Source organism: Blastococcus sp. SYSU DS1021 (assembly GCF_054050995.1).
In genome coordinates this window covers 1-57671 of sequence record NZ_JBJHAL010000010.1, presented here as the reverse complement: position 1 = coordinate 57671, position 57671 = coordinate 1, and the positions used below count along the sequence as shown (strand labels likewise).

Below are 57671 nucleotides of genomic sequence, written 5' to 3'. Positions count from 1 at the left end.
GGCACGACACTCCGTATCCCGACCATGACCAGGCCGTGACCGACATCACCCTAGGGTGCAGCTGATGCTCTCGACCTACGCCCCGCTCGTCGGCCTGTTCGTGCTGGCCGCGGCGTTCGCGCTGTTCTCGGTCGTCGTCGCGCCGTTCGTCGGGCCGCGCCGCCACAACCGGGCCAAGCTGGCCGCCTACGAGTGCGGCATCGAGCCGGTCGACCAGCCGCTCACCGGCGGCCGCTTCCCGGTGAAGTACTACCTGACCGCGATGCTCTTCATCGTCTTCGACATCGAGATCGTCTTCCTCTACCCGTGGGCCGTCGCCAACGACGCGCTGGGGGTGTGGGGGCTGGCCGCGATGGCCGTGTTCCTCGGCACCGTCTTCCTCGCCTTCGCCTACGAGTGGCGGCGCGGCGGACTCGAGTGGGACTGACAGGGGACTGACATGGGACTCGAGGAGAAGCTGCCGAGCGGCGTCCTGCTGACCAGCGTGGAGAAGCTGGTCAACTGGACCCGCAAGTCGTCGCTGTGGCCGGCGACCTTCGGCCTGGCCTGCTGCGCCATCGAGATGATGGCCTCCGGTGCGGGCCGGTACGACCTCGCCCGTTTCGGCATGGAGGTCTTCCGGGCCTCGCCGCGGCAGGCGGACCTGATGATCGTGGCCGGCCGGGTGAGCCAGAAGATGGCGCCGGTCCTGCGGCAGATCTACGACCAGATGCCCGAGCCCCGCTGGGTGCTGGCGATGGGCGTCTGCGCCAGCTCCGGCGGCATGTTCAACAACTACGCGATCGTCCAGGGCGTCGACCACGTCGTCCCCGTGGACATGTACCTGCCCGGCTGCCCGCCGCGGCCGGAGATGCTGATGGACGCCATCCTCAAGCTGCACCACAAGATCCAGCACGAGCCGCTGGGGGAGAAGCGGGCCCGCCAGCAGCAGCAGGCCCGCGAGGACGGCACGGCCAAGGACCTGCTGGTCGAGATGCCGTCGACCGTCCGCGTCGACAAGGAGGCCCGCCGCGCCTACGAGCAGGCGGCCGCCGAGGGGCGCACCGGGCAGTTCGGGATCGAGCGGCGCGGCGGCAACGCCGTCCTGCTCCCGGACGAGCGGGGTGGCCGGCGATGAGCAACGACGGCGGCTCGAACGTCGTCCCCGGTCGCGAGGAGGCCGGCTACGACGACAGCACCGCGCCGTCCGGCGGTTTCCGGAAGGGCGCCTTCGGGGTCAGCGGCAGCGGTGACACCTCGGGGTTCGGTGGCCTGGTGCGGGTGGAGCCCGGCGGCGCGGTCGCGCTGCACTCCACCGACCGGCCCTACGGCGGGTACTTCGACGAGGTCACCGACGCGCTGATCGAGGCCGTGGGGGAGGCCACCTACGCCGCCGCGGTGCAGCGCGTGCTGGTCGACCGGGGCGAGATCACCTACTTCGTCGCCCGGGAGCACCTGCTGACCCTGGTGCAGGCGCTGCGGGACGACGAGGCCCTGCGCTTCGAGCTGTGCAGCAGCCTCTCCGGCGTCGACTACCTCGACAGCGGCGGCCCCGAGGTGACGCCCGGCCGGCCCCGGCTGCACGTCGTCTACCACCTGACCTCGATGACCTACCGGCGCCGCATCCGGCTGGAGGTGGCGGTCACCGCGGAGGACCCGCACGTCCCGTCGGTGACCGGCGTCTACCCGACGGCGGACTGGCACGAGCGGGAGACGTTCGACATGTTCGGCGTCGTCTTCGACGGCCACCCGGCGCTGACCCGGATCCTCATGCCCGACGACTGGGACGGCCACCCCCAGCGCAAGGACTACCCGCTCGGCGGGATCCCGGTGGAGTACCACGACGCGACGATCCCGCCGCCGGACACGCGGCGGGCCTACCGGTGACGGGGGTCTACCGATGAGCACCACCTACAACCCGGCCGACCCCTACGCCGGCTCGCGGGAGACCACCGAGGGGCGGGTCTACACCGTCACCGGCGGGGACTGGGACGTCACCCTCGGGGCCGACCCGCACGGCGAGGAGCGCCTCGTCGTCAACATGGGCCCGCAGCACCCGTCCACCCACGGCGTGCTCCGCCTGGTCCTCGACCTGGAGGGCGAGACGGTCACCAAGGCGCGCGTGGTGATCGGCTACCTGCACACCGGTATCGAGAAGAACACCGAGTACCGCAACTGGGTGCAGGGCACGACGTTCGTGACCCGCATGGACTACCTGGCCCCGCTGTTCAACGAGGCCGGCTACTGCATGGCCGTCGAGAAGCTGCTCGGCGTCGAGATCCCGCAGCGCGCGGCCACGATCCGGGTGCTGGTGATGGAGCTGAACCGGATCGCCTCCCACCTGGTGGCGCTGGCCACCTTCGGCATGGAGATGGGTGCCCTCACGGGCATGACCAACGGCTTCCGCGAGCGCGAGATGGTCCTCGACCTGCTCGAGGAGATCACCGGGCTGCGGATGAACCACGCCTACATCCGCCCCGGCGGTCTGGCCCAGGACCTGCCCGAGGGGGCGGTCGAGCACATCCGGGAGTTCCTGGAGGTCTTCCCGAAGCGGGTCGCGGACTTCCACCGGTTGCTCACCGGCCAGCCGATCTGGCAGGCGCGGCTCAAGGACGCCGGGTACCTCGACCTCACCGGCTGCGTCGCCCTCGGCGTCACCGGACCGGTCCTGCGCGCCACCGGGCTGGCCTGGGACCTGCGCAAGGTGGAGCCCTACCTGGGCTACGAGACCTACGACTTCGAGGTCCCCACCGCCGACACCTGCGACGCCTGGGGCCGCTACCTGGTGCGCATGGCCGAGGTGAACGAGTCGCTGAAGCTCATCGCCCAGGCGCTGGACCGGCTGGAGCCCGGCCCGGTGATGGTCGAGGACAAGAAGATCGCCTGGCCCGCCCAGCTCTCCCTGGGGCCCGACGGCATGGGCAACTCGCTGGACCACGTGCGGCACATCATGGGTCAGTCGATGGAGGCCCTGATCCACCACTTCAAGCTGGTCACCGAGGGCTTCCGGGTGCCGGCGGGGCAGGTATACGTGCCCCTCGAGTCCCCCCGCGGCGAGCTCGGCTACCACGTGGTCAGCGACGGCAGCACCCGCCCGTGGCGCGTCCACGTGCGCGACCCCAGTTTCGTGAACCTGCAGGCCACGGCGGCGATGAGCGAGGGCGGCATGATCGCCGACGTCATCGCCGCGATCGCCTCGATCGACCCGGTGATGGGGGGCGTCGACCGATGAGTGCACTGCCAGGCAGTCCCGAGGGCACGGCGGTCACCGGGCTGGACTCCAGCCCGGTCGACGTCGCGTCCCTCGCCGAGACCCCGCCGCTGCCCGAGCAGGCCCGGCTCGAGGCGCGCGAGATCATCGCCCGCTACCCGGTGGCCCGCTCGGCGCTGCTGCCGATGCTGCACCTGGTGCAGAGCTACCAGGGCTACGTCACCCCCGAGGGCGTCGCGCTGTGCGCCGAGGAGCTGGGGCTGACCAAGGCCGAGGTCGGGGCGGTCGCGACCTTCTACACGATGTACAAGCGCCGCCCCACCGGCCGGCATCTGGTCAGCGTCTGCACCAACACGCTCTGCGCCGTGCTGGGCGGGCAGCGGATCATGGACGCGCTGTCGGCCGACCTCGGCGTGCACCACGACGAGACCGCCGCCGACGGCTCGATCACCCTCGAGCACGCCGAGTGCCTCGCCGCCTGCGACTACGCGCCCGTGGTCACCGTGGACTACGAGTTCTACGACCAGCAGGACGTCGACAGCGCCCGCGAGCTGGTCGCGGCGCTGCGCCGGGGGGAGAAGCCGCTGCCGACCCGCGGCGCGCCGCTCACCGACTTCCGCGGCGTCTCCCGCCAGCTGGCGGGCTTCTCCCAGCACCCGGACGCGGCGGCCGCTGCCGCCGCCGTCGACGCGCCGGGGAACTACGAGCCCACCCTGCGCGGGCTGCGGCTGGCCGCCGAACGCGGGGAGGCCGCGCCGCCGATGCGCGGCCCGGAGCCCGAGCCGGCCGACGTCGGCGAGCCGCGGGAGACCGTGCGCCCGTCGGGGAGCACGGGGGAGACCCCGGGCAAGGAGGCGGCGGACGCGCGGGTGGCCGCCGCCGACACCCCGGCCGAGAAGGCCGGCGCCGCGGGCTCGCACCCCGACGCCCCCGAACCGGCCGGCCGGCGGCTGCCCGACGGCCGCGAGGGCACCGACACCCCGGCCGGGCAGGAGCCCGGCACGAGTGGTCAGAGCCCCGCCACCCCACCCCCGGACACCCAGGGGCCCGGCGGCCCGACCCGGACCATCGAGGGCCGCGGCCCGAAGCGGAGGCGATGAACCGTGCCCCTCACCCCTGTCCTCACCAGCCGCTGGGGCGCCGAGCAGTCCTGGCGGCTCGCCACCTACGAGCGGCTCGACGGCTACTCCGCACTCCGCACCGCGCTGTCCATGCTGCCCGACGAGCTGGTCACCCTGGTCAAGGACTCCGGTCTGCGCGGCCGCGGCGGCGCCGGCTTCCCCACCGGCATGAAGTGGAGCTTCATCCCCCAGCCCAAGCCGGGGGAGGAGCCCACCGGGCCCGCGGCGATGCCCAAGTACCTCGTGGTCAACGCCGACGAGGGCGAGCCGGGCACCTGCAAGGACCTGCCGCTGATGATGGCCGACCCGCACTCGCTGATCGAGGGCGTGATCATCTCCTCCTACGCCATCCGGTCGAAGCTGGCCGTCATCTACGTCCGCGGCGAGGCGGTGCACGCGCACCGGCGGCTGCTCAACGCCGTGGGTGAGGCCTACGCCGCCGGCTACCTCGGCACCGACATCCTCGGCTCCGGCTACGACCTGGAGCTGATCGTGCACGCCGGCGCCGGTGCGTACATCTGCGGCGAGGAGACGGCGTTGCTCGACTCGCTCGAGGGCTACCGCGGCCAGCCCCGGCTCAAGCCGCCGTTCCCCGCGGTCGCCGGCCTGTACGGGGCCCCGACGGTCATCAACAACGTCGAGACGCTCGCCAGCGTGCCGTTCGTCGTCCGCGGCGGCGCCGACTGGTTCAAGGCGTTCGGCCCGGAGAAGTCGCCCGGCCCGAAGATCTACTCGCTGTCGGGCCGCGTCGTCCGGCCGGGCCAGTACGAGGCCCCCATGGGCACGACGATGCGCGAGCTGCTCGAGATGGCCGGCGGCATCCGCCCCGGTCACGAGCTGAAGTTCTGGACGCCGGGCGGCTCGTCGACGCCGTACTTCACGCCCGAGCACCTCGACGTCCCGCTGGACTTCGACTCCGTGGCCGCGGCGGGCTCGATGCTCGGCACCACCGCGCTCATGGTGTTCGACGAGACCGACTCGATCGTCGAGGCCACGCTCCGGTTCACCGAGTTCTACGCGCACGAGAGCTGCGGCAAGTGCACCCCCTGCCGGGAGGGCACCTACTGGCTGGTGCAGATCCTCGAGCGGATCGCGCACGGGCGGGGGACCGCCCAGGACCTCGACATCCTGGTCGACACCTGCGACAACATCCTGGGCCGGTCGTTCTGCGCGCTCGGAGACGGCGCGACCAGCTGCATCACCAGTTCGCTCAAGTACTTCAAGGACGACTACGTCGCCCTGCTGCCGCCCGAGGAGCAGGCCCGGCTCGGCCGCTCCCTCCGCCTCGAGCCGGTCGGAGCCGCGTCATGACGCTCACGCCCACCAACCCGCCACCCGCACCCGCGGTGCCGCCGGGCGCCCCCGGCCCGCACACCCCGCCGGACGCCGTCCGCTGCACGATCGACGGGTTCGAGGTCGCCGTGCCGAAGGGGACGCTGATCATCCGCGCCGCGGAGCAGGTCGGTGTCTTCATCCCGCGGTTCTGCGACCACCCGCTGCTCGAGCCGGTCGGCGCCTGCCGGCAGTGCCTGGTCGAGGTCGAGGGGCAGCGCAAGCCGGTCGCCTCGTGCACCATGCCGGTCACCGAGGGCATGGAGGTCCACACCCAGCTCACCAGCCCGGTCGCGGACAAGGCGCAGCAGGGCACCATGGAGCTGCTCCTGATCAACCACCCGCTCGACTGCCCGACCTGCGACAAGGGCGGCGAGTGCCCGCTGCAGAACCAGGCGATGAGCAACGGCCGCGCCGAGAGCCGGTTCGTCGACGAGAAGCGGACCTACCCCAAGCCGCTGCCGATCAGCAGCCAGGTGCTGCTGGACCGGGAGCGCTGCGTCCTCTGCGCCCGCTGCACCCGCTTCTCCCAGCAGGTCGCCGGCGACCCGTTCATCGAGCTGTTCGAGCGCGGCGCGCTGGAGCAGGTGGCGATCTACGAGGACGAGCCGTTCGAGTCCTACTTCTCCGGCAACACCACCCAGATCTGCCCGGTGGGGGCGCTGACCAGCGCCCAGTACCGGTTCCGTGCCCGGCCCTTCGACCTGCGCAGCGAGGACAGCGTCTGCGAGCACTGCGCCTCGGGCTGCGCCATGCGCACCGACTACCGGCGCGGCAAGATCACCCGCCGCCAGGCCGGCGACGACCCGGCGGTCAACGAGGAGTGGACCTGCGACAAGGGCCGCTACGCGTTCCGCTACGCCAGCGCCAACGCCCGGCTGACCAGCCCGCTGGTGCGCGGCGCCGACGGGGAGCTGCAGCCGGCGTCCTGGCCCGAGGCGTGGGCCGCGGCCGCCGCCGGCCTGCTCCGGGCCCGCGCCGAGGGCGGTGTCGGCGTGCTGCCCGGCGGCCGGCTCACCCTCGAGGACGCCTACGCGTGGGCCACGTTCGCCCGCGTGGCGCTGGGCACCAACGACGTCGACGCCCGTGCCCGCGCGCACTCCGCCGAGGAGCTGGAGTTCCTGGCGAGCACGATCGCCGGCACCGGCCCGGTGACCGGTGCGGTCACCTACGCCGACGTCGGCGAGGCGCCCGCCGTCCTCCTGGCCGGCCTCGAGCCGGAGGAGGAGTCCCCGATCCTCTTCCTGCGGCTGCGCCGCGCGGTGCGCACCCGCAAGCTGCCGGTCTTCGACCTCGCGCCGTTCGCCACCCGGGCCGCCGCGAAGCTGGAGGCCACGGTGCTCACCACGGTCCCCGGGGCGGAGGCGCGGTCGCTGCTCGCGCTCGCCGAGGGCACCTGGGGCGGGCCCGCGGTGGAGGCGCTGCGGAAGCCGGGCGCCGTCGTCCTCGCCGGGGAGCGGCTGGCCGAGGTTCCCGGCGCGTTCTCCGCCCTGCTCGCCCTCTCCCGGGCCACCGGGGCCCGGCTCGCCTGGGTGCCCCGCCGCGCCGGCGAACGCGGCGCCGTCGAGGCCGGGGCGCTGCCGAACCTGCTCCCCGGTGGCCGGACCGTCGACGACGACGTCGCCCGCGCCGAGGTGGCCGCGGTCTGGGGCGTCGACCCCGGCGCCGTGCCCGCCGCCCCGGGGCGGGACACCACCGGCATCCTCACCGCGGCGCGCAGCGGCCGGCTGCCCGGCCTGCTGGTCGGCGGCGTCGACCCGGCCGACCTGCCCGACCCCGCCCTGGCGCTGGCGGCCCTCGACGCGGCGGCCTTCGTGGTCAGCCTGGAGATGTTCCCCAGCGCGGTCACCGAGCGCGCCGACGTCGTCCTGCCGGTCGCGGCCGCACCGGAGAAGGCGGGCAGCTACCTGGACTGGGAGGGCCGGCTGCGGTCCTTCGACGCGACGCTGCACGGCTCCGGGCAGCTGCCCGACGGCCGTGTCCTGCACGGCCTGGCCGACGCGATGGACGCCGACCTGCGGCTGCCCGCTCCCGAGGTGGCGCGGTCCGCGCTCTCCGCGCTGGGGGCCCGCCGGTCCGCCGTGACCGCCTCCGGGCCCGACGTCGCCCCGCCGGCCGCCCCGCTGCTCCGGGACGACGAGGCGGTCCTGGCGTCCTGGCGGCAGCTGCTCGACGTCGGCACCCTGCAGCGCGACGAGCCCGAGCTCGCCGGCACCGCCCGCCGCCCGGTCGCCCGCATCGGCACCGGCACGGCCGCCCGCCTCGGCCTGGCCGACGGCGACCGGCTCACCGTCAGCGGGCCCACCGGTTCGATCAGCCTGCCGGTGGTGGTCACCGCCATGCCCGACCAGGTGGTGTGGCTGCCGATGCGCTCGCCCGGCAGCGAGATCCGTTCCGCGCTGGGCGCCGGGCCCGGCGCGGTCGTGCGGCTGGCCCGCACGTCGGCCGTCGCCGGGGAGGTCGTGCGATGAACCTGTGGGCCGCGCCCGACCAGCCGACGCTGGCGGACTTCGGGCACGACGTCTGGTGGATCGTGCTCATCAAGATCGTCGGCGTCTTCGCCGTGCTGGTCGCGATGACGCTGTTCGCGATCGTGTTCGAGCGCAAGGTCGTCGCGCGGATGCAGCAGCGGATCGGGCCGAACACGGTCGGCCCGCGCGGCTACCTGCAGAGCCTCGCCGACGGGCTCAAGCTGGCGTTCAAGGAAGACATCATGCCGGCGATGGCCGACAAGCCGGTGTACTTCCTGGCTCCGGTGATCGCCACCGTCCCGGCGTTCGTCGCCTTCTCGGTGATCCCGATGGGCCCGGTCGTGAGCATCTTCGGCGAGCAGACGCCGCTCCAGCTCACCGACGCCCCGATCGGGGTGCTGATCATCCTGGCGATGTCCGCCATGGGCATCTACGGGATCGTGCTGGGGGGCTGGGCCTCCGGCTCCACCTACCCGCTGCTGGGCAGCATGCGCAGCGCGGCGCAGATGATCAGCTACGAGATCGCGATGGGGCTGTCCATCGTGGCGGTGTTCCTCTACGCCGGCACGATGTCCACCTCGGAGATCGTCGCCGCCCAGGCCGACGGCACCCAGCTCTCCTTCTTCGGCTGGGAGTTCACCGGTCCCAGCTGGTACGCCGTCCTGCTGCCGGTGTCCTTCGTGCTCTACGCGATCGCCGTCGTGGGGGAGACCAACCGGGCACCCTTCGACCTCCCCGAGGCCGAGAGCGAGCTCGTCGGCGGCTTCCACACCGAGTACTCGTCGCTGAAGTTCGCCCTGTTCTTCCTCGCCGAGTACATCAACATGGTCACCGTCTCGGCGCTCGCCGCGACGCTGTTCCTGGGCGGCTGGCGCGCGCCGTGGCCGATCTCCATCTGGGACGGCGCGAACACCGGCTGGTGGCCGCTGCTGTGGTTCTTCCTCAAGGTCGTCGCCGCCCTGTTCGTCTTCATCTGGCTGCGCGGCACGCTTCCCCGGCTGCGCTACGACCAGTTCATGCGCTTCGGGTGGAAGGTGCTCGTCCCGGTCGCGCTGGTCTGGATCCTGATCGTGGCGACGATGCGCACCGTCTCCCGGGAGACCGACCTCTCCACCGGCGAGGTGGCGGTCTACGTCGGGGTCCCGGCGGCGCTGCTGGTGCTCGCCGCGCTCTGGCTCGGCGGCCGCTCCGCGCAGCAGGACACCCGGCTCGCCGCCGCCGAGGCCGCGGCCGGCTCCAACCACCCGACCCGGGCCGAACCGGAGGTGCTGCCGCCGGCCGGGGCGCGCCGCCGGCCCGCCGGTGGCCCCGGCCGCGCCGAGGGCGGGTTCCCCGTCCCGCCGATGGACCTGCAGGTGCCGCCGTCGCCCCGGCTGCGGCGCCAGTCCACCACCACCGCCGACGCGGCCCCGGTCGTCAGCACCGGGCGGCGCGGCACCGCCACCGTCGAGGAGGAGCGCGATGCCTGACCGCGACGAGCGGGAGACCCCCGCGCACGGCAAGCCCGGCGAGCAGGACATGGTCCGGCGGTCCCGCGGGGAGGTGGAGCACTCCGCGGCGGGCGGGCGCAACCGGCCCGCCGTCCGGGACAGCCTCCTGCCCGCCGCGGTCCAGGGTTTCGGGGTCACCTTCGCCCAGATCTTCCGGACCGTGACCACCGAGCAGTACCCGTACGAGCCGAAGGTGACCAAGCCGCGCTACCACGGCCGCCATGTGCTCAACCGGCATCCCGACGGGCTGGAGAAGTGCGTCGGCTGCGAGCTGTGCGCCTGGGCCTGCCCGGCCGACGCCATCTACGTCGAGGGTGGCGACAACACCGAGGACGAGCGCTACTCGCCCGGTGAGCGGTACGGCGCGGTCTACCAGATCAACTACCTGCGCTGCATCTTCTGCGGGCTGTGCATCGAGGCCTGCCCCACGCGGTCGCTGACGATGAGCAACGACTTCGAGCTCGCCGACGACAACCGGCGCGACCTGATCTACACCAAGGAACAGCTGATGGCCCCCCTGCTGCCCGGCATGGAGGCCACCCCGCACCCGATGCGGCTCGGCGACGACGAGAAGGACTACTACGTGCGCGAACCGGAGCCCCGGCCGTGACCCCGGACACCGCCGGCGTCGTCATCGGCACCGGCGAGGCCGTCGTCTTCTGGATCCTCGGCCCCGTCGCGCTGGCCGGGGCGCTGGGCATGGTGTTCAGCCGGAACGCGGTGCACTCCGCGCTCTGGCTGGTCCTGACGATGCTGTCGCTGGGGGTCTTCTACGTCGTCCAGGAGGCGCCGTTCCTCGGGGCGGCGCAGATCATCGTCTACACCGGCGCAATCATGATCCTGTTCCTCTTCGTGCTCATGCTCGTGGGCCGCGACTCCTCCGACTCGGTCGTGGAGACGCTCCGCGGCCAGCGGGTGGCGGCCACGCTGTTCGGCGTCGGATTCGCCGCGATCGCGGGGGCCGGCATCGCGCGGGCGACCCGGGACCTGCCGGTCGCCGGGCTCGAGGCGGTGCAGGGCGGGGCGGGCGGCGCTGCGTCGGGCAACGTCGAGGCGATCGCCGGCCTGCTGTACTCGCGGTACCTGGTGGCGTTCGAGGTCACCGGCGGGCTGCTGATCGTCGCGGCCGTCGGCGCCCTGGTCTTCACCCAGATGGAGCGGACCCCGGGCAGCCGCACGGGCCAGCGGGAGCTCTCCCGGGCGCGCTTCCTCACCGACCGGCCGCAGACGCTGCCGGGACCCGGGGTCTACGCCCGCGCCCACTCGGTGGCCGCGCCCGGGCTGCTGCCCGACGGCCGCTACGCCGAGGACACGCTCGCCACCGGCATCGAGGCGCAGGAGATCGATCAGATGCCCCGTCCCACCGGCCGGGAGCAGCTCGGGTCACCCGACGCCGCCCTCGGGTCGATGGATCCCACCGTCAGCGACGTGCCCGGAGGGCGGGACCGGTGAGCCTGAGCCACTACCTCGTGCTCGCCGCGATCCTGTTCACCATCGGCGCGGTCGGCGTGCTCGTGCGGCGCAACGCGATCGTCGTGTTCATGTGCGTGGAGCTGATGCTCAACGCCGTCAACCTGACGCTGATCACCTTCGCCCGGTCCACCGGCACCGTCGACGGCCAGATCATCGCGCTGTTCGTCATGGTCGTCGCGGCCGCCGAGGTGGTCGTCGGGCTCGCGATCATCATGTCGATCTACCGGACCCGGCGGTCCGCCTCGATCGACGACGCCAACCTCCTCAAGTACTGACGCGCGGGACGGGGACTTCTGTGTCTGAGACGCTGCCCGCGGACGGGCTGCTGGGCTGGTCCTGGCTGCTGATAGCGCTGCCCCTGCTGGGGGCCGCGGTGCTGCTGCTGGGTGGCCGCCGCACCGACCGCTGGGGCCACCTGCTGGGGACGGCGACCGTCGGCGCGGCGTTCGTGCTGGCGGTGCTGTGCACGGTGCAGCTGGCCGGGCTGGACGAGCGCGCCGTCGACGTGGAGCTGTTCACCTTCATCGCCACCGGCGGGCTGGACGTCACCGCGGGGCTGCTCTACGACCCCCTGTCGGCGGTCTTCGTCCTGCTGATCACCGGCGTCGGCTCGCTGATCCACGTCTACTCGATCGGCTACATGGCGCACGACGCCGGACGCCGCCGGTTCTTCGCCTACCTCAACCTCTTCGTCGCGGCCATGCTGCTGCTGGTCCTGGGCAACAGCTTCGTGGCGCTCTACGTGGGCTGGGAGGGCGTCGGGCTGGCGTCGTACCTGCTCATCGCCTTCTGGTACACCCGCCCGGCCGCGGCCACCGCGGCGAAGAAGGCCTTCATCATGAACCGGGTCGGCGACGTCGGCCTGGCCCTGGCGATCTTCGTGATGTTCGCCCAGCTCGGGACGACCTCCTACGCCGGCGTCTTCGGGACGGTGGGCACCCTGGCGGGCGGGACGATCACCGCGATCGGCCTGCTCCTCCTGCTGGGTGCCTGCGGCAAGTCCGGCCAGTTCCCGCTGCAGGCGTGGCTGCCCGACGCCATGGAGGGCCCCACCCCGGTCTCGGCGCTGATCCACGCGGCCACGATGGTCACCGCGGGCGTCTACCTCATCGCCCGGTCGGCCCCCATCTACGACCTGACGCCCACCGCGCGGGCGGTGGTGCTGGCGATCGGCGCGCTCACCCTGCTGATCGGGGCGGTCGCCGGCTGCGCCTACGACGACATCAAGAAGGTGCTGGCCTGGTCGACGGTCAGCCAGATCGGCTACATGTTCCTGGCCGTCGGGCTCGGGCCCGCCGGCTACGTCGCCGGCCTGGCGCACCTGCTCGCGCACGGGTTCTTCAAGGCCGGGCTGTTCCTCGGCGCCGGCTCGGTCATGCACGCGATGCGCGACTCGGTGGACATGCGGCGCTTCGGCGGCCTGTGGAACAAGCTGCCGGTCACCTTCGTCACCTTCGGGCTGGGCTACCTCGCGCTCATCGGGTTCCCGTTCCTCTCCGGCTACTTCACCAAGGACGCGATCATCGAGGCCGCGCTGGACCGGGACGACGTCTGGGGCTGGGTGCTCGGCGGGGTCGCCGTGCTGGGCGCGGGGCTCACCGCCTTCTACATGACCCGGCTGATGCTCATGACCTTCTTCGGCCGGCCCCGCTGGGAGGAGGGCGTCCACCCGCACGAGGCGCCCCCGGTGATGACCGCGCCGATGGTGGTGCTCGCCGTCGGCTCGGTCGCCGCCGGTGGCCTGCTGGTGTCGGTGTTCCCCCTGTCGGGCTGGCTGGAGCCGGTCTTCGGCGAGCCGGCGGAGGCCGCCCACGTGGTGGCCCCGGCGGTCATCGGCCTGGTGGTGACGGTCGTGATGCTGCTCGGCGTGCTGGTGGCCTGGCTGTTCGTCGGCCGCCGCGAGGTGCCGGTGACCGCGCCGGTCCGGGTCTCCCCGGTCACCCGCGCGGCCCGCAACGGCCTCTACGCCGACGCGGTGAACGAGTCGCTGTTCATGCGGCCGGGGCAGTGGCTCACCCGCGCCCTGGTCTGGCTCGACAACCGCGGCGTCGACGGCGCCGTCAACGGCCTGGCCGCGGGCCTGGGCGGCTCGTCGTCCCGGCTGGGCCGGCTGCAGACCGGCTTCGTGCGCAGCTACGCCCTCGGCATGCTCGGCGGCGCCGTCGTGGTCGCGGGCGCGCTGCTGGCGGTGACGTCCGGATGAGCGGGCCGTCCCGCGGAAGCGAACACATGGTCTCGAGCGCCGACCGGTGCCCCGGAAAGGACGTGCTGCGGTGAGCGACTTCCCCTGGCTGCTGGCGATGATCGCCGTGCCGGCCGTCGGAGCCGCGGCGGTGGCCGCCCTGCCGCGCGGGCGCGACCTGCTCGCCAAGCAGGTGACCCTCGCCGTCAGCCTGGTCGTGCTGGTGCTGGCCGTGCTCACGACGCTCGCGTTCGACGCCGGCGGCCCGCGGTTCCAGCTGACGACGGCGGTCTCCTGGATCCCCGACTTCGGGTCGGAGTTCGCGCTGGGGGTCGACGGCATCGCCCTGGTGATGGTGCTGCTCGTCGGCGTCCTGGTGCCCCTGGTGGTCGCCGCCTCCTGGCACGAGGCCGACGGCGGCCGCCGCCCGGTGCGGGTCTTCTTCGCCTGGCTGCTGCTGCTCGAGGCGATGATGGTCGGCGTCTTCGTCGCCACCGACGTGCTGCTGTTCTACGTCTTCTTCGAGGCGATGCTCGTCCCGATGTACTTCCTGATCGGCAGCTTCGGCGGGCCGCGCCGGCAGTACGCGGCGGTCAAGTTCTTCGTCTACAGCCTGGTCGGCGGGCTGGTGATGCTCGCCTCGGTCATCGGCCTGTACGTGGTCAGCAGCGGCGCGCTCGGCGAGGGGACCTTCGCGTTCGACGCGCTCCGGCAGCTCGACATCGACCCCGACGTCCAGCGGTTGCTGTTCCTCGGCTTCTTCGTCGCCTTCGCCATCAAGGCGCCGCTGGTGCCCTTCCACACCTGGCTGCCCGACTCCGGTGCCGAGGCCCCGATCGGCGGGGCGGTGCTGCTGGTCGGCGTCCTGGACAAGGTCGGCACCTTCGGCTTCCTGCGCTACTGCCTGCCGCTGTTCCCCGACGCGTCGCGGGAGTTCGCCCCGTTCGTGCTGGTACTGGCGGTGGTCGGCATCCTCTACGCGGCGCTGCTGGCGATGGGCCAGAGCGACATGAAGCGGCTGGTCTCCTACACCTCGATCTCGCACTTCGGCTTCATCGCGCTGGGCATCTTCGCCTTCACCACCGAGGCCGGCACCGGCGCGGTGCTCTACATGGTCAACCACGGCCTGGCGACCGGGCTGCTGTTCCTCGTCGTCGGCATGCTCATCGCCCGTGGGGGCTCCCGCCGGATCGCCGACTACGGCGGCGTCGCCGCGAAGGCCCCGCTGCTGGCCGGCGCCTTCCTGGTGGCCGGGCTCGCGTCGCTGGCCCTGCCGGGCACCAACAGCTTCGTCAGCGAGTTCCTCGTGCTGATCGGCTCGTTCCCCGAGCGGCCGGTGTTCACGGTGCTGGCGACGGTCGGCATCGTCCTGGCGGCGCTCTACGTGCTGCTCATGTACCAGCGCACCATGCACGGCCCGCCCCGTGGCGTGCTGCTGCAGGAGGACCCCGCCGAACCGGTGGCGGTCGGTGGGGGAGCCACCGCCACGCTGACCGCCCCGCGGACCGCCCCGCGCCGCTCCCTGCGGGTGCTCGACCTCGACCGGCGCGAGCTGGCCGTCGTCGTGCCGCTGGTGGCGCTGATCATCGGCCTGGGTGTGTACCCGCAGCCGCTGATCGACCTGATCGAACCGGCCGTCGTCGCCACCCTGGGTGACCTGGGCGCCTCCGGAGGGACCGACCGATGATCGAGGCACCCGACCTCTCCTGGGCCGCGCTGGCCCCGCTGCTGGTCGTGTTCGGCGCGGCGTGCGCCGGGATCCTGGTGGAGGCCTTCGTGCCGCGGGACCGGCGCCACGCGGCCCAGGTGGCGCTCGCGCTGGTCGGCACCGTCGGCGCCCTCCTCGCCGTCCTGATCGTCGCCTGGGCCCGCGAGCCCGAGGTCACCGCCGGTGGCGCGCTGGCGGTCGACGACCCGGCGCTCTTCCTGCAGGCGACCATCGCCGGCCTGGGTGCGCTGTCGGTCCTGCTGTTCGCCGAGCGCGCGCTCGACCCGGCGCGGTCGGCGTTCGTCGTCAGCGCCGCCGTCCCCGCGGGCAGCCCGCGCGACCGGGAGCTGGCCACGGTGCCCCGGGTGCAGACCGAGGTCTACCCGCTGGCCACCTTCGCGCTCGGCGGCATGATGCTGTTCGTCGCGGCGAACGACCTGCTGGTCATGTTCGTGGCGCTGGAGGTGCTCAGCCTGCCGCTGTACCTGATCAGCGGGATGGCCCGGCGGCGCCGGCTGCTCTCCCAGGAGGCGGCGGTCAAGTACTTCCTGCTGGGCGCCTTCGCCTCGGCCTTCTTCCTGTACGGCCTGGCGCTGGTCTACGGCGCGGTCGGCAGCGTCCGGCTCAGCGACATCCGGGACGTCGCGACCGTGGACGGCGGCGGTGTCCTGCTGGTCCTGGGCCTGGCGCTGCTGGTCGTCGGCCTGCTCTTCAAGGCCAGCGTGGCGCCGTTCCACGCCTGGACGCCCGACGTCTACCAGGGCGCCCCGACGCCGGTCACCGCCTTCATGGCGGCCTGCACCAAGGTTGCGGCCTTCGGCGCGATCCTGCGCCTGCTCTACGTCGCGTTCGGCCCCGTGGAGTGGACCTGGCGGCCGCTGATCTACGCCGCGGCCATCGTCTCCATGGTCGTGGGCGCGATCCTCGGGCTGACCCAGACCGACCTCAAGCGCATGCTCGCCTACTCCTCGGTGGCGCACGCAGGCTTCCTGCTCACCGGCGTCATCGGCCTCGGCGCCGACGGCGGCGGCTCCGGCCTGTCCGCCACGATGTTCTACCTGCTGGCCTACGGCATCACCACGCTCGGCGCCTTCGCCGTCCTGACCCTCGTGCGGGACGGCGACGGCGAGGCGAGCCACCTGTCGCAGTGGGCGGGGCTGGGCGCGCGCTCCCCGGTCACGGCCGCGATCATGACCCTTTTCCTGCTGGCGCTGGCCGGGATCCCGCTCACCGCCGGGTTCACCGGCAAGTTCGCGGTGTTCCGCGCCGCGATCGAGCAGGGCGCCTGGCCGCTGGCGCTGGTGGCGCTGCTGGCCAGCGCGGTGGCGGCCTTCTTCTACCTCCGGGTCATCGTGCTCATGTACTTCTCCGAGCCGGTCGTCGACGGCCCGACGGTGGGGGTGCCCGGGCTCCCGACGACGATCGTGCTCGCGGTGACCGCGGCCGTGACCCTCGCGCTCGGCGTCCTGCCCGGGGCGGTGCTCGACCTCGCCGAGCAGGCGGCTAGATTCGTCGGTTGATATGACCGGAGCCCGTGCTGCAGCCGACGGCACCCCCACCGAGGTCTGGCACCGGATCTCCACCCCGGCGTCGACCATCGGCCCCTGGCTCCCCGAGGGCGACCTCGGGGAGGCGCTGGCCGACGGGCTGGCCCGGGTGGAGGCCGAGCTGGCCGTCGCCGTGGGCAGCGAGCACCCGTTCGTGCGGGAGGCCGCCGGTCACCTCATGGCCGCCGGCGGCAAGCGGTTCCGGCCGATGCTGGCGCTCCTGGCCGCCCAGCTGGGCGATCCGTCCGCCGCGGAGGTCACGCAGGGCGCCGTGGTCTGCGAGCTCACCCACCTCGCCACGCTGTACCACGACGACGTCATGGACGAGGCCGCCGTGCGCCGGGGCGCCCCCAGCGCGAACAGCCGGTGGAGCAACAGCATCGCCATCCTGACCGGCGACCTGCTCTTCGCCCGGGCGTCGGACATCCTCGCCGACCTGGGTCCCGAGGCCGTGCGGGTCCAGGCGCGGACCTTCGAGCGCCTGGTCACCGGGCAGATCAAGGAGACCGTCGGCGCCCAGCCCGGCGACGACGCGATCGCCCACTACCTGCAGGTGCTCGCCGACAAGACCGGCTCGCTGGTGGCGACGTCGGCCCGTTTCGGGGCCTCCTTCTCCGGCGTGGACGACGACCTCGTGGCGGCGCTGACCGAGTTCGGCGAGGAGGTCGGCGTCGCCTTCCAGATCTCCGACGACCTGATCGACATCGTCAGCACCGACGACGTCTCCGGGAAGTCGCCGGGCACCGACCTCCGCGAGGGGATCGCCACCCTGCCGGTGCTGTTCGCGCTGGCCGGCGACGACCCCGCGGAGGCCCGGCTCCGCGAGCTGGTCGCCGGCCCGGTCACCGACGACGCCGAGCACGCCGAGGCGCTCGCGCTGCTCCGGTCCTCCCGGTCGCTGGCCCGCGCCACCGACGTGCTGCGGGAGTACGCCGATCGGGCGCGCGGCCGGCTGGACGACGTCCCGGCCGGTGAGGTGCGCGACGCGCTCTCGGCGCTGTGCGACTACGTGGTCACGCGCACCAGCTAGCGGAAGGACCCCCATGCCCTCCGAAGTCGGCGAGCGCGGGCTCGTCCGAAGGCTCGCCCGGAGCGTGCGAGGGGTGAGAGGGGCGAGGTCCTTCTGCTGCATCGGGGCCGCCCTCCTGCTTGCGGCGTGCTCGGGCGGGTCGGAGGAAGACGCCGGCTCGGTCTCGACGCCCCCGACCACCTCGGCTCCCACCGGTGCTCCGTCGCTGCGGGTCGAGGTGGTGGCCGACGGGCTCGACCACCCCTGGGACGTCGCCCAGAGCGAGGACGGCACCCTGCTGCTCGACGAACGCGCGGGCGGCTTCACGGCGGTGCTCCCGGACGGCACCGTGCGGGAGGTGCAGGCCGACCTCGGTGACCTGTTCGTGGCGGGAGAGACCGGCCTGATGGGCCTGGCGCTGGACCCGGCGTTCGCCGAGAACCGGCGGTTCTACACGTGCCAGGGGGATCGGGAGGGGTTCATCGGCGTCGTCGCCTGGACGGTGGCGGGCGACTGGTCGTCCGCCACCCGGGTCGACGACCCGCTGATCGGTGGCATCCCGCTCAACGAGCGCAGCGGCCGACACGGCGGCTGCCGGCTCGAGTTCGGGCCGGACGGCGCGCTGCTGGTCGGCACCGGGGACAACGCGGTCGGCACCCACCCCCAGGACCTCGGCTCGCTGGCCGGCAAGGTGCTCCGCGCCGACCCCGCCACCGGCCAGGCTCCGCCGGACAACCCCTTCGTCGCTCCGGACGACGGTGCGGCCGACCTGATCTGGACCTACGGGCACCGCAACGTCCAGGGCCTGGCCCGGCGGCCGGGCACGGATCAGGTCTACTCGGTCGAGCACGGGCCCGACCGGAACGACGAGGTCAACCTGCTGCGCCCCGGCGCCAACTACGGCTGGGACCCCGTGGGCGGCGGGGGCTACGACGAGAGCGTGCCGATGACCGACCCGGAGATCGAGGGGGCGGCCCCGGCGGTCTGGGACTCGGGCGCCCCGCCCATCGCCCCGAGCGACGGCACGTTCCTCGACGGGGACCAGTGGGGCGACTACGACGGGCTGCTCCTGCTCGGCGCGCTGCGCGGGCAGCACGTGCTGGCGCTGCGCCTGGACGAGGCCGGCGCCCTCGTCGAGCAGTTCCGGCTGCCCGAGCTGGACGGCACCTACGGGCGCATCCGCACCGTCGAGCAGGGCACCGACGGTGCGCTGTACGTGACGACCGACAACGGCGGCGGCCGGGACCAGTTGCTCCGCGTCACCCCGCAGGGCTGAGGACCCGGCCGGTCACCCGCAGGGGGACGGTGGTCCCGGCGGGCAGCAGGGGGCAGGGCTCCGGCTCGCCCAGCACCGTCCGGACGGGCAGGACGCCGGCCCACACCGGGTCCGGGGCCGCCGCGCCCTCGATGTCGCGCTCGTCGTCCCCCGGCGGGCCGGTGCGGATCTTCACGCTCGCCTCGGCGAGGTCGAGGGCCAGCACCGCGGTGGCGGCCAGCTCCCTGCGGTCGGGCCGGCGGGTCGCCGTCCAGGATCCGGGCGCCAGGTGCTCGGTGAGCACCTCCAGGCCGAGCAGCCGCTCGTCCGGGTCCTGCACCAGGCGGGCCCGTCCGTGCACGACCGCGCAGCGGTAGTTGACCGAGTGGTGGAAGGCCGAGCGCGCGTAGACGATCCCGTCCAGGTGGGTCACGGTGAAGCAGACCGGCGCGCCCGCGGCCGCGCCCCGCAGCGTCGCGGCCCCCGTCGAGCCGTGCAGGTAGAGGGTGTCCCCGCGCCGGCCGTAGCCCGTCGGCAGCACGACCGGGGCGTCGCCCAGCTGCACGCCGAGATGGCCGATCAGGCCGGCGTCGAGCACGGCGTAGAGGTCGGCCCGGTCGGTGCGGGCGCGCTTCGCGCCCCGGCGGACGGTGCTGCGGTCGGTGGGGGAGAGCGGCGGGGCGGTGTCCACGACGTCGATCCTGGACGGCGCAGGTGGTCCTCCGGAACGACCAATCCGCTAGATTCCCGGCAGTCCACTTCGTCGGCGGCAGGAGCACCGTGGTCGACCTCCCCCCGGTGCTGCTCGACCGCAGCTCGGGCACGCCGCTGTCGGTCCAGCTGGCCGAGGCGCTGCGCACCGCCGCCGCCGACGGGACGCTGCGCCCCGGGGACCGGCTGCCGTCGACGCGGGCGTTCGCCGCGGCGCTGCGGGTGAGCCGCACGGTGACCGTCGCCGCCTACGACCAGCTGCTGGCCGAGGGATGGCTCGGCGGACGCCGGGGCGCGGGCACGTACGTCCTCGGCGCGGTGACGGCGGCGCCCGCGGCGGCTCCCGCTCCGGCCGTCCGCTCGCCGGCCGCACCGGCGCTGGTCGACCTGCGGGCGGGGTCGCCGTGCCTGCAGGTCCTCGACCGGGCGGCTTGGCGGCGGGCCTGGCGGGCCGCGGGCGACGAGGCGCCCGACGCCCGCCCGGACGCCGCCGGTGACCCCGCGTTCCGATCGGCGGTGGGTGAGCACCTCCTGCGGCACCGGGGCCTGGCCGCCGGCCCGGAGGAGGTGCTGGCCACCGCCGGCACCTCGGCGGCGGTGGGGGAGGTGGCGCGCGCGCTGCCGCCGGGCAGCCGGGTGGCGGTCGAGGACCCTGGCTACCAGCGCGTCGTCGGTGCGCTGCGCGATGCCGGCGTCGAGGTCGTCCCGGCCGCGGTCGACGACGACGGCCTGATCGTCGACGCGCTCCCGTCCGGGGTGGCCGCCGTCTACTGCACGCCGGCCCACCAGTACCCGCTCGGCCGCCGGATGTCGGCCGCGCGCCGGCTCGCGCTGGTCGCCCGGGCCCGCGCCGAGGGGTGGTGGGTGCTGGAGGACGACTACGACGGGGAGCTGCGCTACGACGTCGCCCCGCTGCCGCTGCTGGGCGCGCTGGGGCCTGACGTCGTGGTGCACCTGGGCACGACGAGCAAGATCCTCAGCCCCACCCTCGGCGTCGGCTGGATGGTGGCGCCCGAACCGCTGCGGGCGGAACTGCTGCTCCGCCGCACCGCCACCGGCACCCGGCCCGCGCGCGCCGGTCAGCGGGTCTTCGCGGGGTTCACGGCCTCCGGGGACCTCGCCCGGCATCTGCGCCGCCTGCGCCGTGAACTGGTCGCGCGGGCGGGCGAGGTGCGGGCCGCGGTCGCGGCGGCCGGGTGCCGGGTGGAGGGGGACGCCGCCGGGGCGCACGTCCTCGTGCCGCTGCCCGGCACCGCCGCGGAGGAGGCGGTGCGCGCGGCGGCCGCGGCGCGGGGGATCGCCGTCGACGGGCTGGCCCGGCACGCGCTGGTGGACGATGGCCGGGCCGGGCTGGTGCTCGGCTTCGCCGCGCCGACGCGGGAGCAGCTCCACCGGGCCCTGCCGGTGCTCACCGACGTGCTGCGGGAGAACGGCCGGCGCTGATCCGCCCCGGACGCAGCACGGCCCGCCTCCCGGGCGGGAGGCGGGCCGTGCGCGCGGAACGGGGTCCTCCTAGGCCTTGACCTCCCAGGTGTCCCCACCGGCCAGCAGGGCGTCGAGGTCGCCGGGGCCCTGCAGCCGGGCCTCGTGCAGCTGCTCGGACATCATCGCCTCGTAGCTCGGCTTCGCCACCTTCCGGAACACGCCCATCGGGGTGTACCGGAGGTCCTGCGTGGACAGCCGGGACAGCGCGAACGCGTAGGACGGGTCCTCGCGGGTCGCGTCGTGCACCACGATCTCGCTCGCGTCGACCTGGTTGGTCTCGGCGATGCGCAGCCCCCCGAAGTCGTCGCGGACCACGCAGGAGGCGCCGTCCGGGCCGAACACCAGCGGCTCGCCGTGGACGAGCGGGATCGTCCACATCGGGCCCGTCGCCGGGTCCTTCAGCAGCTCGAACGCGCCGTCGTTGAAGATGTTGCAGTTCTGGTAGATCTCCACCAGCGAGGTGCCCTGGTGCTCCGCGGCCTGCCGCAGCACCTCGGTGAGGCCCTTGCGGTCGGAGTCCATCGCCCGGCCGACGAAGGTGGCGTCCGCGCCGATGGCGAGCGACACCGGGTTGAACGGGTGGTCCAGCGAGCCCATCGGCGTGGACTTGGTGACCTTCCCGACCTCGGAGGTGGGCGAGTACTGGCCCTTGGTGAGCCCGTAGATCCGGTTGTTGAACAGCAGGATCGTCATGTTGACGTTCCGCCGCAGCGCGTGGATCAGGTGGTTGCCGCCGATGGAGAGCGCGTCGCCGTCGCCGGTGACGACCCACACCGAGAGGTCGGGGCGTGAGGCGGCGAGGCCGGTCGCGATCGCCGGGGCGCGGCCGTGGATCGAGTGCATCCCGTAGGTGTTCATGTAGTACGGGAAGCGCGACGAGCAGCCGATGCCCGACACGATGACCATGTCCTCGCGGGCGATGCCCAGGCTCGGCAGGAAGCTCTGGACCGCGTTCAGGATGACGTAGTCACCGCAGCCGGGGCACCAGCGGACCTCCTGGTCGGTCTTGAAGTCCTTGCCCTTGAGCTCGGTCTGCTTGGGGCCGTGCTGCTCGAGCGAGCGGGCGATGGCGGCGTCGATGGGGGTCGGTGCGTCCGGCATGCCGAGTTCGACGGTGGTCACTGCGGTGCTCCGTTCAGGGGTGCGGTGGTGCTGTCGATGGCGTCCTGGATCACCGCGGCCAGCTCGGCCGCGCGGAAGGGCAGCCCGCGCACCTGGGTGTGGCTCTGCACGTCCACCAGGTACTTCGCGCGCAGCAGCAGGGCCAGCTGCCCGAGGTTCATCTCCGGGCAGATGACCCGGTCGTACCGGGCCAGCACCTCGCCGAGGTCGGCGGGGAACGGGTTGATGTGCCGCAGGTGGAGCTGGGCGACCTTCCGGCCGGAGCTCCGGATCCGCCGGCAGGCGGCGCCGATCGGGCCGTAGGTGGAGCCCCACCCGATGACGGCGACGCGCGCGTCGCCGTCGGGGTCGTCGACGTCGGTGGCCGGGATCGACGCGGCGATGCCGTCGATCTTCGCCTGCCGGGTGCGGGTCATGAAGTCGTGGTTGGCCGGGTCGTAGGAGATGTTGCCGGTCCTGTCGGCCTTCTCCAGCCCGCCGATCCGGTGCTGCATGCCCGCGGTGCCCGGGATCGCCCAGGCGCGCGCCAGGGTCTCGGGGTCGCGGAGGTAGGGGAGGAACTCGCCGTCCTCGCCGTTGGGCTCGGTGGCGAAGGCCACCGACCCGGTGAGGTCGGGCAGCGAGTCGGCGTCCGGGATCGCCCACGGCTCGGCGCCGTTGGCGAGGTAGCCGTCCGACAGCAGCATGACCGGCGTCCGGTAGGCGAGCGCGATCCGCGCGGCCTCCACGGCGGCGTCGAAGCAGTCACCGGGGGAGCGCGGGGCGATGACCGGGATCGGGGCCTCGCCGTTGCGGCCGAACATCGCCTGCAGCAGGTCCGACTGCTCGGTCTTCGTCGGCAGGCCGGTGGAGGGGCCACCGCGCTGGACGTCGACGATGACCAGCGGCAGCTCGGTCATGACCGCCAAACCGATGGTCTCGGCCTTGAGCGCCACACCGGGGCCCGACGTCGTCGTGATGCCCAGCGCGCCGCCGAAGGAGGCGCCGAGGGCCGCACCGATGCCGGCGATCTCGTCCTCGGCCTGGAAGGTGCGCACGCCGAAGGCCTTGTGCCGGGACAGCTCGTGGAGGATGTCCGACGCCGGGGTGATCGGGTACGCGCCGAGGAACACCGGGAGCCCCGAGCGCTGGCCGGCGGCGACGAGGCCGAGGGCGAGCGCCTGGTTGCCGGAGATGTTCCGGTAGCGGCCCGGCTTCATCGGGGCGGGCTTGATCTCGTAGGAGACGGCGAAGGCCTCGGTGGTGTCGCCGTAGTTGTAGCCGGCGCGGAACGCGGCGATGTTCGCCGCGGCGATCTCCGGCTTGCGGCGGAACTGGCGCTCGAGGAAGCGGACCGTGCCCTCGGTGGGCCGGTGGTACATCCAGCTCAGCAGGCCGAGGGTGAACATGTTCTTGCTGCGCTCGGCCTCCTTCTTGCCGAGGCCCGAGTCGGCGAGCGCGTCGAGGGTCATCGAGGTCAGCGGGACGCTGACGGTCTGCCACCCCTCGAGCGAGCCGTCCTCCAGCGGGTTGGTCGCGTAGCCGACCTTCGCCAGGTTGCGCGGGGTGAACTCGTCGGAGTCGACGATCAGCAGGCCGCCGCCGGGCAGTTCGCCGAGGTTGGCCTTGAGCGCAGCCGGGTTCATCGCCACGAGCACGTCCGGGGCGTCACCCGGCGTCATGACGTCGTGGTCGGCGAACTGCAGCTGGAAGGAGCTGACGCCCGGCAGGGTCCCCGTCGGCGCGCGGATCTCGGCGGGGAAGTTCGGCAGCGTCTTGAGGTCGTTGCCGAACGACGCCGTCTCGCTGGTGAACCGGTTGCCGGTCAGCTGCATGCCGTCGCCGGAGTCACCGGCCAGCCGGATGACGACGCGGTCGAGCTCCACGACGCTCTTGACGAGCCCACCGGGAGCGGAGCCGGACACCGGGGTGGCCGGGGCGCCGTTCGAGCTCGACGGCGCGACGGTCGGATTGGTGCCAGTCATCAGCGGTCTACCTCCACCGGGCGAGGTTACGTGCGCGTGTACACGGCCGGGATGTGCAACCGGACACGCCGCAGCGGCGAGATGTCACCGCGTCCGGAAGGAGGAACCGCTGCGGTGGCGCGGTCATTCCGCCGGGGGAGGGCGCGTCCGTCGTCCGGGAACGGGCGCTCCCGGGACGGCGTTGGACCGGACGTGCAGCGCTGGAACAACGGACTGAAGACCGCCGTCCTCCTGGGCGCCATGGGCGGGCTGATCCTCGTCGCCGGCTACGCGATCGGCGGCAACGGCGGGCTGTTCATCGCGCTGGTGGTCGCCCTCGGGGTGAACGGCTTCGCTTACTTCAACTCGGACAAGCTGGCACTGCGGGCGATGCGGGCCTTCCCGGTGACCGAGACGCAGGCGCCGCAGCTGTACGCGATCGTGCGCGAGCTCGCGACGGAGGCGCGGCAGCCCATGCCCCGTCTCTACGTGAGCCCGACGAACCAGCCCAACGCGTTCGCCACCGGCCGCAACCCGCGCCACGCGGCCGTCTGCGTCACCCAGGGCATCCTCGAGCTGCTCGACCGGCGCCAGCTGCGGGGGGTGCTCGCGCACGAGCTCTCGCACGTCTACAACCGCGACATCCTGATCAGCTCGGTGGCCGGCGCCATGGCCACGGTGATCACCTACCTGGCCCACATGGCGATGTTCGCCTCGTTGTTCGGCGGCCGGTCCGACGACCGCGGCGGCGGCAACGCCCTCGGCGGCCTGCTGCTGATGCTCCTCGGGCCGATCGCCGCCGGCGTGGTGCAGATGGCGATCAGCCGCAGCCGGGAGTACCAGGCCGACGCCTCGGGCGCCCAGCTGTCGCAGGATCCGCTCGCGTTGGCCGACGCGCTGCGGGTGATCGAGCGGGGGACGGCGGCCCGGCCGCTGCCGCAGGAGGACCGGCTGGTCACCCAGAGCCACCTGATGATCGCGAACCCGTTCCGCGGGGCGGGCATGGCGTCGCTGTTCGCCAGCCACCCGCCCATGCCGCAGCGGATCGCCCGGCTGGAGCAGATGGCCCGCGAGCTCGGCCGGTAGAAGGGCCCCCTCGCTCCCCACGCCACGCTCTGCGCGCCGCCGGTCCCTGCGAGGGGGCCGTTCCATCAGGTCACCGGTAGTTGTCGAACTGCAGGGCGACGTCGAGGTCGGCCCCGCGGAGGAGCTGCTGCACCGCCTGCAGGTCGTCGCGCTTCTTGCCGCTGACCCGCAGCTGGTCGCCCTGGATCTGCGCCTGCACGCCCTTGGGGCCCTCGTCGCGGATCAGCTTGGCGATCTTCTTCGCGACGTCGGACTCGATGCCCTGCTTGATCGTCGCACCGATCTTGTAGCTCTTCCCCGAGGACTGCGGCTCGCCGGCGTCCAGCACCTTGAGCGAGATGCCCCGCTTGACCAGCTTCTCCTTGAACACCTCGAGCGCGGCCGAGACCCGCTCCTCGGTGTCCGCCTGGAGGGTCACGCCTTCCTCCCCGGCCCACGCGATGGTGGCGTTGGTGCCGCGGAAGTCGAAGCGCTGCGAGAGCTCCTTGCCCGTCTGGTTGAGGGCGTTGTCGACCTCCTGCCGGTCGACCTTGCTCACGACGTCGAACGATGCGTCGGCCATGTCTCTCCTCTCATGCCGGACGGGCCCCGGCGCGCCGGGGACCCGTCACCCGTGGGTCCGTCCTCTTGTTACTCTCTCCCGGTACCAAACACGGCGGGTTGCCCGAGTGGCCAATGGGAGCGGACTGTAAATCCGTCGGCTTAGCCTTCGAAGGTTCGAATCCTTCACCCGCCACGCCCGGTACGACGGCCCCCGACCACCAGGTCGGGGGCCGTTCGCGTACCGGGGTCAGGGCGCCGTGGGAGCCCGGGCGCTGGAGACGGCGGTGCGCTCCAGCTGCTGACCACCCAGGAAGAGCCAGCCGAACGCGATGTCGACGTGGCGGGTGCACCGCACCGTCACCTCGGCCCCGTCGGTCTCGGCGGTCCAGCTGTCCAGTGCGAGCCCCCCGTCGGCGAGCTGGTCGGCGACCGCCGTCTGCGCGGCGGCGCGGCCGAGCGGGAGCTCGGTCCCCACCCCGTGCGCGTAGACCACCGCCTCGTCGGCCTGGTTGGCCGCGGCCAGGGCGGCGCCGTCGCAGACCGACTGCACGGACTGCTGTTCGAGGAAGGCATCGGAGGCGGCGATCGCCCCGAAGGCCATCAGCGCCGCGACGAGCCAGCACACCAGCACGAACGGCAGCGTCGAGCCGCGCTCGCGGTCGTCCGGGCCGGGGTGCACGCGCGGCAGCGTAAGCGCGTGCACCCCGGCGTCCGCGGGGCGTCGACACGATCTGTGGACCACCGCGGAGGACGGTTCACCCGTCCTCGTGCACGCCCGTGCGTCTGCGCGGGTGCGCAGTGTGCGCGGACCGGCAGGATCCGCGGCTGGAACTGCCGGTCCGCGCACGCGGTCGGCGGAGGAGGGGCCAGATCACGCGTCGTGTGATCAGCGTGGCGGCTGGTGACGACACGACGGGTCACGCGGCGTGTCGTGATCGAGATGCTTGTGGCGGCCGGTGACGGGAAGGAGTGTCACCCGCGCGGTCCGTATTCGACGACGCCCTGCCCCGCGCGCGGATGGCTGCCGCAACAGCCAACAGTCGTGCCACGAGGGAGGCGCCATGAACAGCAGCACGCAGCGTGAGATCGGTACCCGGGGTGTGAAGTGGGGCCGCGGTGTGAAGTGGGGCCGCGGTGTCAAGTGGGGCCGCAACGAGGCCTGAGCCTCCGCGGCGCCCGGTCGCCGGACTTCGTGCGGGGCAGTCGGTCCGATGGGCCGGCTGCCCCGCACTCATGTCCGGGGTGCCGCGTGCCGATGACCGTGGTGGACGGGTCGCTCTCCCGGGTGCGGGGAGGGTGGCGGTGATCGACACCGCTGCTAGCCTTCGCCCGCCCGACGACCCGGGGAGTGCCGTGCACGTGGCTGAGCAGGACGTTCGTGAGCGTACACGCCCGCGTACCGTCCGCAGTCCCTGGGCGGTCGCGACCCTCGCCCTGGTGGTCGCCGTCCCGGCGGGCGCCGCCGTGGTGGCGCGGGAACCGCTCGCGGTCGATGGTCGGGTCCTCGTCGCGGTCCTGCTGGCCGCGATGCTCGCCGAGTGGGTCAACGTCCACGTCGAGTTCCGGCGGCACAGCTTCGTCAACTCGGCGAGCGAGGTGGCCTTCGTCATCGCGCTCCTCGTGGTGGGCGGGGTCTGGACCGCCGTCACCCGCGCCCTGGCCGTCGGCACCGTCCTGGCGATCCAGCGCTATCCGCGGCCCAAGATCGTGTTCAACGTCGCCGTGGCGGTCATCGACAGCGCGGTCGCCATCGGGGTGCTGGAACTGCTCCCGGCGGGTGACATCAGGGATCCGCTGACGTGGGCGTCCTGCTTGCTGGCCGTCTTCGCGGCCAACGTCGTGGGGGCCGGCATGGTGGCCGGGGCCATCACCCTGACCCAGGGGTATCCCGGACGTTCGGTCTGGACGAGCCTCTTCGTGCCCGTCGTCGTCGTCCAGCCGCTGGCCGTCGTCATCGGCCTGGCCATCCTGCTGCTGCTGGACACCACCCTGTGGGCCGCGGTCATCCTCACCCCACTCGTGGTCGCGCTCGTGCTGCTCTACCGCCGGTTCGCCGAGGTCACCCGGGAGAGCCAGTCCCTGGAGCGGGTCTACGCCTTCGCCCGCCGGGTGGAGCAGGTGCAGCCCGACGAGTCGGGAACCCGGCGGATCGTGCAGGCGGTGCAGGAGCTCCTCAACGCCGAGCGGGTCGCCCTGTGGCTGCCGCCTTACCTCGACGAGGGGCCGCGGCTGGTCGTCGCCACCGAGGGCGGTGCCGACTGGTACGACGGGCCGGGCGACCCCGACGACGTGCTGCGCCGTCGCGCGGTCGCCTCGGCCGGGGCGATCCACGTCGCGGCCGGCCGCGCCGACGAGGTCGAGGCGGCGGCTCTCGCCCGGCGGGGGGTCGCCGAGCTGCTCGCGGCGCCGGTGACCACGGCCGCCGGCGAGCCGGGCTACCTGGAGGTGTGCGACCGGCGCAGCGACGCCGTCTCCTTCGGCAGCAGCGAGCGCGGCGCCCTGGAGTCGATGCTCACCCACATCAACGCCGCGATCCGGCAGCAGCAGCTGCTCACCCGCATCCGCTTCGACGCCGACCACGACCGGCTCACCGGCCTGCCGAACCGCCAGCGGCTCGCCGCGGAGATCGAGGCCCTGGTGGCCGAGGACCCCGAGGGCGGCCAAGCCGGCCTCATCCTCGCCTCGCTCGGCACCTACGCCGACGTCACCGACACCCTCGGGCACGCCGCCAGCGACGAGCTGCTGCTGGTCACCGCCGGGCTGCTCCGCGAGCACGCCCCGCCGCGCGCGCTCCTGGCCCGCATGGAGCGGGAGCAGTTCGCCGTCCTGCTGCCCGGTCTCTCCCTGGCCGCCACCGAGCAGGCGGCCCGGCGGCTGCGCGAGGCCGCGGCCACGCGGGTCCGGGTGGCCGGCCTCGACCTGGAGGTTTCGCTGACCATCGGCGTCGCCGCCGCACCGGTGCACGGCACCGACGCCGGCGCGCTCATGCAGCGCGCCGACGTCGCCCTGCTGGCGGCCGGGGAGGCCGGTGGCGTGGCCAGCTACCACCCGGTGCTGGACCAGCAGAGCCTGCGCCGCCTGCAGCTGGGCACCGAGCTCGAGCAGGCGATGGCCGACGGGCACATCGACGTCGTCTTCCAGCCGGTCATCGACGCGCAGACCTCCGACATCGTGTCGGTGGAGACGCTCGTGCGCTGGACCCACCCGCGCTACGGCAGCATCCCGCCCGAGGACGTGATCGGGCTGGCCGAGCAGATCGGCCGGATCGGGGCGGTCACCGACCACGTCCTGGAGCTCGCGCTCGCGCGGTGCCGGCGCTGGCTGGACCAGGGCATCTCGCTGTCGGTCGCGGTCAACGTCTCCGCGTGCTCGCTGAGCGAGCCCGACCTCGTCGAGCGGATCCGCGGTGCGCTGGAGCGGCACGACGTCCCCGGCGAGCTGCTGATCCTGGAACTGACCGAGAGCAGCGTCGTGAACGACTCGGTGCGGGAGAGCTCGGTCCTGGACAACCTGCACGACCTGGGGCTCCGGCTGTCCATGGACGACTTCGGCACCGGCTACTCGTCGCTCTCCCAGCTCCGGCAGCTGCCCATCGACGAGCTGAAGATCGACAAGTCCTTCGTGCTCACCATGGCCACCAGTCAGGGGGAGTCGTTCATCGCGCGCTCGATCATCGAGCTGGCCCACAACCTGGGGCTGTGCGTGGTGGCGGAAGGCGTCGAGGACGAGATGACGCGCAACCAGCTGATCGCCATGGGCTGCGACAAGCTGCAGGGCTTCCTGATCAGCCGGCCGCTGCCCGAGGACCGGCTGGAGAAGTGGTTGCTCGCCCGGACCGGCGTGCGCTCCGCCGCACCGGGGACCACCCACCGCCGCCTGTACGTCCGGACCTGACGAAGGACCCCGCGTCCCCCCACCGCTCGCGAGCTCGCGCCGGGCCCCTGGCGCGGGGCCGTTCCAGCACGTCCGGGTGCTCGCGGCAGGCCCCTGCAGGGGGGCCGGAGGCATCGGGTACAGTCTTCGATGGCTCCTCGGAGCACGCCCCTTTAGCTCAGTCGGCAGAGCGTCTCCATGGTAAGGAGAAGGTCTACGGTTCGATTCCGTAAAGGGGCTCTGGCAGTAACCTGACCTACCGGTCCTGTCGCGAGACCGGCCCGGGCGGTCACCCCGGCGGTGTAGCTCAGCCTGGTAGAGCAAGCGGCTCATAATCGCTGTGTCACCGGTTCAAGTCCGGTCACCGCTACTCCCGACGGACCCCGCACCCCGGGGTCCGTCGCCGTGTCGGCCACCTGGCCGGTGCGGCAGCAGGGCCCGGTCCCGGGTCCTGTCCCACAAGGCTAGGAGCGCTCCCGTGGCAGCCACCGACGTCCGTCCGAAGATCACCCTGGCCTGCCAGGAGTGCAAGAACCGCAACTACATCACGCGCAAGAACCGGCGGAACGACCCCGACCGGCTCGAGCTGATGAAGTACTGCCCGCGCGAGCGCAAGCACACGCTGCACCGCGAGACCCGCTGACGGTCCGCGGCAGCTGAGCGAGAGGGCGGGAGCATGGCGCTGGACCGGGAACTGGTCGGGCGCAGCTACCCGCCCTCTGCCGTCTACGAGGTCGGGCGGGCCAAGATCGCCGAGTTCGCCACCGCCGTCGGTGCCGAGGACGCGGTGCACCGCGACGTCGACGCGGCCCGGGCGGCCGGCCACCCCGACGTCATCGCGCCGCCCACCTTCGCCATCGTGGTGAGCCTGGAGGCGGCGTTCGTGGTGCTCGGCGACCCCGAGGTGGGGCTGGACTACAGCCGGGTCGTCCACGGCGAGCAGAAGTTCGTCCACCACCGCCCCATCCGGGCCGGCGACCGGCTGGTCGCGACCACCACCATCGACGCCGCCCGCACCGTCGCCGGCAACGACCTGCTGACGGCGAGGGTGGAGCTGGCCACGGAGGACGGCGAGGCGGTCTGCACGGCCACCTCGATGCTCGTCGCGCGAGGTGCGGCATGACCGTGGCGGTCGGGACCGAGCTCCCGGAGCTGGTCGTCCGGATCACCCGGGCGGACCTGGTCCGCTACGCCGGCGCCTCCGGCGACTTCAACCCCATCCACTGGAACGAGCGGGTGGCCCGCGAGGTCGGCCTGCCCGGCGTCATCGCCCACGGCATGTTCACCATGGCGCTCGCCGCGCGGGCGGTCACCGGCTGGACGGGGGACCCGGCGGCGCTCGTCGAGTACCAGGTCCGGTTCGGGCGGCCGGTGGTCGTCCCCGACGACGACGCCGGCGCGGAGCTGACCGTGCGGGGCACGGTCGCCGCCCTCCTGGACGACGGCCGGGCGCGGGTCGACCTGGCGGTCACCAGCGACGGCGAGAAGGTGCTGTCCCTGGCCCGCGCGGTCGTCCGGCTCCCCTGACACCGGCGCCGGCCCTCCCCGCCCGGGCCGCGGCCCTGGACGAGGCGGACCCGCCCCGCTGACGGCGCCGGTCCGGGCCCCTCCTCAGTCCGCCTGACCGAGCAGCCGCTGCATGCGGCTGACGCCCTCGACCAGGTCGTCGTCACCCAGGGCGTAGGACATCCGGACGTAGCCGGGCGTCCCGAACGCCTCTCCGGGCACGACCGCCACCTCGGCCTGCTCCAGGATCAGCTCGGCCAGTTCCGCACTGGTGCCGGCGGTGCGGCCACCGATCGGACGGCCGAGCAGCCCCTTCACGGACGGGTAGACGTAGAAGGCGCCCTGCGGCTCGGGGCAGGCGACGCCGGGGATCTCGCGCAGCATCGAGACGATGGTCTGCCGGCGGCGGTCGAACGCCTCCCGCATGGTGGCCACCGCGGAGAGGTCCCCGTTCAGGGCTGCGACGGCCGCGGCCTGGGAGACGTTGGCGACGTTGGAGGTCGCGTGGGACTGGAGGTTGGTCGCGGCCTTGACCACGTCGGCCGGGCCGACGATCCAGCCCACCCGCCAGCCGGTCATCGCGTACGTCTTGGCGACCCCGTTCACCACGACGCACCGGTCGGCGAGCTCGGGGACCAGGACCGGCATCGAGGGTGCCGTCGCCCCGGCGTAGGTGAGGTGCTCGTAGATCTCGTCGGTGAGCACCCACAGGCCGGCCTCGAGCGCCCAGCGGCCGATCTCCTCCACCTGCTCCGCCGGGTACACCGCGCCGGTGGGGTTGGAGGGCGAGCAGAAGAGCAGGGCCTTCGTGCGCGGGGTGCGGACGGCCTCGAGCTGGGCGGCCGACACCAGGTAGCCGCTCTGCTCGTCGGCCACGACCGGCACCGGGACGCCGCCGGCCAGGCGGATGGCCTCGGGATAGGTGGTCCAGTAGGGCGCGGGCACGATGACCTCGTCGCCGGGGTCGAGCATCGTCGCGAACGCCTCGTAGACCGCCTGCTTGCCGCCGTTGGTGACCAGCACCTGGGCGGGGGTGATCCGCAGCCCGGAGTCGCGCGCGGTCTTGGCGACGATCGCCTCCTTGAGGGCCGGCAGCCCGCCGGCGGGGGTGTACCGGTGCATCGCCGGCGTCCGTGCGGCGGTGATGGCGGCCTCGACGACGTAGTCCGGCGTCGGGAAGTCCGGCTCACCGGCGCCGAACCCGATCACCGGCTTCCCGGCGGCCTTGAGGGCCTTGGCCTTCGCGTCCACGGCGAGCGTCGCGGACTCGGCGATGGCGCCGATGCGGCGGGAGATGCGGCGCGCGGCGGGCGGCAGCTCGGTCGAGCGGGCGGCGGGCTCCGTGGCGGAGGCGTCGGTCATGGGGTCATGGTGTCAAAGACCACGGCCCCCGGGCCGCCCGCCCGGTCCCGAACGGGCGGGGGGCCCGGCGGCGGGGCCCCGCGAGGGGTGGGGCCGGTGGGACGTTCGCTCCTCCCCGGTCCGGTCCCGTACACTGGCTTCACCGGGGCCTGTTGACCCCGCCACCGGCGTGCCCCGGATCCCCGTCCGGGGGTCGAGGTCGCCGTGGCGGCGAGACGCTCCGGGGCCCGGCAGGGCATAGGGGTGTAGCTCAATTGGCAGAGCAGCGGTCTCCAAAACCGCAGGCTGCAGGTTCAAGTCCTGTCACCCCTGCCAGCAGGACACGGCACCACCGACCGACGGCCCTCGCGGGAGAGGCCACCACGACGAGGCGAGCGAGGCGCAGTGAGCGACGAGAAGCCGGGCCGCGAGGACGACGCGCGCGCCGCCTCCGACGCCGAGCTCACCGACGAGCAGCTCGACCAGGAGGCCCCCGGCGTCGATGACGCAGGGGCGCTGGAGGCCGCCGAGGATCAGGTGGCCGGCGAGGCCGAGGCCGACGAGGACAAGGTCGTCGCGGCCCGCCCGGGTGACCGGGGCGCCCGCCGACGGGGCCGGATCACCGCCGACGGCGACGAGGACGACGAGCCGGCGGCGCCGTCGCGCCGCGCCGCGCGGTCGGCCACCGAGCCCGCCCGCGAGGGCGCTCCGACCCGGTCGCGGGCCGCGGCGGAGCGGGCTCGCTCCGACGAGATGCAGCCCCGCCGTTCGCTCGCGCGCTTCCTGCGCGAAGTCGTCGCCGAGCTGCGCAAGGTCATCTGGCCGGGTCGGCGGGAGCTGATCACCTACACGACCGTGGTGATCGTGTTCGTCGCGTTCATCGTCGCGCTGGTGGCCGGCCTCGACCTGCTCTTCGCCCAGGGCGTGCTCGCCGTCTTCGGTTGATCCGCCCCGCGCCCGAACGCCCCTGACATGGAAGAGACCCTGTGATCGAGCTTGCGAGATCACCAATGAGCGCAGCACCGTCGGTCACGACGCCGGCGAGCGCCACCGAGGAGAAGCAGTGACCGACCCCCGCGAGCCCTTCGAGACCGACAACGCGGTCGAGGGCACCGACCTGGACGACGCCCGCTTCGACGAGCGCGGCACCGCCGACGTCGAGACCGGCGCCGACGAGGCCGGTGCCGCCGAGGGCTCCAGCGACACCGCCGCCCTCGCTGCGGGTGCCGCCATCTCCGACGGCGAGGTCGCCGACGCGACGCCGGAGATCGAGAGCGGTGACCCCGACACCCTCGCGACCGACCCGCAGGCCGCGCCCGCCCCGGACTCCGACGTCGCGGCGGAGGAGGACGAGGACCCGGTCGAGGCGCTCCGCAAGGCGCTGCGCATCGCCCCGGGCGACTGGTACGTCGTCCACTCCTACGCGGGCTACGAGAACAAGGTGAAGACCAACCTCGAGGCGCGCATCCAGTCCCTGGACGTGGAGGACTACATCTACCAGATCGAGGTGCCCACCGAGGAGGTCACCGAGATCAAGAACGGCAAGCGCTCGCAGGTCAACCGCAAGGTCCTGCCGGGCTACCTGCTGGTCCGCATGGAGCTCAACGACGAGTCGTGGGGGGCGGTCCGCAACACCCCCGGGGTCACCGGCTTCGTCGGTGCGACCTCCAAGCCCTCGCCGCTGACCATCGACGAGGTCGTGAAGATCCTCGCCCCGGCCGTTACGCCGCAGGCGCCGCGCGTCACCGAGGCCGCCGCCGCGAGCCCGGGCGGCGCCGCCGCCCCGACCGCCGTCGTCGACTTCGAGGTCGGCGAGTCGGTCACGGTCATGGACGGTCCGTTCGCCACGCTGCCCGCCACCATCAACGAGATCAACGCCGAACAGCAGAAGCTGCAGGTGCTGGTCTCCATCTTCGGCCGCGAGACGCCCGTCGAGCTCTCGTTCAGTCAGGTCCAAAAGATCTGACGGACGTGCCCCGAAGACTTCACCACCCAACCTGAACCGGAGAACAGAGCATGCCCCCCAGGAAGCGGTTGACCGCGGTCATCAAGCTCCAGATCAACGCCGGTGCGGCCACCCCCGCGCCGCCCGTCGGTCCGGCGCTGGGTCAGCACGGCGTCAACATCATGGAGTTCTGCAAGGCGTACAACGCCGCGACCGAGTCGCAGCGTGGGAACGTCGTCCCCGTGGAGATCTCGGTCTTCGAGGACCGGTCCTTCACCTTCGTCACCAAGACCCCGCCGGCCGCGCGCATGCTGCTCAAGGCCGCCGGTGTCGAGAAGGGCTCGGGGGAGCCGCACAAGACCAAGGTCGCCACGGTCACCCGTGACCAGGTCCGCGAGATCGCCCAGACCAAGATGGCCGACCTCAACGCCAACGACCTCGACCAGGCCGAGAAGATCATCGCCGGCACCGCCCGGTCGATGGGCATCACCGTCACCAACTGACCAGCAACGGCCTCGTTCCGAGGCTCGCCCCGAGCGTGCGAGGGGTGAGGAGAACGAGGTCCTTCATCAGTGGGAGGGCCACGCCAGGCCCGTTCACCACATGACCGGGGCACGAGCCCCCGGAGAGGACACACCATGGCGAAGCACGGCAAGAAGTACCGCGCGGTGGCCGAGAAGGTCGACCGCGACAACCTGTACAGCCCGCTCCAGGCCGCCACGCTGGCCAAGGACACGTCGACGACCGCCTACGACGCCACCGTCGAGGTCGCCATGCGCCTGGGCGTCGACCCGCGCAAGGCCGACCAGATGGTCCGCGGCACGGTCAACCTGCCCCACGGCACCGGCAAGACCGCCCGCGTCATCGTCTTCGCGACCGGTGACAAGGCCGCCGAGGCCGAGGCCGCCGGCGCCGACGTCGTGGGCTCCGACGACCTGATCGAGCGCATCCAGGGCGGCTTCCTGGACTTCGACGCGGCGATCGCGACGCCGGACCAGATGGCCAAGGTCGGCCGGATCGCCCGCATCCTCGGCCCTCGCGGCCTGATGCCGAACCCGAAGACCGGCACGGTGACCCCCGACGTCACCAAGGCCGTCAACGACATCAAGGGTGGGAAGATCAACTTCCGCGTCGACAAGCAGGCGAACCTGCACCTGGTGATCGGCAAGACGTCCTTCGACGAGGCCAAGCTGGTCGAGAACTACGCCGCTGCCCTCGACGAGGTCCTCCGCGCCAAGCCGTCCTCGGCCAAGGGTCGGTACCTCAAGAAGGTCACCATCTCCACCACGATGGGCCCCGGCATCCCGGTCGACCCGAACCGCACTCGCAACCTGACGGTGGACGAGTAGAAGGACCCCGTCCTCCCCGCCCTTCGCGAGCTCAGGGCGGGACCGGGACGGGGCCGTTCCAGGCCCGCACGACGGCCCCGCTGCGCACCCGCGCGGCGGGGCCGTCGGCGTATGGCGTACTCTTGTCGACGTTCCCCCCAAGACCGCTGGTCGTCGCACGTCCGCGTGCGATCGAAGGTCCCGGAGCTCCGGGCGACCCGCGCAGGAGGACGGTTCGATCGGCAGGCCTCCGCGCCTGCCCCTCGCCCCGTGCGCCCTGCGCCGGGGCGTTCCTCGTCTCCGGGCCTCTCGTCGCACGTCGTCGTGCAGCGTCCAGCAGTCGCCCGACAGACGAGAGGAGGCCCATGCCCACGCAGGCGAAGGCCGCGGTGATCGACGAGATCACCGAGCGGTTCCAGTCGTCCAGCGCGGCGGTGCTCACCGAGTACCGCGGGCTGACCGTGGCCCAGCTGACCCAGCTGCGCCGTTCCCTCGGTGAGGGCAGCAGCTACGCCGTCGTCAAGAACACCCTGACGAAGCGGGCGGCGGACCAGGTCGGTCACACCGACCTCGCCCCGCTGCTCAACGGTCCCACCGCGATCGCCTTCATCGAGGGCGACGTCGTCGAGGCCGCCAAGGCCATCCGCGACTTCGCGCGCACCAACCCGCTGCTCGTCGTCAAGGGTGGTGTCGTCGAGGGCCGCACCGTCAGCCCCGCCGAGGTCACCGCCCTGGCCGACGTCGAGCCGCGCGAGGTGCTGCTGGCCAAGCTGGCCGGCGCGATGAAGGGCAACCTGACCAAGGCCGCCGGCCTCTTCCAGGCCCCGCTGTCGCAGGTCGCCCGCCTGGCCGAGGCGCTCAAGGAGAAGAAGCCCGCCGAGGGCGCCGACTCCACCGCCGACGCCGCCGCGGACACCGCTGCTGCCGACACCACCACCCCCGACGCTGACGCCGCTGACGCCGCGGCCAGCACCGACTGACCCCAGAAGGAGACACCATGGCCAAGCTTTCCACCACGGAGCTGCTCGACGCGTTCAAGGAGATGACCCTCCTCGAGCTGTCCGACTTCGTGAAGCAGTTCGAGGAGACCTTCGAGGTCACCGCTGCTGCCCCCGTCGCCGTCGCGGCCGCCCCGGCCGCCGGTGGTGGTGGCGGCGACGCCGGTGCCGCTGCCGAGGAGCAGGACGAGTTCGACGTCATCCTCGAGAGCGCCGGCGACAAGAAGATCCAGGTCATCAAGGAGGTGCGCGGCCTGACCTCGCTCGGCCTCAAGGAGGCCAAGGACCTGGTCGACAACGCGCCCAAGCCGGTCCTGGAGAAGGTCGCCAAGGACGCCGCCGAGAAGGCCAAGGCCGCTCTCGAGGGCGCCGGCGCCTCCGTCACCGTCAAGTGACGCCCTCCCCGGCCTGAGCCGGGGAGCGCACCACCCCGCACAGGGGCCGTCCACCACCTGGAGGACGGCCCCTGTCGCATGTCCGGGTGGTTCCGCCGCCCAGGAGGGAGCGGGGGTCACGCAGACTCCGTGGCACGTGTGACCTCCGCCGGGCCAGTCGTGCGTGCAGACGGTGCCGACGGTGCAGGCCGCGCATGGTCACCATCGACGGCGAGTGGACGATCAGCGGGCTGGCGCTCACCGCCAGCTGAGTCCGGCCGCGTGCGCATCTCGTCGTCCGGCCGGCGAGGCCGCCGCCTCCGTGCGGGCCCGGGTGGGGCCGCCCCGGCAACCGGGCCGCTCGGCGTGGCGGTCCCACCGGAGCGGGATGGCTGACATCATGGATCCGCCGCTCACCCCACCGGCCCCGCCGGAGGACCGCCCGTCCCGCGGATGTGGCGCCGCTCGCACCGGTGCCCCCGACGTGGACATCGCGCGCCACCAGGGGTAGGGTCTCCTGTTGCGCTGCCCTCTGACTGCCTGCCCGCCACAACGGGTCACGACGGTCGCCCGGGAATCCACCGGGCGATGCCCGCGCTGACCTGTCCGGCGAGCGATCGCGGCCGTCGCGGACAGCCTCGCCACCACCGACGACGACCCAGGACGACCCCGCAGCCCACCGCCCGCACGTCGTGAGGTCCTTGGAAGGACGCATCTTGGCAGGCTCTCGCCCCACCAGCATCACCCCCGGCACCACCGAGTCGGGTAACACCCGAACCACCCCGGTCACGCAGAACGGCCCCCGCACCGGCGAGGCCGACCAGCAGAAGATCCCCGGCGCGCCGCTGCGCGTCTCGTTCGCCAAGATCTCCGAGCCCCTCGAGGTGCCGGATCTGCTCGCCCTGCAGACCGCGTCCTTCGACTGGCTCGTGGGGAGCCCCGAGTGGCGGGCCACCCTCTCGCCCGAGGAGCAGGAGGCGGCCGTCGGTGGCCTCGCCGAGATCCTCGAGGAGATCTCCCCGATCGAGGACTTCAGCGGCTCGATGTCGCTGTCCTTCTCCAACCCGCGCTTCGAGGACGTCAAGGCGTCCCTCGAGGAGTGCAAGGACAAGGACATGACCTACGCGGCGCCGCTGTTCGTCACCGCCGAGTTCATGAACAACACCACCGGCGAGATCAAGAGCCAGACGGTGTTCATGGGCGACTTCCCGATCATGACGAACAAGGGCACCTTCGTCATCAACGGGACCGAGCGCGTCGTCGTGTCCCAGCTCGTCCGCAGCCCCGGCGTCTACTTCGACAAGACGCTGGACAAGACGTCGGACAAGGACGTCTTCAGCGCCAAGGTCATCCCCAGCCGCGGTGCGTGGCTGGAGTTCGACGTCGACAAGCGCGACACCGTCGGCGTCCGCATCGACCGCAAGCGCCGCCAGCCCGTCACCGTCCTGCTCAAGGCCCTCGGCTGGGGCGAGGACCGCATCCGCGAGCACTTCCAGTGGTCGCCCACGGTCCTGGCCACGCTGGAGAAGGACCACATCGCGGGGCAGGACGAGGCCCTGCTCGACATCTACCGCAAGCTGCGGCCGGGCGAGCCGCCGACGCGTGAGTCGGCGCAGGCGCTGCTGGAGAACCTGTTCTTCAACCCCAAGCGCTACGACCTGGCCAAGGTGGGCCGGTACAAGGTCAACAAGAAGCTGGGCGTCGAGGTGCCGCAGGGCACCCAGACGCTGACCGAGGACGACATCGTCGCCACCATCGAGTACGTCGTGCGCCTGCACGCCGGCGAGCCCGACCACGGCGTCGACGACATCGACCACTTCGGCAACCGCCGCCTGCGCACCGTCGGCGAGCTGATCCAGAACCAGATCCGGGTCGGCCTCTCCCGCATGGAGCGCGTGGTCCGCGAGCGGATGACGACCCAGGACGTCGAGGCGATCACGCCGCAGACCCTGATCAACATCCGGCCGGTCGTCGCCTCCATCAAGGAGTTCTTCGGCACCAGCCAGCTGTCCCAGTTCATGGACCAGACCAACCCGCTCGCGGGCCTGACCCACAAGCGCCGCCTGTCGGCGCTGGGTCCCGGTGGTCTGTCGCGTGAGCGGGCCGGCATGGAGGTCCGCGACGTGCACCCGAGCCACTACGGCCGGATGTGCCCGATCGAGACGCCGGAAGGCCCGAACATCGGCCTGATCGGTTCGCTGTCCTCCTACGGCCGGGTCAACGCCTTCGGCTTCATCGAGACGCCGTACCGCAAGGTCGAGAACGGCACCGTCACCGACCAGATCGACTACCTCACCGCCGACGAGGAGGACCGCTTCGTCGTCGCGCAGGCCAACAGCCCGCTCGACGCGCAGGGCCGCCTCGCCGAGGAGCGCGTCCTGGTCCGCACCAAGGGTGGCGAGGTCGACTACCTCGCCCCCGAGAACGTGGACTACATGGACGTCTCGCCGCGGCAGATGACCTCGGTCGCGACGGCGATGATCCCGTTCCTCGAGCACGACGACGCCAACCGCGCGCTCATGGGCGCGAACATGCAGCGGCAGGCGGTGCCGCTGCTGCGCAGCGAGGCGCCGCTGGTCGGCACGGGCATGGAGTTGCGGGCCGCCGTCGACGCCGGCGACGTGGTCGTGGCGGAGAAGGCCGGTGTGGTCGAGGACTCCACCGCCGACTACGTCACCGTGATGGCCGACGACGGCACCCGGCAGACCTACCGGCTGCTGAAGTTCCGCCGCTCCAACCAGGGCACCTCGGTCAACCAGACCCCGCTGGTCGACGAGGGGCAGCGAGTCGAGGTGGGCCAGGTCATCGCCGACGGGCCGTGCACCGACGAGGGCGAGATGGCGCTGGGGAAGAACCTCCTGGTCGCCTTCATGTCGTGGGAGGGCCACAACTACGAGGACGCGATCATCCTGTCGCAGCGCCTCGTGCAGGACGACGTCCTGTCCTCGATCCACATCGAGGAGTTCGAGGTCGACGCCCGCGACACCAAGCTCGGCGCCGAGGAGATCACCCGGGACATCCCGAACGTCTCCGAGGACGTGCTGGCCGACCTCGACGAGCGGGGCATCATCCGCATCGGGGCCGAGGTCGTCCCCGGCGACATCCTCGTCGGCAAGGTCACGCCCAAGGGCGAGACCGAGCTGACCCCCGAGGAGCGCCTGCTGCGGGCCATCTTCGGCGAGAAGGCCCGCGAGGTGCGCGACACGTCGCTGAAGGTCAAGCACGGTGAGTCCGGCAAGGTCATCGGCGTCCGCGTGTTCTCGCGCGAGGACGGCGACGAGCTGCCTGCCGGCGTCAACGAGCTGATCCGGGTCTACGTCGCCCAGATGCGCAAGATCTCCGACGGTGACAAGCTCGCCGGCCGCCACGGCAACAAGGGCGTCATCTCGAAGATCCTGCCGCAGGAGGACATGCCGTTCCTCGAGGACGGCACCCCGGTCGACATCGTCCTCAACCCGCTCGGCGTCCCCGGCCGCATGAACGTCGGCCAGGTCCTGGAGATGCACCTCGGGTGGATCGCCAAGCAGGGCTGGCAGGTCGACGGCGACCCGGACTGGGCGAAGAACCTGCCCGAGGCGGCGAGGTCGGCGGCGCCGGGCACCCGGACTGCGACGCCGGTGTTCGACGGTGCCAAGGAGGAGGAGATCGTCGGGCTGCTCTCGTCCACGATCCCGAACCGCGACGGCAAGCGGATGGTGCAGCCCACCGGCAAGGCGCGGTTGTTCGACGGCCGCTCCGGGGAGCCCTTCCCCGAGCCGATCGCCGTGGGCTACGTCTACATCCTGAAGCTGCTGCACCTGGTCGACGACAAGATCCACGCCCGCTCGACCGGCCCCTACTCGATGATCACGCAGCAGCCGCTGGGTGGTAAGGCGCAGTTCGGTGGCCAGCGCTTCGGCGAGATGGAGTGCTGGGCGATGCAGGCCTACGGCGCGGCCTACGCGCTGCAGGAGCTGCTCACCATCAAGTCCGACGACATCCTCGGCCGCGTGAAGGTCTACGAGGCCATCGTCAAGGGCGAGAACATCCCCGAGCCGGGCATCCCGGAGTCGTTCAAGGTGCTGCTCAAGGAGCTGCAGTCGCTGTGCCTCAACGTCGAGGTGCTCTCCGGCGACGGGCAGGCGATCGAGCTGCGCGACACCGACGACGAGGTCTTCCGGGCCGCGGAGGAGCTGGGCATCGACCTGTCCCGCCGCGAGCCGTCGTCCGTCGAAGACGTCTGATCGGTAGTCGGCCGGCCCTGAGCAGTCGGGGCCGGCCGACCACCACTTCCAAGTCATAGAAGCGAAGCACTAGCCCCTGAAAGGGGTCACACCTTGCTCGACGTCAACTTCTTCGACGAGCTCCGCATCGGTCTGGCCACCGGCGACGACATCCGCCAGTGGTCGCACGGTGAGGTGAAGAAGCCCGAGACCATCAACTACCGCACCCTGCGTCCGGAGAAGGACGGTCTCTTCTGCGAGAAGATCTTCGGTCCCACCCGGGACTGGGAGTGCTACTGCGGTAAGTACAAGCGGGTCCGCTTCAAGGGGATCATCTGCGAGCGCTGCGGCGTCGAGGTGACCCGGGCCAAGGTCCGCCGCGAGCGGATGGGCCACATCGAGCTCGCCGCTCCGGTCACGCACATCTGGTTCTTCAAGGGTGTGCCGTCGCGGCTCGGCTACCTGCTCGACCTGGCGCCCAAGGACCTCGAGAAGATCATCTACTTCGCGGCCTACATGATCACCTCGGTCGACGACGAGGCGCGCCACCGCGACCTCCCGACCATCGAGGCCGAGATCAGCGCCGAGAAGTCCAACCTCGAGAGCCAGCGCGACGCGAACGTCGAGGCGCGCCAGCAGAAGCTCGAGGCCGACCTCGCCGAGCTGGAGGCGGAGGGCGCGAAGTCCGACGTCCGCCGCAAGGTGCGCGAGGGCGGCGAGCGCGAGATGCGCCAGCTGCGCGACCGCTCCCAGCGGGAGATCGACCGCCTCGACGAGGTGATGGACACCTTCCGCAAGCTCGAGGTCAAGCAGCTCATCGCCGACGAGGGCCTCTACCGCGAGCTGCGGGACCGCTTCGGTGAGTACTTCGAGGGCGGCATGGGCGCCGCGGCGCTGCAGAAGCTCCTCGCGGGCTTCGACCTCGACGCCGAGGCCGTCTCGCTGCGCGAGACGATCCGCAGCGGCAAGGGCCAGCGCAAGCTGCGCGCCCTCAAGCGGCTGAAGGTCGTCGCGGCGTTCCAGCAGACCCGCAACTCGCCCATGGGCATGGTGCTGGACTGCGTCCCGGTCATCCCGCCGGACCTGCGCCCGATGGTGCAGCTCGACGGTGGCCGCTTCGCCACCAGCGACATGAACGACCTGTACCGCCGGGTGATCAACCGGAACAACCGGCTCAAGCGACTGCTCGACCTGGGCGCGCCGGAGATCATCGTCAACAACGAGAAGCGGATGCTCCAGGAGTCCGTGGACGCGCTGTTCGACAACGGCCGTCGCGGCCGTCCGGTCACCGGTCCGGGCAACCGTCCGCTGAAGTCCCTGAGCGACCTGCTCAAGGGCAAGCAGGGCCGGTTCCGCCAGAACCTGCTCGGCAAGCGCGTCGACTACTCCGGCCGTTCGGTCATCGTCGTCGGCCCGCAGCTGAAGCTGCACCAGTGCGGCCTGCCCAAGCAGATGGCGCTGGAGCTGTTCAAGCCCTTCGTGATGAAGCGGCTGGTCGACCTCAACCACGCGCAGAACATCAAGTCCGCCAAGCGGATGGTCGAGCGCGCGCGCCCGGTCGTGTGGGACGTGCTGGAAGAGGTCATCACCGAGCACCCGGTGCTGCTCAACCGCGCACCGACGCTGCACCGCCTGGGCATCCAGGCCTTCGAGCCGCAGCTGGTCGAGGGCAAGGCCATCCAGATCCACCCGCTCGTCTGCACCGCGTTCAACGCGGACTTCGACGGTGACCAGATGGCGGTGCACCTGCCGCTGTCGGCCGAGGCCCAGGCCGAGGCCCGCATCCTGATGCTGTCGTCGAACAACATCCTGTCGCCGGCCGACGGTCGCCCGATCACCGCGCCGACCCAGGACATGGTGCTGGGCCTGTACCACCTGACGACCCTGGTGCCCTCGCGGCACGAGGCCGACGGTGGTCAGCCGGCGTCGTTCTCCTCGGCCGCCGAGGCGGTCATGGCCTACGACGTGGGCGCGCTGGGGCTGCAGGAGCGGGCCTACATCCGCCTCGACGAGGTGTTCGGCGTCGACAACGGCAAGGTCAACGAGGCCTGGGTGCAGCCCGAGGACTGGACCCCCGGTCAGCCGGCGCTGGTCGAGACCAGCCTGGGCCGGGTGCTGTTCAACGAGGCCCTGCCCGAGGACTACCGCTTCGTCAACTACCAGGTGCCGAAGAAGGAGCTCGGGGCGATCGTCAACGACCTCGCCGAGCGCTACCCCAAGGTGCAGGTCGCGGCGACGCTGGACGCCCTCAAGGCCGCCGGGTTCCGCTGGGCCACGCGGTCGGGCGTCACCATCGCCATCGACGACGTCGTCACACCGCCGGTCAAGCAGGAGATCCTCGACCGGCACGAGGCCGAGGCCGCGAAGATCGAGAAGCAGTACGAGCGCGGCGTCATCACCGACGCCGAGCGTCGTGGCGAGCTGATCGAGATCTGGACCCGCGCGCGGGCCGAGGTCAGCCAGGCGATGGTGGACAACTTCCCCACCACCAACCCGGTCTGGGTCATGGTCAACTCGGGCGCCCGAGGCAACATGATGCAGATCAGCCAGATCGCCGGTATGCGCGGCCTGGTCGCCAACCCGAAGGGCGAGATCATCCCGCGGCCGATCAAGGCCAACTTCCGGGAGGGTCTGTCCGTGCTGGAGTACTTCATCTCCACGCACGGTGCCCGCAAGGGTCTGGCCGACACCGCGCTGCGGACCGCCGACTCCGGGTACCTCACCCGGCGTCTGGTGGACGTCTCGCAGGACGTCATCATCCGCGAGGAGGACTGCGGTACCGACCGCGGCGTGATCATGCCGATCGGCACCGTCCTCGACGGTGTGGTGACGCGTGACCCGCACGTGGAGACCGGCGTCTACGCCCGCGCCCTGGCCGCCGACGTGGTGGCCGAGGACGGGACCGTCATCGCGCAGGCCAACTCCGACCTGGGTGACGTGCTGATCCAGGCGCTCATCGACGCCGGCGTCAGCGAGGTCAAGGTCCGTTGCGTGCTGACCTGCGAGTCGCTGCTCGGCACCTGCGCCACCTGCTACGGCCGGTCGCTCGCGACCGGCAAGCTGGTGGACGTCGGCGAGGCGGTCGGCATCATCGCCGCCCAGTCGATCGGTGAGCCCGGCACCCAGCTGACGATGCGCACCTTCCACACCGGTGGTGTCGCGGGTGAGGACATCACCCACGGCCTGCCGCGTGTGGTGGAGCTCTTCGAGGCCCGCGTCCCCAAGGGCAAGGCCCCGATCGCCGAGCTGGCCGGCACCGTCCGGATCGAGGACGGCGAGCAGTTCCGGAAGCTCACCATCACCCCGGACGACGGCTCCGACGAGGTCGTCTACGACAAGCTGTCGCGTCGCTCGCGGCTGCGGGTCGAGGACGGTGCCCACGTCGAGGTCGGCGAGCAGCTGACCGAGGGTGCGGTCGACCCGCACGAGGTGCTGCGGATCATGGGCCCGCGTGAGGTGCAGCTGCACCTGGTTCGCGAGGTCCAGGAGGTCTACCGCAGCCAGGGCGTGTCGATCCACGACAAGCACATCGAGGTGATCATCCGCCAGATGCTGAAGCGGGTGACCATCATCGACTCGGGCGCGACGGAGTTCCTGCCCGGTGCGCTGGTCGAGCGGACGATCTTCGAGACGGAGAACCGCCGCGTCGTCGCCGAGGGCGGCGAGCCGGCCTCGGCCCGTCCGGTGCTCATGGGCATCACCAAGGCCTCGCTCGCGACCGAGTCGTGGCTGTCGGCCGCCTCCTTCCAGGAGACGACCAAGGTGCTCACCGACGCCGCGATCCAGGGCAAGAGCGACAGCCTGCTCGGGCTCAAGGAGAACGTGATCATCGGAAAGCTGATCCCGGCGGGTACGGGGATCAGCCGCTACCGGAACATCGCGGTCGAGCCGACCGAGGAGGCGCGCGCCGCCGTGTACACGATGGCCGGCTACGAGGACGGGCAGTACTACAGCCCGGACGTCTTCGGGCAGGGCACCGGCGAGGCCGTCCGCCTCGAGGAGTACGACTGGCGGGGCTGACGGCCCCCCAGTAGCCGCTGAACGCCAGAGGCCCAGAACCTGCATGGTTCTGGGCCTCTGGCCTTTCCTGCAGCGGCAGCGGGCAGATCCCGGGACCCCGCAACGCGCGAGGCGCGCGCCCCCGCAGGGGACGCGCGCCTCGCAAGCGGATGGAACGGCCTGGCTCCAGGGGCCCGCGCCGAGCGGAGCGAGGTGCGGGGAGGAGCCAGGTCCTTCTAGTGGTCGACGGCCTTCTCCGCCCCGATGCCGGTGAGGGCCCGCACCTCGAGCTCGGCCCACTTGTCCTCGTTCGGCTTCTCCTTCGTGAGCACCGTGCCCAGGTAGCCGAGGAGGAACGAGGCCGGGATCGACACCAGGCCCGGGTTGCGCAGCGGGAAGAAGTCGAAGTTCCCGCCCGGGAACATCGAGGTCTCGGTCCCCGACACCACCGGGGAGAAGACGATGAGCCCGACGCAGATGATCAGACCGCCGTAGATGGACCACAGCGCGCCCTGGGTGGTGAACCGCTTCCAGAACAGCGTGTAGAGGATCGTCGGCAGGTTCGCCGAGGCGGCCACCGCGAACGCCAGCGCCACGAGGAAGGCGATGTTCAGCCCGGCGCGCAGCGCCAGGATGCCCAGGCCGATCGCGACGGCACCGATGACGACCGCGGTGATCCGGGCGACCTTGACCTCACCGTTCGGCGGGACGTCGCCCTTCTTGATCACCGATGCGTACACGTCGTGGGCGAACGACGCCGACGCGGTGATCGTGAGGCCGGCGACGACCGCGAGGATCGTCGCGAACGCGACGCCGGCGATGATGCCCAGCAGCACCGTGCCGCCGAGCTCGAAGGCCAGCAGCGGGGCGGCGGCGTTCACCCCACCCGGGGCCGCGACGATGCGCTCGGCACCGACCATGGCGCCGGCGCCGTAGCCGATGACCAGGCTGAACAGGTAGAAGATGCCGATCAGCCAGATCGCCCAGACCACCGAGGTCCGCGCGGCCTTCGCCGTCGGCACGGTGTAGAAGCGCATCAGCACGTGCGGCAGGCCGGCGGTGCCGAGCACCAGGGCCAGGGCCAGGCTGATGAAGTCCAGCCGGGTCGCGTCGCTGACGCCGTACTGCGCACCGGGGTTGAGCACCGACTCGTTGCCGGCGCTCTGCACCGCGCCGCCGAGCAGCGCCGACAGGTTGAAGCCGTACTCGCCGAGCACCCACAGCGTCATCACCAGCGCGCCGGCGATCAGCAGGCTGGCCTTGATGATCTGCACCCACGTCGTGCCGCGCATCCCGCCGACGAGGACGTAGAAGATCATCAGCGCACCCACGACGACGACGACCAGCGCCTCGGCCACCGGGCCGCTCACCCCGAGCAGCAGCGCCACCAGGCCACCGGCGCCGGCCATCTGGGCGAGCAGGTAGAACAGCGAGACCGCGAGCGTCGAGATGGCGGCGGCGGTGCGCACCGGCCCCTGCCGCATCCGGAACGCCAGCACGTCGGCCATGGTGAACCGGGCGGTGTTGCGCATCAGCTCGGCGACGAGCAGCAGCGCGACCAGCCACGCCACCAGGAAGCCGATGGAGTAGAGGAAGCCGTCGTAGCCGTAGATGGCGATGGCGCCGGCGATGCCGAGGAACGAGGCCGCCGACAGGTAGTCACCGGCGATGGCGAGGCCGTTCTGCTGACCGGTGATGGTGCGGCCTGCGGCGTAGTAGTCCGCCGCGCTCTTGTTGTTGCGGCTGGCCCGGAAGGTGATGGCCAGCGTGACGACGACGAACGCGCCGAAGATGGAGATGTTGATCGCCGGGTTGCCGATGGTGGCATCGGCGGCGAGCAGCTCAGGCACGGGTCGCCCCCTGGGTGTCGGTGTCGCCGCCGGCGGTCGCGTCGGGCGCGTAGTCGTGCGCCTCGAGACGCTCGCGCATCTCGTCGGCGATGGGGTCGGTGCGCTTGTTCGCGTGCGCCACGTAGAGGTGGGTGATCACGAAGGTGGTCAGGAACTGGGCGAGGCCGAACAGCAGGCCCACGTTCACGTTGCCGAACACCTGGGTCGACATGAAGTCCGAGGCGTACGTCGACAGCAGGACGAAGAGCAGGTACCAGACGATGAACGCGACCGTCATCGGGAAGGCGAAGCTGCGGAACCGCTTCTTCAGCTCGACGAACTCCGGGGAGTTCTGTGCGGCGCGGTACTCCTGCGGTGTCAGCAACCGTCGTTCGTCTGTCGGGGTCAACGTGCGGCCTCCAGGTCGGGGTCGGGACCACCGTGGCCGAGCAACAGCGGCCAGGTGTGAGCGCTGTCACGTTAGGGAGCCGGCTCCCGGGAGGGCAGGGGACCGCGCGGACTCTGCGGTGAGCGGCGAGCACGCGTCGACGTACGGCACGTCCAGCGGGACGAACGGTCGCGCGGGGAGGCGCCGGTCACATCGGTCTCGTGACGGACGGCGTCGCAGCACCGCGGCGACGCCTCGGCGATCACCGGGGGAGCGGACCGCGGTCCAGCAGCACCGCCTCGGGTGTGTGCAGCCTGGCCATGCTGCGGGCGGCGTGCCGGGGCAGGCGCCTGGGCGTGGCCAGCGAGACCACCGTCATCGTGAGGAACGCCAGCGGGACCGTCCAGGCAGCCGGCTGGGCGAGCAGGGCGCCGGGCCAGCCGTCGGGAGCCAGTCCGAGCAGGGTGGCCAGCACCGCGAACCCGGCGCAGCCGCCACCGACGAGCATCCCGGCGATCGCGCCGGCGTCGGTGAGCCGGCGCCACCAGATGCCCAGCACCAGCAACGGGCAGAAGGTGGAGGCGGCGAAGGCGAAGGCGAGGCCGACGGCCCGGGCGACACCGACCCCTTCGGTCAGCAACGCGAGACCGAGCGGGACGACGACGGCCGTGACGGCCGCCGCCTGGAACGCGCGCACCCCGCGGAACCGGCGTCCCATCACGTCCTGGCTGATCACGCCGGCCACCGCGACGGTCAGCCCGGACGACGTGGACAGGAACGCGGCGAAGGCCCCGGCGGTGGTCAGGGCGGACAGCAGCTCACCCATCGTGCCGCTCAGCATCCGCGCCGGCAGCTCCAGGACCACGGTGTCGGTGCGGCCGCTGCTGATCAGGTCCGGTGTGTACAGCCGGCCCAGGCCGCCGTAGATCGGCGGCAGCACGTAGAACAGACCGAGCAGGGCCAGCACGAGGAGCGTCGTGCGGCGGGCCGCGATGCCGTCGGGGTTGGTGTAGAAGCGCACCACCACGTGGGGGAGCCCCATGGTGCCCAGGAACGTGGCGACGATGATCGAGTACGTCGTGTAGAGCTGGTGCCCGCTCCCGGCGAGCGGTGACGCCCACTCGTCCCCGGACCCACCCAGGCCCCCGGCGACGGCCGAAGCGGGGGAGGGGCCGCCGTCGCCGAGCCAGACGCCGGCCATGAAGAGCACCGGGAACAGCAGCGCGGTGAGTTTCAGCCAGTACTGGAACGCCTGGACGAAGGTGATGCTCCGCATCCCGCCGAACAGCACGTTGACCAGCACCACCGCCGCGACCAGCGCGCCGCCCAGCCACGGCTCGGTCCCGGTCGTGGTGGCCAGCGCCAGACCGGCGCCCTGGAACTGCGGCATCAGGTACAGCCAGCCGATCGCCACCACCAGCAGCGAGGAGAACCGGCGCACCGCCAGCGACTCCAGCCGGCTCTCGGCGAAGTCGGGCAACGTGTAGGCACCGGAGCGGCGCAGTGGCGCGGCGACGAACACCAGCAGGACCAGGTAGCCCGCCGTCCAGCCGACCGGGTACCACAGCATGTCGGTGCCGAACGCCAGCACCAGACCGGCGACACCGAGGAAGGAGGCGGCGGAGAGGTACTCCCCACCGATCGCCGACGCGTTCAGCCCCGGCCGCACCGTGCGGGAGGCGACGAAGAAGTCGCTGGTGGTGCGCGAGAACCGCCACCCGTAGGCACCGATCGCCAACGTGGCGACGACCACGACCGTGACGCCGGCGATGCTGTAGCCGGCCGCGGTCACGGCCGGCCGGTCCGGGGCGTCACGAGCGGTTCAGCACGTCGGTGAAATCCCGCTCGGTGCGTTCGGCGGCACGCACGTAGAGCCAGCCGACCACGAACAGGAACGGGTAGACGGCGAACCCCAGCAGGAACCAGGGGAGCGGTACGGCGAGCACCTCGACCGCGGCGAGATCCGGCACCAGCCAGAAGACCAGGGGGATCCCACCGACGAACACGGCCAGGGCGGCCATCGTCAGCAGGGCCAGGCGCAGCTGGGAGCGCAGCAGCGACGTCACGTACACCTCGCCGAGGAGGGTCTGGTCGTCGATCTCCCGGGCAGCCGGGACCCGTTGCGCCCGCGCAGCCCCGGTGCGCGGGCTGGTGACGCGCACCCGGCGTGGGGTCGGGTCCGGCACCGCTCACCACCTCCCCGAGTGGCCCGGCCGCGCCCGGCGCACCAGGAGGTCGCGGAGCTCCCGGGTGTGCCGCCGGCTCACCCCGAGCTCCACGCCGCCGACGACCACGGTGCACCGGCCGGCGTCCATCCGCACCTCGTCCACGTGCTGCAGCGCGACCAGCAGCGACCGGTGGATCCGCACGAACCCGGCGTCCTTCCAGGCCTCCTCCAAGGTGGTCAGCGGAACCCGGACCAGGTGGCCGCCCGACGCGGTGTGCAGCCTGGCGTAGTCACCCTGCGCCTCGACGTAGCGGATGCTGGAGCGGGGCACGAACCTCGTCACCCCGCCGAGCTCGACGGCGATGTCGTCGTCGGCGGGCGGGGGGCCGCCCGCCCGCGCAGCGGCCACCCGGCGGACCGCCTCCGTCAGCCGGTCGTCCCGAACGGGCTTGAGGACGTAGTCGACGACGTCCAACTCGAACGCGTCGACGGCGTGGTCGTCGTGGGCGGTCACGAAGACCACCGGAGGCGGCGTCTTGAACTGGGACAGCACCCGCGCCAGGTCCAGGCCCGTGAGCCCGGGCATCCGGATGTCCAGGAAGACCCCGTCGAGGGTTCCTTCCTGGAGGATCCGCAGCGCCTCGGTGGCCGAGTCGCTGGTCACGACGGTGCCGATTCGGGGGTCCCGCTCGAGCAGCCAGCGGAGCTCGTCGAGGGCGGGGCGCTCGTCGTCGACCACCAGCACGGTCAACAGGTCGGCCGTCACGGGCGCACCCCCGGGGCGAACTTGGGCACCCGCACGCTGACCTTCGTGCCGGCTCCCGGGCCGGTCTCGACGACCAGGCCGTAGTCGTCGCCGAAGGCGGTGCGCAGCCGGGCGTCCACGTTGCCCAGCCCCACCGAGTCGACGGACGTGTCGCCGGCGAGCGCCCGTCGCACCTTCTCCGGGTCCTCGCCGATGCCGTCGTCCTCCACGGAGATCAGGCACTCGCCGCCGTTGTCCGCGGCGATGATGGTGACCGTCCCGGTACCCGGCTTGCGTTCGAGCCCGTGCCGGACGGCGTTCTCCACGAGCGGCTGGAGGCAGAGGAACGGCACGGCCGCCGGCAGCACCTCCTGGGCCACCCGCAGCGTCACCTGGAGCCGGTCGCCGAACCGGGCCTTCTCGAGCACGAGGTAGCGCTCGACCGACCGCAGCTCCTCGGCCAGCGTCGTGTACTCGCCGTGCCGGCTGAAGGAGTACCGGGTGAAGTCGGCGAACTCCAGCAGCAGCTCCCGGGCCCGCTCCGGATCGGTGCGCACGAACGACGCGATCGCGGTCAGCGAGTTGTAGATGAAGTGCGGGCTGATCTGCGCCCGCAGCGCCCGTACCTCGGCCTCCATCAGCCGGGTGCGGGAGGCGTCGAGTTCGGCGAGCTCCAGGTTCCCCGACACCCAGCGTGCGACCTCGCCGGCGGCCCGCACGAGCCGGGTGGACGCGGACGGCGTGAACGCCTGCAGGGTGCCGACCACCCGGTCGTCCACCACGAGCGGGCTGATCACGGCCTGTCGCAGCCCGCACCCGGCATAGGCGCAGGAGAAGTCGGTGCGGTCCCGGACCACGGTGTTGCCCGACTCGAGCACGAAGGCGGCAAGAGCCGAGGCGTGCCGCTCGTGGTGTCCGAACCGACCGTCCCACGCGAGCATGGACACGGTGTCGGTGAGCGCGACCGCCGGCACCCCGAGCAGGTCGCGCAGATGGCGGACCGCACGTTCCGCCGAGCTCGCGGTCAGGCCCTCACGCAGCGCGGGCGCGGTGAGGGAGGCCGAGTGGAGGGTCCGGAACGTCGCCTGTTCCGCCTCCGTCCCGAGCTGGCCGGGCCGCAGCCACCGCCACGAGATGCGCATCTGTCGTCGGGGGCGCCGGTGCCGGTGCGGCGCGGCCCGTTCTCCCTTCCACCCGTCCGTGCGTGCGCTGCACGTCGCAGGTGCAGCCGGAAGCGCACCGTAGAGCGCGCGCACGTGTCCCGCCATCCCGGGCGCGTGCGACGGGCGGGGAGCCGGAGTCGCCGTCTCCTGCTGCGAACGGCTACCCGGCCAGCCGCTTCACGGTCTCGACCGTCCGCAGCCGCCCCTCCCTGCTGCCGTCGAGCGGCTGGAGCATCAGGGTGGTCACGCCGGCCTCGGCGAAGGCGGTGATCCGCTCGGCGACGTAGCCCTCCGGGCCGATCAGCGACGACGCCCGCACCAGCTCGTCGGGGACGGCGGCCGCGGCCTCGTCCTTCCTGCCGTCGAGGTAGAGGTCCTGGATGGTCCTCGCCTCGGCCTCGTAGCCGTACCGGACGGCGAGGTCGTTGTAGAAGTTCTTGCCGCGGGCGCCCATGCCGCCGATGTAGAGGGCGAGCGCCGGCTTCACGGATTCCAGCAGCCCCTCGACGTCGTCACCGACGGCGACGGGGACGCCGGTGACGACCTGCAGGTCGCCGAGCGCCGGGTCGCGCTTGGCCTTGCCGGCGGCCAGGGAGTCGCCCCACACCGACGCCGCCTTCTCGGGCACGAAGAAGATCGGCTCCCAGGCCTCCGCGATCTCGGCGGCGAGCTCGACGTTCTTCGGGCCGAGGGCGGCCAGCATCACCGGGATCCGGTCGCGGACCGGGGTGTTGATCAGCTTGAGCGGCTTGCCCAGGCCGGTGCCCTGGTCGGCCGGCAGTGGGATCGTGTACTTCTTCCCCTGGTGGTCGAGCCGGTCCCGGCGCCACACCTGGCGGCAGACCTCCACGACCTCGCGGGTGCGCTGCAGGGGCGCGTCGTAGGGCACGCCGTGCCAGCCCTCGATCACCTGGGGGCCGGAGGCGCCGAGCCCGAGGGTGAAGCGGCCGCCGGACACGAAGTCCAGGCCGGCGGCGGTCATCGCGGTCAGCGCCGGGGTGCGGCTGTAGATGGGGAAGATCGCGCTCAGCAGCTCGACCCGCTCGGTCACCGCCGCCAGGTAGCCGAGCTGGCTGACCGCGTCGAAGGTGTAGACCTCGGCCACCGCGGCCAGGTCGAGCCCCGCGGCCTCGAGATCGCGGATCTCCGCCGCCGTCTCCTGGAAACCCCCGCTGTAGCTGGCCTGGATGCCGATCCGCACGTGCACTCCTCTGTGTCGCGGCGCCACCGTTGACGTCGTCCGCACGGTATCGGTCGCGCGCCGGGGTGCGCGGTGGAGCTGTCCCCGAGGCCGGGGCGGCGGTAGTGTCCGGGCACTCCGGCTGCCACCCAGCCCCTCCCGTCGACCTGTCGACGCATGTGAGGCACCCGGCTTTGACCGGCTCCGCGGGCACGGGTATCGTGGTCAGCCGTGCCCAGGGTGCCCTGGGCCTGCTCCCGTTCGCGGTGCGCCTGGGCGGCCCGAGATGCAGATCTCAGGGTCGCCGGGGACCGTCCTCCCGGCCCGGCCGGGGTGGGTGGCGGCGCCGAGTCGCGAGGGGCAACCGAGTTCGGTCAGACGCCGCACCGGTCCGAGGAAGGGCGACACGCCCGACCACGTGGACCGGACGTGGAACAGGGCCGGGGTCGGGGAGGTTCCGACGAGGGACCGGCACCCCAGCACCACCGCAGAGCAGAAAACAGACGAGCACCACCCCAGCGCAGGTAGGAGATCCAGGCCACCCATGCCCACGATCAACCAGCTGGTCCGCAAGGGCCGCGAGGACAAGGTCGAGAAGACCAAGACCCCGGCGCTGAAGGGTTCGCCCCAGCGTCGCGGAGTCTGCACGCGCGTGTACACGACGACGCCGAAGAAGCCGAACTCGGCGCTGCGCAAGGTCGCTCGCGTCCGCCTCACCAGTGGCATCGAGGTGACCGCCTACATCCCGGGCGTCGGTCACAACCTGCAGGAGCACTCGATGGTGCTCGTGCGCGGCGGCCGCGTGAAGGACCTGCCGGGCGTGCGCTACAAGATCATCCGTGGCTCGCTGGACACCCAGGGTGTCCGCAACCGCAAGCAGGCTCGCAGCCGTTACGGCGCGAAGAAGGAGAAGAGCTAATGCCGCGCAAGGGCCCCGCGCCGCGTCGCCCGCTCGTCGCCGACCCGGTGTACCAGTCGCCGCTGGTGACCCAGCTGGTGAACAAGGTGCTGGTCGACGGCAAGCGCTCGGTCGCCGAGTCGATCGTCTACGGCGCCCTCGAGGGCTGCCGCGCCAAGACCGACACCGACCCGGTCGTCACGCTCAAGCGGGCGCTGGACAACGTGAAGCCGGCCCTCGAGGTCCGCAGCCGCCGCGTCGGTGGTGCGACCTACCAGGTCCCGGTCGAGGTCCGCGCCTCCCGCAGCACCACCCTCGGCCTGCGCTGGCTCATCCAGTACAGCCGCGGCCGCCGCGAGAAGACGATGACCGAGCGTCTGATGAACGAGCTGCTGGACGCGAGCAACGGTCTGGGTGCGGCTGTGAAGCGGCGCGAGGACACGCACAAGATGGCCGAGTCGAACAAGGCCTTCGCGCACTACCGCTGGTAACGCACCAGCGCCCGCCGTCGGCGGGACTCCCGGGCGACCCCCGGCACCCGCACACGGACAACCAGCAAGAGGAGTAAGGAATGGCCAGCAACGAGGCCCAGCTCGCCAAGACCCGCAACATCGGGATCATGGCGCACATCGACGCCGGCAAGACCACCACGACCGAGCGCATCCTCTTCTACACCGGTATCAACTACAAGATCGGTGAGGTCCACGACGGCGCGGCCACGATGGACTGGATGGAGCAGGAGCAGGAGCGCGGCATCACCATCACGTCCGCCGCGACGAAGTGCTCCTGGAACGGCTACGACATCAACATCATCGACACCCCCGGGCACGTCGACTTCACCGTCGAGGTGGAGCGGTCGCTGCGGGTGCTCGACGGTGCCGTCGCCGTCTACGACGGTGTCGCCGGCGTCGAGCCGCAGACCGAGCAGGTCTGGCGGCAGGCCGAGAAGTACGGCGTCCCGCGCATGTGCTTCGTCAACAAGCTCGACCGGACCGGCGCCGACTTCTTCCGGTGCGTGGACATGATGGTGGAGCGCCTCGGGGCGAACCCGCTGGTGCTGCAGCTGCCGATCGGGGCCGAGGCCGACTTCATCGGCGTCGTCGACCTGGTGCAGATGCGGGCGCTCACCTGGCGCGGCGAGACCAAGATGGGCGAGGACTACGCGGTCGAGGAGATCCCCGCGGAGCTCGCCGACCAGGCCGCCGAGTACCGCGAGAAGCTGCTCGAGAACATCGCGGACTTCGACGACTCGCTCATGGAGTCCTACCTCGGGGGCGAGGAGATCTCGGTCGACCGCCTCAAGGCCGCCATCCGCAAGGCGACCATCGCCGCGCAGGTGAACCCGGTGCTCACCGGTACCGCCTTCAAGAACAAGGGCGTGCAGCCCCTGCTCGACGCGGTCACGGACTACCTGCCCAGCCCGCTGGACGTCGAGGCGATCGTCGGTACCGCCATGGACGGCGAGACCGAGGTGCTCCGGCACGCCGACGAGGACGAGCCGTTCTCGGCGCTGGCCTTCAAGATCCAGACCGACCAGCACCTGGGCAAGCTGACCTACATCCGCGTGTACTCGGGTCGCCTCGACTCCGGCTCCCCGGTGCTCAACAGCACCAAGGACCGCAAGGAGCGGGTCGGCAAGATCTACCAGATGCACGCGAACAAGCGCGAGGAGCGCGAGGGCGTGGGCGCCGGCCAGATCGTGGCGGTCAACGGCCTGAAGCAGACGACGACGGGTGACACCCTCTGCGACCCGCAGAAGCCGGTGATCCTCGAGTCGATGACCTTCCCGGCCCCGGTCATCTCGGTCGCCATCGAGCCGAAGACCAAGAGCGACCAGGAGAAGCTGGGCACGGCGATCCAGAAGCTCGCCGAGGAGGACCCGACCTTCCAGGTCAAGCTCGACGAGGAGACCGGTCAGACCGTCATCTCCGGCATGGGCGAGCTCCACCTGGAGATCCTCGTCGACCGCATGCGGCGCGAGTTCAACGTCGAGGCCAACGTCGGCAAGCCGCAGGTCGCCTACCGCGAGACGATCCGCAAGGCGGTCGAGCGGTACGACTACACCCACAAGAAGCAGACGGGTGGCTCCGGGCAGTTCGCGAAGGTGCAGATCGCCATCGAGCCGCTGCCCATGGGTGCCGACTCCGCGACCTACGAGTTCGAGAACAAGGTCACCGGCGGTCGCGTCCCCAAGGAGTACATCCCGTCGGTGGACCAGGGCATGCAGGACGCCATGCAGTACGGCGTCCTCGCCGGCTACCCGATGGTGGGCGTCAAGGCGAGCCTCCTCGACGGCCAGTACCACGAGGTCGACTCCTCGGAGATGGCCTTCAAGATCGCCGGCTCGATCGCCTTCAAGGAGGCGGCGCGCAAGGCCGACCCGGCCCTGCTCGAGCCGCTGATGGCGGTCGAGGTCACGACGCCCGAGGAGAACATGGGCGACGTGATCGGCGACCTCAACTCCCGCCGCGGGCTCATCCAGGCGATGGAGGAGCGCTCCGGCGCCCGCGTCGTCCGGGCACTGGTCCCGCTGTCGGAGATGTTCGGCTACGTGGGCGACCTGCGCAGCCGCACCCAGGGACGGGCGAGCTACTCGATGGTGTTCGACTCGTACGCCGAGGTCCCGGCCAACGTCGCCAAGGAGATCATCGCCAAGGCGACCGGCGAGTAACCGGGATGCGGGCGACCGCCCGCGAGCTCCGGAGCACAGCCCCCACCCCAGAGCACGCACCACCTGCGTAACCACGAGGAGAGGAACCCAGTGGCCAAGGCCAAGTTCGAGCGGACCAAGCCGCACGTCAACATCGGCACCATCGGGCACATCGACCACGGGAAGACGACGCTGACCGCGGCGATCACCAAGGTCCTGCACGACAAGTACCCGGACCTCAACGAGGCCTCCGCCTTCGACATGATCGACAAGGCGCCCGAGGAGAAGGCTCGCGGCATCACGATCTCGATCGCGCACGTCGAGTACCAGACGGAGAACCGGCACTACGCGCACGTCGACTGCCCCGGGCACGCCGACTACATCAAGAACATGATCACCGGTGCCGCGCAGATGGACGGCGCGATCCTGGTCGTGGCCGCCACCGACGGCCCGATGCCGCAGACCAAGGAGCACGTCCTCCTGGCCCGCCAGGTCGGCGTCCCCTACATCGTCGTGGCGCTCAACAAGGCCGACATGGTCGACGACGAGGAGATCCTCGAGCTCGTCGAGCTCGAGGTCCGCGAGCTGCTCAGCGAGTACGAGTTCCCGGGCGACGACGTCCCCGTGGTCCGCGTCTCCGCGCTGAAGGCCCTCGAGGGCGACGCCGAGTGGGGCAACAAGCTCATGGAGCTCATGGACGCCGTCGACTCGGCGATCCCCGAGCCGGAGCGTGAGATCGACAAGCCGTTCCTCATGCCCGTCGAGGACGTCTTCACGATCACCGGTCGTGGCACCGTCGTCACCGGTCGCGTCGAGCGTGGCATCGTCAAGGTCTCCGAGGAGATCGAGATCGTCGGTATCCGCGAGGGTTCGACGAAGACGACCGTCACCGGCGTCGAGATGTTCCGCAAGCTGCTCGACCAGGGTCAGGCCGGCGACAACGTGGGTCTGCTCCTCCGTGGCATCAAGCGCGAGGACGTCGAGCGCGGCCAGGTCGTCGTGAAGCCCGGCTCGATCACCCCGCACACCAACTTCGAGGGCTCGGTCTACATCCTCTCGAAGGACGAGGGTGGCCGTCACACGCCGTTCTTCAACAACTACCGTCCCCAGTTCTACTTCCGGACGACGGACGTGACCGGCGTCGTGACCCTGCCCGCCGGGACCGAGATGGTCATGCCCGGCGACAACACCGAGATGACGGTGGAGCTGATCCAGCCCATCGCCATGGAGGAGGGTCTGCGGTTCGCCATCCGCGAGGGTGGCCGCACCGTGGGCGCCGGCCGCGTCACCAAGATCCTCAAGTAACACCCTGACGGGGGGGGGGGGGGGGGGGGGGGGGCGGCCCCGCCGCCGGGGGGGGGGGGGGGGGCGCCGCCCCGCCCCCCCGCCCGCGGATCACCCCCGGACAAAATAACAA

At 72.0% G+C, this 57671-nt stretch carries 47 protein-coding genes and 4 tRNA genes; 38 read left to right on the top strand and 13 right to left on the bottom strand.

The genetic code is table 11. The annotated features are described in order from the left end of the window. The first annotated feature begins 64 nt into the window (after positions 1-64). The 16 genes from ACI8AP_RS09590 to ACI8AP_RS09515 all read left to right on the top strand — a co-directional run bounded on the left by ACI8AP_RS09590 (position 65) and on the right by ACI8AP_RS09515 (position 18799). On the top strand, positions 65-427 hold the full coding sequence (locus ACI8AP_RS09590) for an NADH-quinone oxidoreductase subunit A (protein ID WP_456589109.1): 363 nt from the start codon (positions 65-67) through the stop codon (positions 425-427). 12 nt (positions 428-439) lie between these two features. Continuing rightward, positions 440-1117, top strand: coding sequence for a NuoB/complex I 20 kDa subunit family protein (locus tag ACI8AP_RS09585; protein WP_456589108.1), 678 nt, complete (start codon positions 440-442; stop codon positions 1115-1117). Then, positions 1114-1866, top strand: coding sequence for an NADH-quinone oxidoreductase subunit C (locus ACI8AP_RS09580; RefSeq protein ID WP_456589107.1), 753 nt, complete (start codon positions 1114-1116; stop codon positions 1864-1866). The genes ACI8AP_RS09585 and ACI8AP_RS09580 overlap by 4 nt, the downstream gene beginning before the upstream one ends. 13 nt (positions 1867-1879) lie before the next feature. Then, the gene (locus ACI8AP_RS09575; protein WP_456589106.1) at positions 1880-3211 is read left to right on the top strand and encodes an NADH-quinone oxidoreductase subunit D; all 1332 of its coding nucleotides are present in this window, start codon (positions 1880-1882) and stop codon (positions 3209-3211) included. Beyond that, entirely contained in the window at positions 3208-4290 is a 1083-nt protein-coding gene (gene nuoE, locus ACI8AP_RS09570; protein WP_456589105.1) for an NADH-quinone oxidoreductase subunit NuoE, read from the top strand. Before ACI8AP_RS09575 ends, nuoE begins: the two co-directional genes overlap by 4 nt. Before the next feature lie 3 nt (positions 4291-4293). Beyond that, positions 4294-5622 carry an NADH-quinone oxidoreductase subunit NuoF gene (gene nuoF, locus ACI8AP_RS09565; RefSeq protein WP_456589104.1) on the top strand — a complete coding sequence of 443 codons (1329 nt, stop codon included), beginning with the start codon at positions 4294-4296 and terminating at the stop codon, positions 5620-5622. Further along, on the top strand, positions 5619-8114 hold the full coding sequence (locus ACI8AP_RS09560; protein WP_456589103.1) for an NADH-quinone oxidoreductase subunit G: 2496 nt from the start codon (positions 5619-5621) through the stop codon (positions 8112-8114). Before nuoF ends, ACI8AP_RS09560 begins: the two co-directional genes overlap by 4 nt. Next, positions 8111-9583 carry an NADH-quinone oxidoreductase subunit NuoH gene (gene nuoH / locus ACI8AP_RS09555; protein ID WP_456589102.1) on the top strand — a complete coding sequence of 491 codons (1473 nt, stop codon included), beginning with the start codon at positions 8111-8113 and terminating at the stop codon, positions 9581-9583. The genes ACI8AP_RS09560 and nuoH overlap by 4 nt, the downstream gene beginning before the upstream one ends. Continuing rightward, on the top strand, positions 9576-10214 hold the full coding sequence (gene nuoI / locus ACI8AP_RS09550) for an NADH-quinone oxidoreductase subunit NuoI (RefSeq protein WP_456589101.1): 639 nt from the start codon (positions 9576-9578) through the stop codon (positions 10212-10214). The genes nuoH and nuoI overlap by 8 nt, the downstream gene beginning before the upstream one ends. Beyond that, positions 10211-11056 (top strand): NADH-quinone oxidoreductase subunit J, encoded by an 846-nt coding sequence (locus ACI8AP_RS09545; RefSeq protein ID WP_456589100.1) that lies wholly within the window; start codon positions 10211-10213, stop codon positions 11054-11056. The genes nuoI and ACI8AP_RS09545 overlap by 4 nt, the downstream gene beginning before the upstream one ends. Then, a complete protein-coding gene (gene nuoK / locus ACI8AP_RS09540) occupies positions 11053-11352 on the top strand; it encodes an NADH-quinone oxidoreductase subunit NuoK (protein ID WP_091931090.1) in 300 nt (99 codons plus the stop codon). Before ACI8AP_RS09545 ends, nuoK begins: the two co-directional genes overlap by 4 nt. 20 nt (positions 11353-11372) lie before the next feature. Next, a complete protein-coding gene (nuoL, locus tag ACI8AP_RS09535; RefSeq protein WP_456589099.1) occupies positions 11373-13280 on the top strand; it encodes an NADH-quinone oxidoreductase subunit L in 1908 nt (635 codons plus the stop codon). A gap of 70 nt (positions 13281-13350) precedes the next feature. Next, positions 13351-14946 carry an NADH-quinone oxidoreductase subunit M gene (locus ACI8AP_RS09530; RefSeq protein ID WP_456589098.1) on the top strand — a complete coding sequence of 532 codons (1596 nt, stop codon included), beginning with the start codon at positions 13351-13353 and terminating at the stop codon, positions 14944-14946. Continuing rightward, on the top strand, positions 14943-16487 hold the full coding sequence (gene nuoN, locus ACI8AP_RS09525; protein WP_456589097.1) for an NADH-quinone oxidoreductase subunit NuoN: 1545 nt from the start codon (positions 14943-14945) through the stop codon (positions 16485-16487). The genes ACI8AP_RS09530 and nuoN overlap by 4 nt, the downstream gene beginning before the upstream one ends. A gap of 1 nt (position 16488) precedes the next feature. Continuing rightward, positions 16489-17544, top strand: coding sequence for a polyprenyl synthetase family protein (locus tag ACI8AP_RS09520; RefSeq protein ID WP_456589096.1), 1056 nt, complete (start codon positions 16489-16491; stop codon positions 17542-17544). Positions 17545-17617: 73 nt separating this feature from the next. After that, positions 17618-18799: a PQQ-dependent sugar dehydrogenase gene (locus tag ACI8AP_RS09515; protein WP_456589095.1), complete on the top strand. Its 1182-nt coding sequence runs from the start codon at positions 17618-17620 to the stop codon at positions 18797-18799. Here ACI8AP_RS09515 and ACI8AP_RS09510 read toward each other — a convergent pair. Next, positions 18783-19469 carry a pyridoxamine 5'-phosphate oxidase family protein gene (locus ACI8AP_RS09510; RefSeq protein ID WP_456589094.1) on the bottom strand — a complete coding sequence of 229 codons (687 nt, stop codon included), beginning with the start codon at positions 19467-19469 and terminating at the stop codon, positions 18783-18785. The two genes, ACI8AP_RS09515 and ACI8AP_RS09510, sit on opposite strands and share 17 nt — an antisense overlap. A gap of 89 nt (positions 19470-19558) precedes the next feature. On the opposite strand from ACI8AP_RS09510, the gene pdxR reads away from it, so the two are divergent. Beyond that, positions 19559-20932 carry a MocR-like pyridoxine biosynthesis transcription factor PdxR gene (gene pdxR / locus ACI8AP_RS09505; protein WP_456589093.1) on the top strand — a complete coding sequence of 458 codons (1374 nt, stop codon included), beginning with the start codon at positions 19559-19561 and terminating at the stop codon, positions 20930-20932. Positions 20933-21001: 69 nt separating this feature from the next. On the opposite strand, the gene ACI8AP_RS09500 is transcribed toward pdxR, so the two are convergent. Both ACI8AP_RS09500 and ACI8AP_RS09495 read right to left on the bottom strand, forming a co-directional pair. Further along, positions 21002-22096, bottom strand: coding sequence for a 2-oxoacid:ferredoxin oxidoreductase subunit beta (locus tag ACI8AP_RS09500; RefSeq protein WP_456589092.1), 1095 nt, complete (start codon positions 22094-22096; stop codon positions 21002-21004). Continuing rightward, on the bottom strand, positions 22093-24060 hold the full coding sequence (locus tag ACI8AP_RS09495; RefSeq protein WP_456589091.1) for a 2-oxoacid:acceptor oxidoreductase subunit alpha: 1968 nt from the start codon (positions 24058-24060) through the stop codon (positions 22093-22095). The genes ACI8AP_RS09500 and ACI8AP_RS09495 overlap by 4 nt, the downstream gene beginning before the upstream one ends. Before the next feature lie 192 nt (positions 24061-24252). On the opposite strand from ACI8AP_RS09495, the gene htpX reads away from it, so the two are divergent. Further along, complete coding sequence (htpX, locus tag ACI8AP_RS09490) at positions 24253-25125, top strand: zinc metalloprotease HtpX (RefSeq protein ID WP_456589090.1); 873 nt, start codon at positions 24253-24255, stop codon at positions 25123-25125. A gap of 70 nt (positions 25126-25195) precedes the next feature. Here htpX and ACI8AP_RS09485 read toward each other — a convergent pair whose 3' ends face one another. Beyond that, positions 25196-25687 (bottom strand): YajQ family cyclic di-GMP-binding protein, encoded by a 492-nt coding sequence (locus ACI8AP_RS09485; RefSeq protein ID WP_456589089.1) that lies wholly within the window; start codon positions 25685-25687, stop codon positions 25196-25198. 92 nt (positions 25688-25779) lie between these two features. Between ACI8AP_RS09485 and ACI8AP_RS09480 the strand changes: the two genes are divergently transcribed. Continuing rightward, a tRNA-Tyr gene (locus ACI8AP_RS09480) sits at positions 25780-25861 on the top strand. Positions 25862-25915: 54 nt separating this feature from the next. Here ACI8AP_RS09480 and ACI8AP_RS09475 read toward each other — a convergent pair. Further along, positions 25916-26347 carry a pilus assembly protein TadG-related protein gene (locus ACI8AP_RS09475; RefSeq protein WP_456589088.1) on the bottom strand — a complete coding sequence of 144 codons (432 nt, stop codon included), beginning with the start codon at positions 26345-26347 and terminating at the stop codon, positions 25916-25918. A gap of 758 nt (positions 26348-27105) precedes the next feature. On the opposite strand from ACI8AP_RS09475, the gene ACI8AP_RS09470 reads away from it, so the two are divergent. The 6 genes from ACI8AP_RS09470 to ACI8AP_RS09445 all read left to right on the top strand — a co-directional run bounded on the left by ACI8AP_RS09470 (position 27106) and on the right by ACI8AP_RS09445 (position 31068). After that, a complete protein-coding gene (locus ACI8AP_RS09470) occupies positions 27106-29562 on the top strand; it encodes a putative bifunctional diguanylate cyclase/phosphodiesterase (protein WP_456589087.1) in 2457 nt (818 codons plus the stop codon). 146 nt (positions 29563-29708) lie between these two features. After that, positions 29709-29781, top strand: a tRNA-Thr gene (locus ACI8AP_RS09465). A 56-nt stretch (positions 29782-29837) separates the two neighbouring features. After that, a tRNA-Met gene (locus ACI8AP_RS09460) sits at positions 29838-29911 on the top strand. 108 nt (positions 29912-30019) lie between these two features. Continuing rightward, complete coding sequence (rpmG, locus tag ACI8AP_RS09455; protein ID WP_091770212.1) at positions 30020-30184, top strand: 50S ribosomal protein L33; 165 nt, start codon at positions 30020-30022, stop codon at positions 30182-30184. 33 nt (positions 30185-30217) lie between these two features. Then, positions 30218-30664: an FAS1-like dehydratase domain-containing protein gene (locus ACI8AP_RS09450; protein ID WP_456589086.1), complete on the top strand. Its 447-nt coding sequence runs from the start codon at positions 30218-30220 to the stop codon at positions 30662-30664. Continuing rightward, positions 30661-31068: a MaoC family dehydratase gene (locus ACI8AP_RS09445; protein ID WP_456589085.1), complete on the top strand. Its 408-nt coding sequence runs from the start codon at positions 30661-30663 to the stop codon at positions 31066-31068. Before ACI8AP_RS09450 ends, ACI8AP_RS09445 begins: the two co-directional genes overlap by 4 nt. An 84-nt stretch (positions 31069-31152) precedes the next feature. Here the strand turns inward: ACI8AP_RS09445 and ACI8AP_RS09440 are convergent, their stop codons facing one another. After that, entirely contained in the window at positions 31153-32409 is a 1257-nt protein-coding gene (locus ACI8AP_RS09440; RefSeq protein ID WP_456589084.1) for a pyridoxal phosphate-dependent aminotransferase, read from the bottom strand. 239 nt (positions 32410-32648) lie between these two features. Between ACI8AP_RS09440 and ACI8AP_RS09435 the strand changes: the two genes are divergently transcribed. From ACI8AP_RS09435 to ACI8AP_RS09395, 9 genes are all read left to right on the top strand, one after another. Beyond that, positions 32649-32724 (top strand) — tRNA-Trp (locus tag ACI8AP_RS09435). 69 nt (positions 32725-32793) lie between these two features. Continuing rightward, positions 32794-33333, top strand: coding sequence for a preprotein translocase subunit SecE (secE, locus tag ACI8AP_RS09430; protein ID WP_456589083.1), 540 nt, complete (start codon positions 32794-32796; stop codon positions 33331-33333). Positions 33334-33451: 118 nt separating this feature from the next. Beyond that, positions 33452-34354, top strand: a complete 903-nt coding sequence (gene nusG, locus ACI8AP_RS09425; RefSeq protein WP_456589082.1) for a transcription termination/antitermination protein NusG — start codon at positions 33452-33454, stop codon at positions 34352-34354. 50 nt (positions 34355-34404) lie between these two features. Further along, complete coding sequence (gene rplK / locus ACI8AP_RS09420; protein WP_456589081.1) at positions 34405-34836, top strand: 50S ribosomal protein L11; 432 nt, start codon at positions 34405-34407, stop codon at positions 34834-34836. A 135-nt stretch (positions 34837-34971) separates the two neighbouring features. Continuing rightward, entirely contained in the window at positions 34972-35682 is a 711-nt protein-coding gene (rplA, locus tag ACI8AP_RS09415; protein WP_456589080.1) for a 50S ribosomal protein L1, read from the top strand. Between the two features lie 344 nt (positions 35683-36026). Then, positions 36027-36641, top strand: a complete 615-nt coding sequence (gene rplJ / locus ACI8AP_RS09410) for a 50S ribosomal protein L10 (protein ID WP_456589079.1) — start codon at positions 36027-36029, stop codon at positions 36639-36641. A gap of 17 nt (positions 36642-36658) precedes the next feature. Beyond that, complete coding sequence (rplL, locus tag ACI8AP_RS09405; RefSeq protein WP_456589078.1) at positions 36659-37054, top strand: 50S ribosomal protein L7/L12; 396 nt, start codon at positions 36659-36661, stop codon at positions 37052-37054. A 695-nt stretch (positions 37055-37749) separates the two neighbouring features. Continuing rightward, positions 37750-41256, top strand: a complete 3507-nt coding sequence (rpoB, locus tag ACI8AP_RS09400; RefSeq protein WP_456589077.1) for a DNA-directed RNA polymerase subunit beta — start codon at positions 37750-37752, stop codon at positions 41254-41256. 93 nt (positions 41257-41349) lie between these two features. After that, positions 41350-45255: a DNA-directed RNA polymerase subunit beta' gene (locus tag ACI8AP_RS09395; protein WP_456589076.1), complete on the top strand. Its 3906-nt coding sequence runs from the start codon at positions 41350-41352 to the stop codon at positions 45253-45255. 215 nt (positions 45256-45470) lie between these two features. Here the strand turns inward: ACI8AP_RS09395 and ACI8AP_RS09390 are convergent, their stop codons facing one another. The 7 genes from ACI8AP_RS09390 to ACI8AP_RS09360 form a co-directional block, all read right to left on the bottom strand. Continuing rightward, complete coding sequence (locus ACI8AP_RS09390; RefSeq protein WP_456589075.1) at positions 45471-47084, bottom strand: solute symporter family protein; 1614 nt, start codon at positions 47082-47084, stop codon at positions 45471-45473. Further along, positions 47077-47448, bottom strand: coding sequence for a DUF485 domain-containing protein (locus ACI8AP_RS09385; protein WP_456589074.1), 372 nt, complete (start codon positions 47446-47448; stop codon positions 47077-47079). Before ACI8AP_RS09385 ends, ACI8AP_RS09390 begins: the two co-directional genes overlap by 8 nt. Before the next feature lie 265 nt (positions 47449-47713). Beyond that, complete coding sequence (locus ACI8AP_RS09380) at positions 47714-49243, bottom strand: sodium/solute symporter (protein WP_456589073.1); 1530 nt, start codon at positions 49241-49243, stop codon at positions 47714-47716. A 19-nt stretch (positions 49244-49262) separates the two neighbouring features. Then, entirely contained in the window at positions 49263-49637 is a 375-nt protein-coding gene (locus ACI8AP_RS09375; protein ID WP_456589072.1) for a hypothetical protein, read from the bottom strand. A gap of 3 nt (positions 49638-49640) precedes the next feature. Further along, positions 49641-50384 (bottom strand): LytR/AlgR family response regulator transcription factor, encoded by a 744-nt coding sequence (locus ACI8AP_RS09370; RefSeq protein WP_456589071.1) that lies wholly within the window; start codon positions 50382-50384, stop codon positions 49641-49643. Next, positions 50381-51505: a sensor histidine kinase gene (locus ACI8AP_RS09365; RefSeq protein ID WP_456589070.1), complete on the bottom strand. Its 1125-nt coding sequence runs from the start codon at positions 51503-51505 to the stop codon at positions 50381-50383. Before ACI8AP_RS09365 ends, ACI8AP_RS09370 begins: the two co-directional genes overlap by 4 nt. A gap of 181 nt (positions 51506-51686) precedes the next feature. After that, positions 51687-52727 carry an LLM class F420-dependent oxidoreductase gene (locus tag ACI8AP_RS09360; protein ID WP_456589069.1) on the bottom strand — a complete coding sequence of 347 codons (1041 nt, stop codon included), beginning with the start codon at positions 52725-52727 and terminating at the stop codon, positions 51687-51689. A gap of 523 nt (positions 52728-53250) precedes the next feature. Between ACI8AP_RS09360 and rpsL the strand changes: the two genes are divergently transcribed. The 4 genes from rpsL (at position 53251) to tuf (ending at position 57559) form a co-directional block, all read left to right on the top strand. Then, positions 53251-53625 (top strand): 30S ribosomal protein S12, encoded by a 375-nt coding sequence (rpsL, locus tag ACI8AP_RS09355; RefSeq protein WP_012950487.1) that lies wholly within the window; start codon positions 53251-53253, stop codon positions 53623-53625. Next, positions 53625-54095, top strand: a complete 471-nt coding sequence (gene rpsG, locus ACI8AP_RS09350) for a 30S ribosomal protein S7 (RefSeq protein ID WP_456589068.1) — start codon at positions 53625-53627, stop codon at positions 54093-54095. The genes rpsL and rpsG overlap by 1 nt, the downstream gene beginning before the upstream one ends. Positions 54096-54175: 80 nt before the next feature. Continuing rightward, positions 54176-56275 (top strand): elongation factor G, encoded by a 2100-nt coding sequence (gene fusA / locus ACI8AP_RS09345; RefSeq protein WP_456589067.1) that lies wholly within the window; start codon positions 54176-54178, stop codon positions 56273-56275. Between the two features lie 90 nt (positions 56276-56365). Then, positions 56366-57559 carry an elongation factor Tu gene (gene tuf, locus ACI8AP_RS09340; RefSeq protein WP_456589066.1) on the top strand — a complete coding sequence of 398 codons (1194 nt, stop codon included), beginning with the start codon at positions 56366-56368 and terminating at the stop codon, positions 57557-57559. Positions 57560-57671: the final 112 nt, after the last annotated feature.

Excerpts from the sequence above, each read along its gene's own strand:
- ACI8AP_RS09590 (WP_456589109.1), top strand. The coding sequence starts at position 65 with ATGCTCTCGACCTACGCCCCGCTCGTCGGCCTGTTCGTGCTGGCCGCG.
- ACI8AP_RS09585 (WP_456589108.1), top strand. The coding sequence starts at position 440 with ATGGGACTCGAGGAGAAGCTGCCGAGCGGCGTCCTGCTGACCAGCGTG.
- ACI8AP_RS09580 (WP_456589107.1), top strand. The coding sequence starts at position 1,114 with ATGAGCAACGACGGCGGCTCGAACGTCGTCCCCGGTCGCGAGGAGGCC.
- ACI8AP_RS09575 (WP_456589106.1), top strand. The coding sequence starts at position 1,880 with ATGAGCACCACCTACAACCCGGCCGACCCCTACGCCGGCTCGCGGGAG.
- nuoE (WP_456589105.1), top strand. The coding sequence starts at position 3,208 with ATGAGTGCACTGCCAGGCAGTCCCGAGGGCACGGCGGTCACCGGGCTG.
- ACI8AP_RS09560 (WP_456589103.1), top strand. The coding sequence starts at position 5,619 with ATGACGCTCACGCCCACCAACCCGCCACCCGCACCCGCGGTGCCGCCG.
- nuoH (WP_456589102.1), top strand. The coding sequence starts at position 8,111 with ATGAACCTGTGGGCCGCGCCCGACCAGCCGACGCTGGCGGACTTCGGG.
- nuoI (WP_456589101.1), top strand. The coding sequence starts at position 9,576 with ATGCCTGACCGCGACGAGCGGGAGACCCCCGCGCACGGCAAGCCCGGC.
- nuoN (WP_456589097.1), top strand. The coding sequence starts at position 14,943 with ATGATCGAGGCACCCGACCTCTCCTGGGCCGCGCTGGCCCCGCTGCTG.
- ACI8AP_RS09520 (WP_456589096.1), top strand. The coding sequence starts at position 16,489 with ATGACCGGAGCCCGTGCTGCAGCCGACGGCACCCCCACCGAGGTCTGG.
- ACI8AP_RS09495 (WP_456589091.1), bottom strand. The coding sequence starts at position 24,060 with ATGACTGGCACCAATCCGACCGTCGCGCCGTCGAGCTCGAACGGCGCC.
- ACI8AP_RS09485 (WP_456589089.1), bottom strand. The coding sequence starts at position 25,687 with ATGGCCGACGCATCGTTCGACGTCGTGAGCAAGGTCGACCGGCAGGAG.
- ACI8AP_RS09450 (WP_456589086.1), top strand. The coding sequence starts at position 30,218 with ATGGCGCTGGACCGGGAACTGGTCGGGCGCAGCTACCCGCCCTCTGCC.
- ACI8AP_RS09445 (WP_456589085.1), top strand. The coding sequence starts at position 30,661 with ATGACCGTGGCGGTCGGGACCGAGCTCCCGGAGCTGGTCGTCCGGATC.
- ACI8AP_RS09440 (WP_456589084.1), bottom strand. The coding sequence starts at position 32,409 with ATGACCGACGCCTCCGCCACGGAGCCCGCCGCCCGCTCGACCGAGCTG.
- rplK (WP_456589081.1), top strand. The coding sequence starts at position 34,405 with ATGCCCCCCAGGAAGCGGTTGACCGCGGTCATCAAGCTCCAGATCAAC.
- rplA (WP_456589080.1), top strand. The coding sequence starts at position 34,972 with ATGGCGAAGCACGGCAAGAAGTACCGCGCGGTGGCCGAGAAGGTCGAC.
- rplJ (WP_456589079.1), top strand. The coding sequence starts at position 36,027 with ATGCCCACGCAGGCGAAGGCCGCGGTGATCGACGAGATCACCGAGCGG.
- rplL (WP_456589078.1), top strand. The coding sequence starts at position 36,659 with ATGGCCAAGCTTTCCACCACGGAGCTGCTCGACGCGTTCAAGGAGATG.
- ACI8AP_RS09365 (WP_456589070.1), bottom strand. The coding sequence starts at position 51,505 with ATGCGCATCTCGTGGCGGTGGCTGCGGCCCGGCCAGCTCGGGACGGAG.
- rpsL (WP_012950487.1), top strand. The coding sequence starts at position 53,251 with ATGCCCACGATCAACCAGCTGGTCCGCAAGGGCCGCGAGGACAAGGTC.
- rpsG (WP_456589068.1), top strand. The coding sequence starts at position 53,625 with ATGCCGCGCAAGGGCCCCGCGCCGCGTCGCCCGCTCGTCGCCGACCCG.
- fusA (WP_456589067.1), top strand. The coding sequence starts at position 54,176 with ATGGCCAGCAACGAGGCCCAGCTCGCCAAGACCCGCAACATCGGGATC.